The sequence below is a fragment of the Oceanobacillus halotolerans genome (assembly GCF_010993955.1).
GTDB lineage: Bacteria > Bacillota > Bacilli > Bacillales > Amphibacillaceae > Oceanibacillus_A > Oceanibacillus_A halotolerans.
Map to the genome: position 1 here is coordinate 1 of NZ_WIXL01000015.1, position 57,671 is coordinate 57,671.

A 57,671-nucleotide genomic window follows, 5' to 3' on the forward strand; every position below is an offset into this window, starting at 1 on the left:
AAGTTAACACGCGAAAAAGAATTAGAACGTGAGAATGAACTACTAAGACTAGAAAATGCCTACTTAAAAAGTTGAAAGCTTTTCGGGAGAATCCGAATGCGTTCCACGAAAAGCACAAACAAAGGTGGCATTCGAACTCAAAGAAGAAGGATTCCGATTAAAAGATATTCTCGTTGTAGTAGGCATTCCTGAAGCAACCTATCACTATCATGTGAAAAACTTTGAAATAGAAGATTCGGACACAGAACTAAAAGAACTCATTACACACTTATTTAAGAAGTTTCATGAACGCTACGGTTATAAACGTATCACGAAAGAATTAAAGAAATTAGGACATCTTATCAATCATAAAAAAGTGTATCGAATCATGCGAGAACTAGGGTTAAAATGTGTGAAATTTATAAGGAAATCTCGCAAATACAATTCTTATAAGGGGAACGTTGGAAAAGTAGCGAAAAACCGATTATCCCGCCGTTTTAACACATCTATTCCACTTCAAAAACTAGTTACTGACATTACAGAATTCAAGTGTCTAGGTGAAGAGAAGTTATATTTAAATCCGATGCTTGACCTTTATAATGGAGAAATTGTTTCTTATGGTATCAAGAAACGTCCAACGTTAGATCTTGTCATGGAACCTTTAAAAGAAACGATAGAGATGATAAAGAATCGTGCAACCTATCGCACTACCATCCATTCCGATCAAGGCTGGCATTACCAACACAACCAATGGGTGAGGACATTAAAAGAAAATAAAATATTCCAAAGCATGTTACGAAAAGCAACCTGCGCAGACAATGCTTCGATGGAGAATTTCTTTGGTATTTTAAAGCAAGAAATGTATTATGGGGAAGAATTAGTAAGCTATGTAGAATTAAAAAGACGGATTGAAGAATACGTCTACTGGTACAACCATGAACGATCAAAAGAAAAATTGGCTGGATTAAGTCCAGTAGAATACAGAACTCAACCCAGCCAATCAGCTGCATAATAAAACTCTAACTTTTAGGGGTAACCACCATATCATAACTTATCCAAGCATTTTTTCGTGTTAAAACAAGTGTTAAAATGGTTGTAAAAGATGCTGTGAAACCATATGATATTTGTTATGTGATTTGGTGTTTTCTCCACGGTAAGTGAGCTACTTACTAATAACGTTGCACACTTTTTTAAGTATTATGTTTTTTTTGTTTGATATAGTTTATAAAGCGCATACCTTCATCATTTATACTCGTTCCTTTCCTCCCTTGTTTCACATCAATTAAATTCATTTTAGATAATGTTTCTAACCGATATCGTAATTTTTGCTCTGTCAGGTTTTGATTTCTATCTATTATTAGAGTTAATAATTTTTTTCTTCCAATACTCCCGTTTATCTTACTTAAGGTAGTTAAGATTGTAATACTTTCATCCAAAAATCCTCTTTCCCTTAAGTCCCGTATAATCATTTCTTCATTATTTTCTTTTTCATTTAATAAATCCCTTTGTTCCTTATCGTAGAAAGGTAAATCTTCTGGTAAAACATCGCCTTCCTGTACATGTGCTAAATATTCAACAGTATTTCTTAATTCACGAACATTTCCTGGCCAATGGTAATTAAACATGTAATCAAGCGCACTATCCAAAAACGTTATCGGATTACATTGTAATTTTTCTTCAAATTCTTTTGAGAATAGTTCAATTAATAATAAAATATCTTCTTTTCGTTTACGCAGTGGTATTATTGAAATTGGTAGAATACTCAATCTGTAGTATAAATCTTTTCTGAACTTATTTTCCTCTATTAATAATCTTAAATTTTTATTAGTTGCTGTAATGACCCGGACATCAATCGGGATGGGGTAAGCACCACCGACACGCTGAATCTCCTTTTCTTGTAAAACTCGAAGTAGCCTATTTTGAATAATGGGAGATGCATCCCCTATTTCATCTAAAAATACTGTTCCTTTATGCGCTCGCTCAAACAAGCCTGTACTACCTGTTTGATTCGCTCCAGTAAAAGCACCCTTTTCATAACCAAATAATTCACTCTCAACTAATGTTTCAGGAATTGCAGCTAAATTTACAGCTACGAAAGGTTCGTTTTTTCTATTGGAGGCTGAATGTATTGCTTGAGCCATTACTTCTTTACCAGTACCTGTTTCTCCAGAAATAAGAATAGTTGAATCACTATAAGCCATCTTTTTAGCTTTATCAATTAGTGAAATCATATTTGGTGAATTTGTTTTAATATCTGAAAAATGATGTTTTGCTTTAAAAACTTTATCCCTAGTACTTCTTCTATATTTCGTTTCAATCCTTTTTATTCGATCAACTTTCTCAAATAAAATAATGGTTGCAAATACCTTTGTTCCAACAAATATCCTTTTTTTACGGATATAATATGGGATATTGTCAATATCAATAAAATTTTCTTTTTCCATCTCTACTTGCATAAATGCGTTATAAAACAATACAGGTAAAGTACGTATATCATTATTTATCAGTTGATTATATTCTTTGTTTAATAGTTTTAGCGACTGAGAATTAATGGAAATTATTCGATTTGATTGATCATAAACTACTAACCCCTCTTCTATTCTATCTACAATTCCTTCCAAGCTCTTGTGTAAACCTTTTGATTGAAGAATTTCTTGATGTAATTCCTTTATTAATGTAATGCTAGAATGAATGTATCTTGCTGTTAATTGATTGTTAGAACCAAAAGTAGAGATTCCAAAGAACTTATAAATCTCAAAAAGGGTTGTCATATCTAAAAGACGATGACCAATATTTATTTTTGTAGAAATTGTATCTGGAATCATTTCAACTTCTCCAGGAGTAACAGCAATGGTTATGGATGAATCTGGTTCTATTTGCCCGTAATACGGAATATAGTCATGTGAAATACCTACTTCAAGTAGTGTGTTAATCGTCTCCTCTGCTGCCTCTTTCATATTATTCACAAGATATATACGTGAAAAACGAGGTAATGATAATAATTCTTTAATTTTTGCAAAGTTAATAGATCTTTTTGCAATGATATAAGGTGTATTTGGATTAATAAAATTTTCACTCATCTTATAAACTATTTCACTAGTAGCTAACATTAGGGTGGGGGGATTAATCACACTATTAAACTCCAGATCTTTTACTAATGTACCTGATATCTTACAATGTTTAGAAAACCCTACATCCTCTAAATGCTCAACTATGGCATTTAATGATCTACTTTGATAAGCAAGGACTAACAGCTCTGGCTTTTCCATCATAGCATCCCTCTCTAAAAATACATTTCTTTTTAAAAATATTATTGAAACGACATCGACATAAACACCTGATATACGGCTCACTGATTCTAAAAGGAGGATAGCTATCTAAATACAGTATTTATTTCTCTGAAAACGTACAACTATATTTCAATCTCCTTCCGTTTACTAGAAGGTGGAATATTTAATTCATCACGATATTTTGCAACTGTTCGACGTGAAATGGTAATTCCTTTTTCTGTTTTAAAAAAGTCAGCAATTTTTTGATCCGAAAATGGCTTTTTCTTATTTTCACTCTCTACAAAACGTTTTAATAGATGCTTTACATTCGCCTGTGACAAATCATCCCCATAATTAGTTGCAATCTTGGATGTAAAAAGCATTCGATAATCAAAGGTGCCAACAGGGGTTTGGATCACTTTATTCATTGTTGCACGGCTTACCGTCGACTCGTGTAATTCCACTTCATTTGCTATTTCCCTTAATGTCATTGGTTTCAAGTCAGCAAAACCATTATGGAGAAACGCTTGTTGTTTTTCAATAATAGCTTGTGTCACTTTCAAGATAGTTGTTCTCCGTTTATCCACACTATTTACTAGCCATTGGTACTTCCGATAGTGCTCCTGCATATACTTTCCAATATCACCTTTTTCTTTTAATAAATGGGTGTAATCTCGCTGTATATGAATAGTAGGTAAATAGGTATCATTTAAAGTGACAACAAATTTCCCATTTTCATCTTTAATCATAACATCTGGTATGTAGTAATCCGTACGTGTATTGGATCGTAAATCACACGGCTTTGGGTCAAGTGTTTGAATAAGATCATTGGCTTTCTTCACATCCTGTAGGGATACATCTAATTGTTTAGCTATCTCATGCCACTTTTTATTCGCTAATAATGGAAGATATGCTTCGATTATAGAAAGAGTAACTTGTTCATCTGGGTAATAATGTCGCGCTTGAAGCAATAAGCATTCCTGTAAACTTCTCGCACCAATCCCTATTGGTTCTAATTGCTGAACGAGCTGAACTCCCTTCTCTACTTCTTGCATACTCATTCCTTTATATTCTACGATTTCTCCCACGCTTATTGGTAAATACCCATTATCATCTAAGTTTAATAGAATATAGTGGATCAACTCTTTTTCTCTTTTTGCGATCGATAACCACCGTATTTGTTCCATTAATTCATCCCTTATGCTCAACTGCTTTGCAGGCATAAAATCTATCGGATCTTGATGGGATGACACATCTCGCTGTCTGGAACGCCGTGTTACTGTATAAGGCATGTCAAAAGGCTTTTCTTTCAGTTCAATTAAAGGATTCTCTAGCTCTTGTTCTTGTAAAAATTGATACAAATCATAGGTCGAATATTGTAATAGTTCAATTGCTTGTTTTAATTGGGTTGTCATCACCAGATTAAGTGTTTGATTCTGCTGAAGCATAAGATCCATTTTGTTTCCCCCTAAAACGTGTGTTCAAAATGCTCTTTTCGCATGCTTTGTTGTTTTCTACGTCGTATAATCTATATAATGCTTCGTAACTTATGCTGTAAGTTGGTCGTTGCCCCCGCTACGGAAATACACTACGCTTTCACCAGGGGCATAAGTGCGACATCTGTTCAAAATGTTCGTTTTCACAGTGTCTACTTTACCGCGGTTGAGTGGTGAGCCTCCTCGGGCTAGCGCCCTGTGGGGTCTCACCTATCTCCTACTTCCCGCAGGAGTCTTCGTGTTTTTCCTTCGCTGATGTGTGATGTCCTCTTTCTTATCATTACTATTGCTAATATACTAGTTGATTGGAGTGTAGGACAGTCGACTCCTGCGGAAAAAACAACAGCTGAAGATCCCACAGGAAGCGGTTTTTGCTTCCGCGGAAGCTGAAGCGTTGTCCGCGGAAAGCGACTGTCCGAAGTGGAAATCAACGGGGTGAAGTTATTACGCATAATACATCTTATATTCATGACGTTTCATACTAGAAAGCAACAGTCTTTAAGAAAACAGCCGATCAAAAAGAGGATGAACAGGACTGATAGGCTATGGTCATCATGTCCTTGAAATACGAATAAGTACATCTAATGGAAAGAAGTTGAAAACAAAGCAAGTTGATACTATTTTCACCGAAAAAATATGCATCCTCTAAAATTTATTAATGAATACGTTTACATACCATTATAATATTAATCAGTGAAATAATCGAGGGAATAATAGAATTATTTTAAATATTAAGGCGTAAAAATAGCTGTCCTTAGAAAAGGACAGCTATTTACTGAATTAATCTTCTTGTAAGTTTACCCAAATTTGTTTCACTTCTGTATAATTATCTAAGGCATAGTTCCCCATCTCACGGCCAATACCAGATTGTTTATAACCACCAAAGGCTGCGGCTGGATTTTCTTGGTTATAATCATTAATCCAGACATTTCCTGCTTTTAATTTATTTGCCACATTATGTCCAGTACGAATATTTTCCGTCCAAACGGCTGCAGCTAAGCCATATTCACTATCATTCGCACGACGTACTGCCTCTTCTGTTGTATCAAATGGGAATACCGTAACAACTGGTCCAAATATCTCTTCACGCGCAATCGTCATGTCATCTTCTACATCTGCAAAAACAGTCGGACTAATAAAGTACCCTTTATCGAACGGCTTTTCTCCACCTGCTACGAGTTTTGCACCTTCTTCTTTTCCTTTTTCAATATAGCCATAGACGCGATCGTACTGCTCTTTTGACACTAAAGGACCCATATCTGTATCAGGATCTAATCCATTGCCAAGTTTCACATCATTTGCTCGTTTTACTAATTCATCGACGACACGATCATAGTGTTTACGGTGAACAAAGACACGGGAGCCTGCACTACAATTTTGACCGTGGTTATACATAATACCATCAAAAGCACCTTCAATAGCCTTTTCTACATCCGCATCTTCCAAAATAATATTTGGGGATTTACCACCAAGCTCTAACGTAACATGCTTTACTTGGTCAGCTGCTTTTTTCATAATTTGTTTTCCAACTACGGTTGAACCTGTAAATGCTAACTTATCAACATCTTCATGCTCAACAATTGCCGCTCCTGTTGTTTCTCCATAACCTGGGACAAAATTGACCACACCATCAGGGAAACCTGCTTCCTTAAATAGTTTCGCAGCGTACAATAAGGAAAGTGGTGTTTGTTCAGCAGGCTTTAACACAACCGTACATCCTGTTGCAAGTGCTGCACCCAACTTCCAAGATGCCATCGATAATGGGAAGTTCCATGGAATGATTTGGCCTGCTACTCCCACTGGCTCATGTCGAGTATAAGTTAAATAATCAGGGAAAATAGGAACAGTTTGCCCTAATACTTTTGTTGCCCAACCTGCATAATAACGGAAGTGTTCAGCTGTTCCATCAATATCATCTTCTAAAGCGACTTGATATGGCTTTCCATTATCTAATGCTTCTAATTGCGCTAGTTCTTCTCGGTGCTCTTCAATTAAATCTGCCAGTTTATAAATCATGTGTGAACGTTCTGCTGCACTCAAGTTAGGCCATTCTCCACCTTCAAATGCTCGTCGTGCTGCTTTAACAGCCTTATCGACATCTTCAGGCTGTGCTTCACTGACATGTGCAAGGACTTCTTCAGTTGCTGGATTGAATACTTCGAATGTCTTCCCACTTTCTGCGGGTACATATTCACCATTAATATAGAGCTCTTTTTTACCTTCTAAAAATTCCTTTACTTTCGGTTTTAAGCTTACCTCTGATGTAATCATTTTATCTCCTCCTTTATTTTTTAACGGCTACCAGGCTGTCTAAAATTTCTTTCAGTTGTTCATCTTCATCCTTTGTTAGTGGAAGTCTTGGTTTACGAGATGGACCACCTGCTAACCCTTGTAAATCCATCGCACGCTTTACAATTTGTACATACTTTCCAGATCCTTCAATGAAATTACAGAGCGGTAAAACTTGATCATATAACTCCCATGCCTTCTCTAAGTCATTTTTGACAAAACTATTATACAAATCTGTTACAAGACCTGGTGCAATATTCCCTGCAACCGAAATCCAACCAGTTGCACCTACTAGGAAAGACTCTAATGCTAAATCATCTGATCCACAGAAGGTTTTAATAAATCCTTTTCCTTGTCTAGTAATATCGCGAGCTTTTGTGATATCACCACTCGATTCTTTAATATGGGTGATATTATCTACGTCTCTTGCCACTTGCAAAATCGTCTCTGTTCCAATGTCCACACCTGAAGTAAATGGATTGTTATAGAGCATGACTGGAAATTGAACCGATTCGGCTACTGCTTTAAAATGCTCGTAAATTTCTGGGTCTTTTGGATGTGCATAATACGAATTAATGACCAAGGCAGCGTCGGCTCCAACGGCTTCAGCCTGTTGTGTATATTCAATCGCATCCTTTGTTGTTTCAGCAGCTGTTCCTACTACTAGTGGAATACGTCCATTCACTTGCTCAACTGCTACTTGGGTAACCTTAAACCGTTCTTCCTTCGTCAAACTAACAAATTCTCCTGTACTCCCATTCACCACAATACCTGCTACTTGTTCGTTGATAAAGTGGTCAATGTTGCCTCTCAATCCGTTATAATCTACTTCGCCTTCTTCTGTCATTGGGGTAATTAATACTGGAAATGCTCCTTCTAGTTTTACCATAATGATGTCCTCCTTATATTCTATTTAACTAGTAATATATTAATTAACATTTTCTTTTATTTCTGGGGAATCTGATTCATTCGTATACCAAATGAATTTATTTGTCAGACCGTAAAGTACCGTAATAATAATCACCAAAAAGTTAAACCAAAGAAATGGTAAATAAGCTAATGTCGAAACGCCAAGCGTCGCAGCCATAAACACACCACCATCAGACCATGGAACCATTGGTGTGGTTACTGTCCCACCTGCTTCTGTGTTCCGTGATAGGACACGCCGATCAATACCTAAATCATCATAGTTTTCCTCTGTGATTTTACTTGCAGTTATAACTGATACATAAGCAGCACCACCAAAGAAGTTACCGAAGAAACCAGAAATAATGGTAGCTAACGTTGTTTTTCCTGCATTATCTGCCCATGCTAACAATTTGACACAAATCATGCGCAAGATGCCAGTTTGTTCCATTAGACCACCAACACCTAGAGCAAAGATGATTAACGCAATTACCTCTAGCATAAACGTAATACCGCCACGGTTTAATAACTCATCAATAAATTCAACACCAGATGAAATGGAGCTACCTGTATACAATGTTCGAATTGCATCTAAAAATGCTACATCTTGGAAGAAAAATGCCCAAAATGAGCCAAGTAATGCACCAAACAAAATTACTGGGATGGATGGTTTCTTTAACGCTAACAAAATGATAACAACTACAGCAGGAAGGACCATCACCCATGAAATATTAAAGAATTCACTAAGAGAAGCCATTGTACTTTCTGCTTGGGTTAAGTCACCACCACCACTGTTAAAAAAGAAACCAGTCGTTAAAAATAAGATGCCTGCAATGACAAAAGCTGGTGCACTAACATATAACATCGATTTAATGTGCTCAATAACATTAACTTTTGATAACGATGCAGTCATGACAGTTGTATCAGATAATGGAGAGAGTTTATCCCCCACATAACAACCAGATATAACCGCACCAGCAACCAATGCAACAGGAAAGCCAAAGCTAATGCCAATTCCCATCATCGCAATCCCAGCTGTACCTGCAGACCCGAATGAGGTCCCTGTTGCTAAAGATGTAACAGCACAAATAATAAAAGCTGCTAGTAAAAAGATACTTGGATCGATAATCGTCAAACCATAATAAATAATACTTGGCACAATCCCACCAGCGATCCAAGTTCCAATTAATGCGCCAACTGATATCAGAATCAATACTGCTTCCAATCCATCATATATTCCCTTTAAGATTCCTTTTTGCATCTCAAAATAGGAATAGCCAATTCGCAATCCGACAGCGATAATGATAAACCAAGTCGTTAACAAGGCTAGTTGAATCGGAAGCTCAAACTGGACAATAAATAAAAACATAACCAACACAAACGCAATTAATACAAACAGTACTTCACCTAAGGTTGGTAATCGTCTGTCTGGACTCATTCATAACACTCCTTTAAACGTTAAAGCTTCACTTATAAAAACGCTTTCATTTGATACTTTGTTAGCCATGAATCCCTCCCCTACTTTAGTAAAAACCCATCTGGCAATGGATCATCAACGTCATATACAAATTGATGCATTCCTGTAACAAATCCTGTCGCTTCCATTTTGAATTTACTACTTGAATCTGGGATAAACCTTGATGTTAATTGGCTATCAACTATACTTATGTTCGTAAGCTCCTCAACTTTCCTTCTACTTAATGTATCCGTGTGAATGGCAAATGTACTATCCATACCAGGAGATCGTACAATACTTCCATCCTTTTCAAACGTCACAGATCGAACCCTGTTTTTTGATAATGGTTCCACTAGAATAACGCCAGTAAAGATACGACGAGTTGCTTGTAGCTGTTCGGTTAGTTCTTTTCCGTACTGCATAATTGTTGCTAAATGATCTACTTGTAAACTAGGGATCAAATTTGGTAATGGATAGATATAATAATTTCGTAATCCATCTACTTCTACTAAGCTATAATCCTTTGTTTGCTCAATCAGTCGACTAGAATCACTTTCAAAGGAAACGGAAGTTACTTCATTCTCTTCTGTTGAAACAGAAACGGTATAAACACCTTGAATTGTTTCGATTTTATATTCATTGTTCACTTTTTTTGCTAAGTTACCTGTTTCGATAAGTGCTGTAATTGTTGTCACTAATCCACCATATTTAAACTGTTGGTCATGATCATGATGGAAAAATAAAATTGCTATATCTGCTTTATCAGATGGCGTAACAATACATCCATTCATTCCACGATGTCCGCGTGGTTCATTTAAGAGAAAATACTTTTCATGCTGGAAATCAGATTGTAAACGCTTATTATTTTGTAAAATATCCGTTTCATTCAACACGATTGATGCTTGGACAACAATTCGAAATGCCTCCCCAGCAACATGGGTATCAATCGTTGTAAACATTTTTTCCATATCCATTACACACACCTCCTTAATGATCATCCATTGGCGGAATTAGTAAAAACCCTTCTTTTAACGGGTCCTTTTCATTGTAGAAAAAGCGATGCATCCCCATTATCCACGCTGATCCAGTCACTTCAGCAATAACTGCCTCAAGATCCTTCACATTTGTCGTTTCAAGTACTTTAGCTTTAAATAAGGACCCAACAATGCTTTCATGGACAAACAACTCATCTACTCCAATTTCTTTATTCGTGAACATCGTTGCTAATTTAGCCGATGTTCCTGTACCACATGGAGAGCGATCAATTCCTCCTGGAGGGACAACTACTGTATTTTTCACGGTTGCATCAGGATGGACTGGATCTGTGAAAAACTCAATATGGGTTAACCCATTAATAAAGGGCTGATCTGGATGAACCACTTCCTCTGTTTCATTAATCGTATTTCGAATCGTAATCGCTGTATCAATAATCTTTGATGCATTATCTGTTGTTAAATCCAACTCTAACTTTCTAGCATCAATGATTCCATAAAAATTCCCACCATAAGCGATATCACATTCTACGGTTCCTATTTCCTCTACTTCTACCTCAATTGATTTCAATAAAAAGGCAGGAACATTCGCAAAGGATACTTCTTCTGCTTTACCGTCTTTTATTTTGATTGTTACTTCCACTAATCCCGCGGGTGTATCTAATGTTAATGACGTGTATGGCTCTTCTATCTCAATTAATCCAGCCTCTACAAGTGCGGTACAACACCCGATCGTATCGTGGCCGCACATTGGCAAATAACCACCTGTCTCAATATAAATAACCCCAATATCTGCATCTGGATGGCATGGATCTACTAATAATGCACCTGACATCACATCATGACCACGCGGTTCATTCATTAAAAATTTTCGAATCCAATCATAATTCTCTTTCATATACAACATTTTTTCTGACATCGTATTTCCCTTTAACGGTGGTAAGCCACTAATAACTGTTCTCGTCGGATTCCCACCTGTATGGGTATCAATCGTAGAAAATAACCGTTGAAATTTCATCTAGCTTTTCACCCTCTCTTTAAACCGATCAATTCGTAATGGATCTGTTGGGATAGATGTTTCCTTTCCTGAAATCATTTCTTCCATCACTTTACCTGTAATCGCTGCCAAACTAATACCATCTCCCTCATGACCTGCCGCTACATAAAATCCTGGTACAGCATCAACATGTGAGACGATTGGCAGATGATCTTCTGTCCATGGCCGCAATCCTGCATAAGTACGAATGACTGTCATTTCCGCCATTTTTGGATAAAACCGTACCGCTCTTCTAGCAATGTTTTTTGTGATGTCATGATTCACCTTTACATCAAACCCTGCGAATTCCCGACTACTACCAATTAAGAAGTTTTGACTTTCTGTTGGTTCAAAAACTAACGCTACCCCATATTTTTCGGTAATGGCATCAACCTGCCGTTCCCCACCAAACTTCGATATTAAGTAGCCAAATTCCATAACTTTTCGCAGTCCTACTGGTTGCTGTCTAGAAGCGACAATCAATTGTCCTTTCCGAGGCTTAATTGGAATCTCTACATCCACCATTTCGCCGATAAAAGGAGCCCAGACTCCACAAGCATTCACTACTTGGGTGGCCGTGAATGTTCCATTTGTTGTTTCCAGCACAAACTGGCCATTGGCATCCTTTGATAGATTTTTCACTTCAGTATTGGTATGTATTTTGGCACCATGCTTTTTCGCACTATAAAACATGGAATACGTGAGCATATATGGATTTACCGTTGAATCTGTTGCACACTCTAATCCACCATATAAATCATCTGCAAAATAGGCGGATTCATTTCGCAAATCTTCCCGATCTAGCATCTTAAAATCAAGTCCTGCTTCTTGTTGTTGATTGACCCACTTCTCGGCAGCTTCCATTTCTGTATCATTTTCACAAACTAAAATACTTCCTGGATTGCGATATTCAAAGGGAATCTCTAATTCCTTACTTAACTCATGTACCAGTTGCTGACTTTTCAATGACATTTGACTATCAAAGCCGGGATCTTTATCTATCGCTAATATATTCCCATCACATCTGGATGAGGTGCCACTTGCTAATTCTTTCTTCTCAAGTACCGTAACGTCGATTCCTGCTTTCGAGCAATAATAGGCAATTGCCGCTCCCATAATGCCGCCACCAATTACAACCACGTCACGATGTATTGTTTGTGTCATCGAATCACCCTCTCTTTGTTGCTCAATTGTTTTAATGCAAATTCGATGCCAACTTTTTGAACAGCATAAAATTCAAAATAATATTGCTCTTTGAAAAATAATGTGTAAAAATATTTATAAAGTGTACATTAACTTATACAGTTAAACGGGGTGATAAATGTGTACGTAAAAAAAGGTGAATGGAAAGACTTTATGGGAATGGATTTTAAATTAATACGAGATGAAAACGACTATACCGAAAAGAAAATAAGATCCCTTCTTGATTCGAATCAATCTGAACCCATTTTTTTAGTGCAAGAAGATAAAACATATCATGTAAAAATGGATACATCGACAAAACAACTGCAGTACATAAGATGTGGTGAATTATCTAGAATTGCTGACATCAGGGAGTGCGTAGATCTACTTAATATTTTTGAAAGCGTTGTCATCAAAAAGGATAACGGAAAAATAATTGGGTATCTTGATCATCAAAAGTTCTGTGAAAAATTAATAACCGCCAATAACGAACTAAAAGCCTATTTGTCAACGATCGTCGCTACTGTTGATGAATCTTGTACCGTTATTGACAGCGATAAACGTGTCGTCGTTTGGTCAAAAGGAGCGGAAAAACTATTTTCCGTAAAAAGTGAAGAAATTATCGGAAAACCCATTACCGACTTCTTTAGTCCTGATCGATTGGAAATTTTAAATACGTTAAAAGAGGAAACATCTGTCTACCATAGTCAACATATTGCACGTGAAAACCAAGTTGTGTTAATTAATTCAAATCCTGTACATTACAATGATCAGGTTATTGGAGCAGTTGTTTCCGAGCAGGATATCACTAGTCAAGTGAAACTTAACAAAGAACTGTACACCACATCAGAACGGTTATTTAATTTGGAAAAAGAAGTCAACAAATTAATGGCAAAAGAAGATCCGTTTGCTCCAATCAGAGGAAACAGTAGTGTATTAGACAAGACAAAGAACAAAATCATAAAAGCTTCCTCTACCGACGCAAATATATTAATTCACGGAGAAAGTGGGGTTGGGAAAGAATTATTTGCCAAAGCTACCCATCATATTCGGGAAGGGAAACAAGCGCCATTTGTCGCCCTTAACTGTGGTGCAATTCCTGCTGCTCTTTTCGAAAGTGAAATCTTTGGTTATGAAAAAGGAGCATTTTCTGGTGCTGACCAAAAAGGGAAAAAAGGGAAAGTAGAACTGGCAAAAGGCGGAACACTATTTTTGGACGAGATTGGTGAGATGCCATTAGATATGCAAGTGAAAATCTTACGTTTACTACAGGAAAAGCGATTTTATCCAGTAGGAGGGACAAAAGAAATTGAAGTGGACTTCCATGTTGTTGCTGCTACTAATCGTGATCTAAAAGAACTAATTAAAGAAGGAAAATTTAGAGAAGACCTCTATTATCGACTAAACGTTGTAAGTATTGAGATCCCTCCTTTACGAGAAAGACCTGAGGATATCATTGAACTTACACATTATTTCCTGCACGAAATTTCGATTAAGTATAACCGACCGATTCACGGCGTATCTCAAGCTGTTATGCAAACACTCTTGCAGCATAACTGGCCTGGTAACATACGAGAATTAAAAAATGTAATCGAGCGACTCGTTGTATTTTCCGATAATGGGGAAATCAAACTGGAAGACCTCCCATTTGATACAGATATAATAGAAAACGGAAACCCTAACCCCTCTATTTATATGGATAACGATAACCGGTCTTTGAACGATCGTCTACAAGAACTGGAAAAAGAAATTATTTTAAAAGAGTTACAAAAAGTAGATGGCAATAAACAAAATTGTGCAAAGAACTTGCAAATCACCCGAGCAACCCTCTACAACCGCCTAAACAAGCTTGGGATAAAAGTTTAAGGCTAGTTGGCATCAATCTTGCATATTTTGTTGGGTACAGACATTACAGTAGGAGTGATCCAATTGACAGAAGACATGATTATATGCAGATGTGAAGAGGTTACTTATAAAGAATTAGCCGAAACAGCCAATAAATATAACTGTTCAGCAAGGGAATTAAAGCTACGAACAAGAGCTGGAATGGGGTATTGTGGTGGTCGAACATGTCGTAATATGGTCGATAAACTAGCAGCTGATTTAACGGATGAAAGACAAACACAAATCACATTAAAATATCAACCCCCAATACGACCAATTCACTTTGGTGACTTAGGAGGAGGTCAATCATGACACAACGCATTGTAGACCATCCAATACTTGGCTCCATAGAAGAAAAGGAGCAAGTTTCTTTTACATTTAACGAAAAAGAATATTACGGAATGAATGGAGAACCAATCGCAGCAGCACTATTGGCAAATGGTGTTCGAACCCTTCGACATCATGAAGAAAAGGCCACACCTAGAGGAATTTATTGTAATATTGGTCATTGCTTTGAATGTCGCGTCACCGTTGATGGGAAGCAAGGTGTTCGTTCCTGTCTAACGCCCCTTCAAGAGGGAATGGTGATCGAAAGTGGTGGTACACTTCCAACCCCTGTTAAGGATTGGAGTGCTAAGAATGAATAATGTCATTATAATCGGCGCGGGTCCCGCAGGAATGTCAGCAGCAATTGCCTGTGCTCAAAAGGGATTGGATGTCGTTGTCATCGATGAGTATTTAAAAGCTGGTGGTAGATTACTAGGTCAGCTTTATGAACAGCCAGATGGGTCTTGGTGGAACGGAATAGAAGAATCAGCTCGGTTACATCAGCAAGCGTTAGATCTTGGGGTTCAAATCCAACTAAACACACCTGTAAACAATATTGAGCATCATGATGGTCAATGGACGATTTATACCGAACATGAAACACTTTCTACTAATCATTTATTGCTAGCAACTGGAGCTGCAGAGTCGCCAATACCAGTACCTGGATGGACGTTACCTGGTGTCATGTCTGTTGGAGCTGCTCAAGTGATGACGAATGTGCATCGAGTAAAACCCGGTGAACGTGGGGTAATTATTGGTGTGAATGTTCTATCTTCCGCAATTGCAATGGAATTAAAATTGGCCGGAATCGATGTAGCATGTATGGCATTACCAAAAATGAGTCAACTAACCGATCAACAAGCACACCCTAAGCATGTACTAGATTCATTGCTTCACGTTTCCCATATGGCACCATCACAATTTGTAAAACTAGGAAGTAAGTTAATGAAGAATGATTTCATGAAAAAATTAGGGGTTACTTTTTATCCGAAAAGAGGCGTCAACATGTGGGATATTCCAATACAACTTCGAAAAGCAGTTATCGAAATCTATGGGGAAAAGCAAGTAGAAGGCGTTACAGTAGCCACCATAGATTCAAATGGTGAGATAGTTGCTGGAACAGAAGAAAATGTAGAAGCTGATTTCGTTTGCATTGCGGGTGGATTGTATCCATTAGCAGAATTAGCCGCACTTACAGGTTGTCCCTTTTATTTAATAGAAGAATTAGGTGGCTATATTCCATTACATAATGAACGAATGGAAACCCCATTAGATGGGTTATATGTTGCTGGAAATATTACAGGTATTGAAGGTGCCAAAGTTGCAGCAGCACAAGGAACAACAGCTGGACTTACCATTGCAAAACAGGCTGGTTTTGAAGGGTTGGATGGAGAAATAGAGGAAGCGATTCAAGTGGTGGAAGAAACCAGGGATCAATCTTATATTCAATTTCATCCGGAAGTGAATAAGGGGAGAGAAATGGTTAAGGAGAAGTGGGAGGAATATGTTCTTCCATTAAGATCGATTTAAAATCTTGGCATGATTATTGCATTATTGTTTTGTTGAAATCGTTGCCATCTTAAGGAGGTGAAACAGTACAAATTTCTAATCTTTAAACTACATTTACCAAGGAGGATTATCTAGATGACAAAATATCGCTTAGCCGCTGACATCGGTGGTACATTTACTGACGTAGTATTGTTCGATAAAGAGACAGGTCAATATAAAACCGAAAAAGTTCCAACAACCAACGAGAATCTTTCAGAGGGGGTTTTAAGTGGAATTAGTAGAATGGTAACTGATTTTAACGATGTTGATTTTTTTGTACATGGAACAACAGTTGGACTTAATGCTTTCTTAGAAAGAAAAGGATCTAAAATTGCATTAATCGTTACATCTGGTTTTAAAGATTTATATGAAATAGGCCGTGCTAATCGCTCGGAAATCTATAATATTCAATACCGACAGCCAGAACCTCTAATTAAACGCCGCCATGTTTATGAGGTAGAAGAACGTGTTTTAGTAGATGGACAAGTAGATACACCTATAAATCATAATAGCTTAGATAATGTTATTGAGGAAATTTCAAAAGGAGATTATGATTCAGTATCGGTATGCTTGTTACACTCATACAAAAATCCAGATCATGAGAAACATATTAAACAAAGGATACAAGAAAAGATGCCTGGTATGTCTGTTTCCTTATCACATGAAGTTGTACGAGAGTGGCGCGAATATGAAAGAACAAGTACAACTGTTATAAATGCCTATATTGCTCCAATTGTAGAAGATTATCTGTTAAAGTTTGAAAATGAAATAGATAATAGAGGATTAAACAGAGACTTATATATTATGCAATCTAACGGTGGGGTTATGACATCTGAAATTGCAAAATCAAAACCAATTCAAACGCTTTTATCTGGACCTGTTGGAGGTACAATGGGTAGTTTAACACTTGGTCAACAAACACAAAAAGATAATCTAATATGTGTTGATATGGGTGGAACTAGTTTTGATGTAAGTATGGTTATCAACGAAGAACCTGATGTTACCTCTGAAGGAAACATCGAAAAATTCCCAATACTCTCACCAATGGTTAATATGCACACAATTGGTGCTGGAGGCGGATCAATAGCTTGGATTGAAGGCGGAGGATTACGAGTAGGCCCTCATAGTGCTGGCGCTAACCCTGGACCAGCTTGCTACGGAAATGGCGGTACAAATCCAACTGTGACTGACGCTAACCTTATATTAGGCCGGATTGATGCCGAGGGCTTTTTAGGTGGAAAAATGACACTTGATTGGCAAGCAGCCTATGATGCCATTGAAAACCTTGCTAACAAATTAGAGTTAACAGTTAATGAAACTGCTGAAGGTATATGTGATATAGCTAATGCCAAAATGGCAGATGCAATTAGAACGTTAACAGTTTCTAAGGGGATAGATCCAAGAGATTTTTCTTTGGTTGCTTTTGGTGGTGCAGGCCCAATGCACTCTATGTTAATTGCAGATTACTTAGACATTAATAGAATACTTATCCCTACTACTGCGGGAACCTTTTCAGCATGGGGAATGCTACAAACAGATATTAGACATGATGATGTACGCAACTATGTATCCTTATTGAAAGACAGCGACTACACAAAAATTAGTGGCCTCTATAAAGAAATGGAGCAAAATGCAGAAATAGTTCTTAAACAACAAAACATCTCGAAACAAGATGTTGACTTTAACAGACTAGTGGACCTGCGATATGTAGGACAAGAGTATACCGTTACCGTACCATTAAATGAAAACGGTTTAAATGAAACATCTATAAGTGAATTAGAGTCACTTTTCCATGATTCTCACCAGAATATATATGGACATAACAATCCCGAAGGTGCAGTTGAAGTAGTAAACTTGCGTATAGTAGCCCTAGGTAAACTTGAGAACAAAGAAAACATCCAAGCTTCCGAAAAATCTGTAGGAGCACCGGAGCCTATAAGAAGAAAACCAGTTATTTGGAACAATCAAGAAATACAAACTCCGGTATATTCAACAGACGACTTACTATTTGGACATACAATAAATGGCCCGACAATTATTGAATCTCCAACGTCAACTATTGTTGTTCCAAAGAACTACCTAGTGAAGGTTGATAGTGTAGGAAATCTTGAAGTGATTAGGAGGAATGAAGATGAGTAAAACAACTGCTCCCGTTTTTTTAGAGAACCCTATTACTACTGAAATAATTCGGAATGCATTAACTTCTGCGGCAGAAGAAATGAATGAAAGTTTAGCCCGTAGTTCTTTTTCGCCGATAATCTATGAGATGAAAGATTGTAGTGTAGGAATTTACAATGAAAATGCAGAATTATTAGGACAATCCTCGGGGTTACCAATGTTTTTGGGAAATCTTGACGTTTGTATAAAAGAAACTACTAGCTTCATAGGTGGTAATGATAAATACAACCCTGGTGATATTTATATAATGAACGATTCTTATATGGCAGGTTCTCACTTGAACGATATTACTATAATATCACCTATTTTCTTTGAACAAGAATTAGTAGGTTTTTCTGCTACACGTGCTCATTGGTTAGATATCGGAGCAAAAGACCCTGGTTATCCCATGGATGCAATTGAAATTTATCAAGAAGGTGTAAGAATTCCACCTACAAAAATTTATGATGCGGGTAATCCTCGTAAAGATATTATAAACCTTATTACAATTAATAGTCGTTTAAGTAATGATGCATTAGGAGACATGAATGCACAAATTGCAGCATGTAGAACAGGTGAAAAAAGAGTTACAGACATTATAACAAAACACGGTCTTAATACTTTTAAACGTTCAATTCAGGATATATTCAAACAATCAGAAATTATGGACCGGGAACAAATTGCAAGTATTCCAGATGGTGTTTATGAAGAAGAAGGTTTTCTAGATAATGATGGAGTATCTGATGAACCAGTACCTGTTAAAGTTAAAGTAACGATCGATGGAGAAAACTTAACAATTGACCTAAATGGATCAAGTGAGCAAAAACAAGGTATGACTAATTGTGGATTAGCACAAACTGTTTCAGCTTGCCGTGTTGCATTCAAGCATTTAATTGGTCCAGATTCTCCAGTAACAGGTGGGAACTTTAAAACAATGGATATTGTTGTTCCTAAACGATCCATATTCAGTGCTGAAGAACCAGCTGCTTGTGGATGGTATTTTACTTCTTTGGGATTATTAATAGATTTAATCGTTAAGGCTTTATCTCCTGTACTAAAAGAACAATCTGCAGCAGCTCATTACGGAGATTCAATGGTTGTAACTATTGCTGGTCAAAACAAAGATTCCACATCCCAATTCTTATATGTAGAACCTACTGCAGGGGGTTGGGGTGGATTCTCATCTAACGATGGGCAATCAGGATTAATTAATAACTCTAATGGGGACTTTAAAAATATGCCAGTTGAAGTCCTAGAAGAAAAGTATCCATTAAAAATTAATTCATATTCTCTTAGGGAAAACTCCGGGGGACCAGGAAAAACTAGAGGTGGTCTAGGTGTTACAAGAGAATATGAACTTCGAAGTAATGCAAACCTATCACTATGGTTTGAAAGATCACAAGAACCCGCTTGGGGACTATTTGGAGGCAAGTCAGGAAAGCCACCTAAAGTTACGGTAATAGCAAAGAATGAAGAAGAATCTATGTTAAAAGTAAACGCTAAACCACTTTCAAAAGGAGACCGTATACTTGTAGAAACTGGTGGAGGCGGTGGATTTGGTAATTCAGTTGAACGCCCATTAGAAAATATTGTGGAAGATATAATTGATGGTTACATCGATAGTGAAACAGCACTAGAGGAATATGGAGTTACTTTTGATCCCAAAACAGGAAAAGCTTATAGAAACTAACTAAATTGAGGTGAATCAACTTTTGAAACGGATAAGAATTAGATTTGAAGGTGGAGAAGAACTATATGCTACTTTAATTGAAAATTCGGCTCCTCAAACGTGCAAAATAATATGGGAATCACTACCCTTTCAAAGTGTTGTAACACAATCAAGATGGTCTGGAAGAGAAGTTAACTTAAAATATGATAATAACGATTATCCAATACGAGAGAATCAAACAATTTACACTGGTAAAGGTGAATTATGCTATTGGCGGGATTGGAACTCGGAGGGAGATATACCTCCCTCCCAAGCCATAGCCATCTATTATGGTGCTGAATTAGCTAGAAGTAATAGAGGGAATGAACCTGTCAATGTATTTGCACAAATAGACTTCAAATATTTCAATATATTAGATGAAATTGGAGAACGTATATGGTTGAAAGGGGCAGAGGATATTTACTTTGAACGCCTAGATTAAATAATAAATCATATTAGGGGGAACTAATTCATGGAGAAAAAAAATGATTCAGCACTTTCCGCCGTTCCATTATCGGAGCGTCAACATTGGATAGTGCCCGCTACCATTTTTGGTGGGTTAGAATTTGCAGTACCAGTTATAATGGTTGGTGCAACATTAGCTGGAAGCTTTGGTTTATCAAGTATATTTTTTATTTTATTAGTAGGCTTGGTAATTATACAGTGGATCGGGAATGCTTTACAGGGATATTTGGGAGCAAAAACTGGAAGACCATCATCCGTAATTGCAAGATCTAGTTTTGGTTCTTTACAAGCTAGATTCGTTGTTGGTCTTGCTCTTGTAGTACTAAATGTGGGTTGGTTTGGACTAAACACAGCGGTTGCAGGCAATGCGTTGTCAGCAACATTAGGAATTGATTATGGACAAGATTGGTTTCTATGGGCTGTTATTACTCTAGTAACAGGGCTATTATTTGCACTACCAGCAGTTTTAGGATATAACTCAATGAAATGGACTGATTATGTGGCGGTTCCAGCTGGTATTCTTCTTATTTCATCAGGAGTATATTTTGCTTTAAGAGGAGAAGGTTGGTCATCTATTTTATCCTGGAATCCCGAGCCATCTATAACAATTTTTGGTGCTATTAGTTTGGTTTTAGGTGCAAATGTTGCACAATGGTTAATCGCATCAGATTATACACGTTATTCAAAACCAACATTGAAAGATCAGTCATTAATACCTTTAGGCATTGTTATAATTGGCTTACTATTCTTCTTTACAGGTGCAATCATGTCAGTAGGAGTTGGAAATGCAGACATTGTAGCAGTAATGCAGGACTTGGGCTTCCCATTTTGGGGATTTTTAATACTATGGGTTGCACTATGGACAAGCCAGATGGTTGCGAGTTATTCAATTGGACTAGCAGCTGCTAATATGTTTAATATTGATACTAGTAAGGGCAGAGCGATACTAACAATAATAGGATCGGTCTTAGGGATCGGTCTGGCTTTGGTCGGGATATTATCTTACTTTCAAGATTTCCTTATTATTTTAGCGGTTATTTATCCAGCAATTGCAGCAGTAATGTTTGTAGACTTTTTCTTTATCAGAAAACAAGAATGGGTGGATAATGAGGGGTGGAACTGGATTGCAACCATTGCAGTTCTATCAGGAGCTTTAATAGGGTATATTACTGAATACGTAGTTATTTTCGGTATCCCTGCTCTTCAATCCCTTGCAATTTCTGCAATTGTTTATTTAATTGGAATGAATTTAAAAGCTAAAATAAGACCAGATCATTTTACAAACAATAATGTCTACAAAAACAATACACAACTGGACAAAGTATCTAATAAATAATCAGAATTAAAAATATATTATTAAAAATATAGAAATAGTGCCCACTAATTTATTGATTATAAAATAGTGGGTATTATTTTGATTGTAGGAGTATTAAATTATAGAACTATTTTTATCTATCTATTTAATTCAACTTATGCTAAAGACTCCGTTTAATGAGGGGCGCGGTATATAGTTGACCGTATTTTTGCTAGATACTAAAACTGATATTGAATGGTGTTACAATTAGAGCATCTTTTAAAATAATTTCCTGTGCTTCTTTATACATTTATGCACGTTTTATCTTAATCCGTTTCCATTCTCGCATTATCAAAATCTCATTTACTGTTAAGTTATCACAATAAATTATAATTTTTATTGTCTTTCAATAGATTAATTATTAAAATTACAGTTTTTCTATATATTAAAAAGTTATACACCCTTTTACGAAGAGTGTATAACTTATTTATTCGTTTACTTTAATGTTAAAATCTAATATATCTTGCAATATCATATAGAGTACAAAGTAATCTCTACTTCTATTCCAACCTAAACCCCTCAGGCATTTCATCTCGCTCATCTACAACAAATTGGTGAAGCCCTGTAATTCGTGCTGTTCCTGAAATCATTGGTACAACAGCTGGATAGTTTTCTACTTCAGTAGGTTGAATGATCTCTCCTTTAAAAATACCTCCAGTAATACTTTCATGTAGGAAAGTGTCCCCCTGATTAAACTCACCTCTGTCAAACAAATTTGCCACTCGAGCACTTGTCCCTGTCCCACATGGTGAACGATCAATTTGTCTATCCGCAAAAATGGTGACATTGCGTAAATCAGCATGACCATTTACGGCATCGTCTGAAAAAATGACACCGTAAATATCTTTTAAATCATTTTGTAAAGGATGTTGAACATTACTATTTTTCTCTATAAATAGCTTTATTTTCTTACCCCAATCCTGTAATGCTGGTAAACACTCATTGTTGACCTTTAACCCTAATGCTTTACTGTCCAATATGGCATAAAACGCTCCACCGAACGCAATGTCAACATGAAATGATTTACCATCTAACTGAATTGGATAATCTTTTTTATATACAAATGATGGAACATTTTCAAAGGAAACCTCCACCACTTTCTGACCATCACAAACTGCATAAGCGATGACTTCTCCAGCTGGACTATCAATAACAAATTTTCGCTTATTACTTGTTACAGGGTATTTTCCAGTCTCCACTACCATTGTCACCGCCGCAATAATTCCATGACCACACATGGTGCTCCAGCCCTCATTATGCATGAATAATACGCCAAAATCAGCATGATCTGATGCAGCTGGAGTGATGATACAGCCATACATTCCGTGATGTCCTCTTGGTTCATTCATCAGGACTTTTCGAATGTGATCCAAATACTTTATACAATATGCTCTTCGCTCAGGTTGCGAGTCTCCTTTTATTTCTGGAAGTCCTCCCGTTATAATCCGAAGTGGTTCTCCTGCCACGTGCATATCAACGGTTGACACTAATCGATTAAAATTCACTTTTCGTCCCCTCCTATCATTATACTTGCAATTTTTATACCAAATATTAATTTTCAGTAAACTATTGTGGAATACTTCTTGCATGGTATATAATGTAATTAGTGCATTAGGAGGTTTTTTTATGACAATTGATTATCTTGATAGATTACAGACTTTGCAGGAACGTTTACTAGAAAACAAGATTGATGTGGCAATGATCACAGCCCCTGCAAACGTTTTCTATTATACTGGATTTAATTCTGATCCACATGAACGATTTATGGCATTAATACTAGATAATAGAAAGCAGACATTTACATTATTTGTCCCATCACTAGATAAAGAAATTGCGGATCAGGCTTCTTCTGTAAAAAACATTATCCCAGTTTCTGATGATGAAGATCCATTTAAAAAATTACAGGAGCATATTGGAGGTACTGTTTCAACATTTGGTGTGGAGACAAAAACAGTTAGTATGTTTCAGCATCAGCGAATGAATGAGTCCTTTCCAGAAGCAAACTATACCGACATAGAACCTATTATTAATAAACAGCGTTTGAAAAAAACGCGTGAAGAAATGGTATATGCACAAAAGGCCGTAACCATCATTGAAAAAGTGCTCAGAGACGGAATCAAACAAGTGAAACCTGGTATGACAGAATTAGAAGTAACAGCTGAACTAGAATATTTAATGAAGAAACACGGAGCACTTGGACCCTCCTTCTCGACAATCGCACTAGCTGGGGAAAAAGCTGCCCTGCCACACGGTGTACCAGGAAACCGGAAGCTAAAACATGGTGACTTCTTACTAATTGATATGGGTGTAGAAATAGAAGAAGGCTACTGCTCTGACATTACTAGAACCTTTATTATTGGAGAAGCCTCCACAAAACAGCAAGAAATCTATGATATTGTTTTACGGTCCAATCAAGCTGGAATAGATGCAGTGAAGGCTGGTGTTCCATTAAAAACTTTTGATATTGAAGCAAGAAAAGTCATCGATGAAAGTGGTTATGGACAATACTTCAATAATCGCATCGGACATGGTTTAGGCATTGAAGTCCATGAAGCGCCATCCATCCATGAGAATAATCAACAAATCTCTGAAAGCGGTTTATTTTTCACAATAGAACCAGGGATATATATTCCCGAATATGGTGGAGTCCGTATAGAAGATGAAGTATATATTAATGAAAATGGGGATTGTGAAGTTATTACCTCCTTCCCAAAAGAACTGCAGATTATATCATAATCCATTCACTAATAAATCCTACAGGGGGAATTACAACATGTTATTAAAAGACTTTTTTATTGGCTTATCACAAAATCAGCAATTAAATAGCCTAGCACAAAACTACGGAAAACACTTAGGTGCTAAATCAGTTGTTGCAGGAACGACGATCGATGAAATGATTGAAAGTGTTAAAAAACTAAATGCACAAGGAATTGCAGCTACAATTGATAATTTGGGTGAATTTGTATCAGAGGAAAAAGATGCCATCCAAGCAAAGGAACAAATTATTAATGTAATAGATGCAATCCAAGATCATGACGTAGACGCTCACATTTCGCTTAAACCAACACAACTTGGCCTTGATATTGACTATGACTTTTGTTACAACAACTTAAAAGAAATAGTCGATCATGCAAACAAATTTGATATATTCGTTAACTTTGATATGGAGGATTATGGCCACCTAGCACCATCCTTCAAATTAATCGACGAGCTTTCAAAGGAATATAATAATATCGGCACAGTTATTCAGGCATACTTTTTTGAATCAAAAGATAACGTTGAAAAATATAAAGATTATCGTCTCCGTCTTGTAAAAGGAGCGTACAAAGAGCCCGAAGAAGTAGCATATCAAGATAAAAACGATATTGACCAAAATTTCATCGAATTAATTGAATCTCATCTACTAGATGGGAAGTTTACGTCAATTGCTACACATGATCATCATATTATTAACAAAGCAAAAGCATTTGTGAAACAACACAACATTCCAAAAGAGCAATTTGAATTCCAGATGCTATATGGCTTTCGCAAGGATTTACAACAGGAGCTTGTAAATGAAGGGTATAATGTTTGTACGTATGTTCCATTTGGTGATGATTGGTATGGCTACTTTATGAGACGACTAGCTGAGCGTCCGCAAAATATCAATCTTGTAGTCAAACAAGTATTTAATAAACGGACCAACACGATGATTGGTATCGGAGCAGGAGCATTTTTATTAGGACGATTAACAAAGAAAAAACAAAAAGAAAAGAAAGATGCTAAATAATAGCATCTTTCTTTTTCTTATATACCGTATTTAGTTCTTCATTTTCGGATCAAGTGCATCACGTAATCCATCACCTATTAAATTAAATCCTAAAACAACTAACATGATGGAAATTCCTGGAACAATTAATGTCCACGGTGCTAGTTGAATGAAATCACGTGAGCCTGCTAGCATTGCACCCCATTCAGGTGTAGGTGGTTGAGCACCTAATCCTAAGAAGCCAAGTGCAGCTGCATCTAATATGGCTGTACCAAATCCTAACGTAGCTTGTACGATAATCGGTGCAGCACTATTAGGCAAAATATGATGAAGTATAATACGGCCACTTTTCATTCCTTGTGCCTTAGCTGCCATAATAAATTCTTCTTCACGTAAACTAATTACCTTTGACCTTACAAGTCTTCCAAAAATTGGTATATTGATAATCGCGATCGCAATTAGTGCATTTTGCAGGGAAGCACCTAAGATTGCTACAATAGCAATGGCTAACAAAATACTAGGGAAAGCTAGTAATATATCAAAAATACGCGATATAATCGTGTCGATCCATCGTCCAAAATAACCTGCAATAATACCTAATAACGTACCAAATACTAATGCACCAGTTACCGCAAAAAAACCAACCTGCAGGGAGACTCTTGCACCATAAGCGATTCTGGCAAAAATATCTCTTCCAACATCATCTGTCCCAAACCAATGCTCAGACGATGGCGGCTGTAAGCGATTCACTAAGTCCTGCTCCTCATATGAATAGGATGTGAACAAAGGTGCAAAAACGCCTAGTATAATAAAAAATAAAATAATCACGAATCCCGCAATAGCAAATCGATTCTTCCGTAATTGCTTTAGGGTATCTTTCCATGGTGATGTTTCTTCTATATTATCCTCTTCTACTTGCTGATCAACACTTGCGGGGTTTGTTATTGGTTGTTGTTCTTGTTTCTCCTCTTTTTCTGTTTTCATTCTAACACCCCCTAGTATTTAATCCTTGGATCAATGTAAGTATATAAAATATCAACAATTAAATTGATCATGACAAAGAGAAACGCAATTACTAAAATACCAGATTGAATCACTGGATAATCCCTATAGTTAATCGCCTCAAATACATAGCGACCAATTCCAGGCCAACTAAAGATGGTCTCTGTTAGGATCGCTCCTCCCAAGAGAACACCTGTTTGAAGACCGATTACCGTCAACACTGGAATCGTGGCATTTTTCAAGGCATGTTTATAAATAACTAGGAATTGGCCAGATCCTTTTGCACGGACAGTTCGGATATAATCAGATTGCATCACTTCTAACATACTAGAACGAGTCATTCTGGCGATAATCGCCATTGGAATCGTTCCAAGTGCAATACTAGGCAAAATCAAATGCTTTAACACTGTTAGGGCCCTTGGAAAGTCCAAATGAATGAGTGAATCTAGAACATAGAAATGAGTAATTGGTGCAATCGGATCCCTACTATTTTCCCTACCATATGCAGGTAACCATCCGAGCTCTTGTGCAAACACCCATTGTTCCATTAAAGCTAACCAAAATACAGGCATCGAAACCCCAACTAACGCAAACATCATCGCTAAAAAATCAAACCAGGAGTTTTGTTTCCATGCACTAATAATGCCAGCATTGACACCTATGAAAATGGCAAATATCATCGCAAAAAATGTTAATTCAAACGTCGCTGCAATGTGGGGCCAAATTTCATCTGTAATATCGGTTTTAGTACGTAAGGATGTTCCTAAATCCCCTTGCAGTAAATCAGTTATATAAATTCCATACTGGACAATATATGGTTCATTAAGTCCCATGTTTTCCTCTAATGTTTCAATGGACTCTTGTGTTGCTGTTTCTCCTAGTATGGTTTGTGCAGGGTTTCCTGGTATTAAGTGCACGATAGAGAAGGTAATCAATGTCATTCCAAGTAATACGGGTATAAGCTGTAGTAATCGTCGCATAATATAGGCAGTCATATTTTTCACCCCAATTCTTATGTAACACCTTAACTTGGCTAAATATGAAGGGGTAGTAGATGCTACTACCCCTTTAAGTGATTAATTCTCGATTTCAACCTCTTCTAACGGATCACTCGTAGATGGATGTGCGATGAAGTTTTTCACTTCACTCTTAGCTGCTACAAGAGGTGTAGAATGCACCATATTTACCACTGGGACATCTTCATATATTATCTCTTGCGCTTGTTTATACAATTCTGCACGCTCATCCTGATCAATCGTTTGAGCTGCTTCATCAATTAACGCATCAACCTCTTCATTTTGATAGAAGGAACGGTTTTCCCCACCAATACTATCGCCATGTAATAGGCTTCCAAAGAAGTAGTCTGGGTCACCATTAGATCCTGACCACCCAAGTAAGAACAGCTCTTGTTCTCCCTGAGATGTTTTTTCTAAATAAGGAGCCCATTCTTCTCGTACAATGTTCGCCGTAATGCCGACTTCTGCCAAATTGCTTTGAACAATTTCTGCTACGGTCTCAGGGTCTGGCATATATGGTCTAGAAACTGGCATTACCCAAAGATCAATTTCAAAACCATCTTCAAGACCAGCTTCTGCTAATAGTTCCTGCGCACGATCCGTATCATATCCATAAGGATCAAGTTCATCGTTATATCCTAAATAGTTAGGTGGAATTAAGTTAACTGCTGGCGTTGCATAGCCTGCATACAAAGCTTCTACAATAGATTCTGAGTCAACTGCGTAACTAATAGCTTGACGTACTAATTTATCATCTAATGGTGCTTTTTCATTATTCATCCCTAAAAATCCAACATTATTTTCACCACGTACATGTAGCTCCAATCCTTCTTCTGACTCAATACCTGCTGCATCATCTGGATTTACATCATCAATAATGTCTACTTCCCCAGAACGTAGTGCGATTAGACGTGCAGAGTTTTCTGGAATGACCTCATAGATCACTTGGTCTAATTTTGGCAGACCATCTTTACGATAATCTTCAAACTTCTCTAAAACAATTTGATCATCCTTCGTCCAACTAACAAATTGAAATGGACCAGTACCTACTGGATTTTCAACAATATCAGGTCCATACTCTTCTAAAGCAGCTGGAGAAGTAATTGCAAAATAATGCATTGCCATATTTTGTAGGAATGACCCTTGTGGTTCTTTTAAGACAAATTCAATTTCATAATCACCGACCACATTAATTTCCTCGATGATATGACCTTCATCCCCTTTGAACCCACCAAACATCGTTCCATATAATGGATAAGCAAACCCTTCATCAGTAAAAGCATATTCATGCTCTGGATCTGCCCAGCGTTCAAAATTAACCTTTACTGCTTCAGCATTGAATTCTGTACCATCATGGAATGTAACACCTTCTTCTAGGAAGAATGTATAATTTAATCCATCATCTGATACTTCCCAGTCATGAGCAAGACCTGGAACAACTTCAAATGAATCTCTTTCATAGTCTAGAAGACTATCAAAGATGTTTTTCGTAACACGGGAAGCTTCCCCATCTGAGTTACTGGCAAAGTCTAAACTGGTAGAATCTCCTCCACGAGCAAATACTAATACTTGATCTTCATCAGATTCGGTATCTCCTTCAGACCCTTCACTTGCACCTTCTTCATTTTCTGTCTCGCTTCCTTCGTCTTCTGTAGAGCTTGTGTCTGCTCCACCATCACCACTACATGCTGCCAGAAATAATACAAATGCCAGCATTAAGGTGACTAGAAATGAATACTTCCACTTCATTCTGTTTCCCCCTTTTTTATTAAGTAATTTATAAGATTCCACTTTATTACACACACCTAAGTATACAAATGGCATGCAACAAAATGGTTATCTTCAACCTCTTCAAACTGTGGCCTTACTTCCTTACAGATATCCATTGCTCGTGGACATCTTGTATGGAATGCACACCCTGTCGGTGGATTGGAAGGACTTGGTACATCTCCTTCCAAAATCACTCGTTCTCGAACTTCATCAGGATCTGGTGTTGGTACGGCTGATAAAAGTGCTTGTGTGTATGGATGTTTTGGATCCTCATACAATTTATCTTTGTCTGTTAATTCAACCATACGCCCCAAATACATCACACCGACACGATCACTGATATGTTTTACAACACTTAGGTCATGTGCAATAAAAACATATGTAAGATGGAATTCCTCTCGCAGTTCTTGCATTAAGTTTAAAATCTGTGACTGAACCGAAACGTCTAATGCAGATACTGGCTCATCACAAATGATTAACTTCGGATTATTTGCTAATGCTCGAGCAATCCCTATTCTCTGTCGTTGTCCACCACTAAATTGGTGGGGATATCTCGAAGCATGATAACCACTCAATCCCACTACTTCCAGCAATTCTTTTACCCGCTTTTTTCGGTCTTCACTAGATGTCATTCCATGGACAAGTAATGGTTCGCCTACTATTTTTTCAACGGTATGCCTTGGGTTTAGGGAGGCATACGGATCCTGAAAAATGATCTGCATGTCCCTTCTTAGTTTCCGCATTTCTTCAGGATCCAAATGTGTGATATCTTGATCTTCAAACTTTACTTCACCATCCGAAGGCTCAATTAGGCGTAAAATGGATTTTCCAGTTGTTGATTTACCACATCCTGATTCTCCAACAATCCCTAATATTTCACCTTCCATAACAGTGAATGAAACATCATCGACGGCCTTTACTTCTCCTACTTTTCGACCAAATACGCCACCTTTAACATCAAAATACTTTTTTAGTCCATTAATTTCTAATAGTGGTTTCGGCATTTTTGGTAACATCCCCTTCTGTCTCATCATTTAGGAAGCAGCGACTACTGCGGTTATTTTCCAGCTGAAATAATTCAGGATCTTCTTGAAAACATCGCTCGAATGCAAATTCACAGCGAGGTGCAAAGCGACAACCTACTCTCCCCATTTTTGGCTTTGGTACTGTACCTGGAATGGAGTAAAGCTTTTGTTCTTTTTGCTTCATATTTGGTAATGATCGAATTAATCCTTTGGTATAAGGATGATTAGGAGATTTTAGTATTTCTCTTGTTGTCCCTTCTTCAATCACTTTACCTGCATACATGACCACTACCCGATCACATATTTCAGCCACCACACCTAAGTCATGTGTAATTAACATTATGGCTGTTTCTTTTTCTTTATTTAAATTGCGCATTAAATCTAATATTTGTGCTTGAATGGTTACATCCAATGCTGTAGTAGGCTCATCGGCAATTAATAACTCTGGATTGCAGGCCATTGACATGGCTATCATTACCCGCTGACGCATTCCACCTGATAATTGATGTGGGTATTCATCAACAACCTGATCTGCTCTGGGAATACCTACTAACTTCAATAATTCTATAGACCTATTACGCGCCTCCTTTTTAGAAATTTTTTCATGTAACCGTAATCCTTCTATAAGTTGGTTACCAATTGTAAATAATGGGTCTAAAGATGTCATAGGTTCCTGAAAGATCATCGCGATTTCGTTCCCACGTATTTCTTTCATTCGTTTTTTGGAAGCGTGTACAAGATTTTCATCTTTAAAATTAATTTCACCATCTACTATTTTTCCTGGTGGATTAGGAACTAATTGCATAACCGACAAAGAGGTTACACTTTTTCCGCAACCAGACTCACCAACGACACCCACAACTTCTCCTTTATGTACGGTTAAACTAACACCATCTACTGCGGGTACTTCCCCACTATCCGTGAAAAAATGAGTATGTAGATCTTTTAATTCTAGTACTACATCAGACATAGGACTTATTCACCTCTTTGGGTTCATTAAATTTTGTATAATTAAAATTATCAAGTATTTATATATTATCAATATACAGAAAACTTTTGTCGTTAGCAAGTCTTATTATAAATTTAGGAAAAATGCAAATCTAAATATGATATATAGCACCTTTTATATGAGCATATTACATGCCCCCAACTTAATATAACCTAATTCCTCGGTTAACGATAAATAGATCAGGCAGAAGAAAAATCGAAATCTAACACAACAACTTGATTAGTACATTCTTCTACAGTAAATAAGATTCATCTATTACATTTAGCACTTTATACTTATTAATCACTGTTAATCTGGTTTTTTTCAATTTTCGACATAACTAGTAGTACTATTTTATTAATTTTCAAAATATACAAAAATCATATTGAAAGCGATTTTCTTTCTGTTAACATTAAAAGTACACAAGGCCTTGTGAATACCTTTAATAGAAAGGATATAGATAAATGTTCAAAAGACGCGCTGGTATTATTTCTTCGCTACTTGTGTTGACACTACTATTTTCAAACTTGGGGTTTATCGAAAGTAATCTAGGAATACAAGAAGCATCAACTGTTTCAGGTGAAGAATTGGAAGTTGGCGATGTGAATATCGTTCCGCTTCAGGTAACTGGTCCAGCCGATGAACGGCTTAATTTGGTTATTTTTGGTGATGGTTATACTCCAGATGAAATGGATAAGTTTCGCACAGATGTGGACAGGAACCAAAACGTTCAATGGAGTGTCGAACCATTCCGTAGTTACCGGAATTACTTTAATGTTTACATGGTAGAAACGCCTTCAAGGGAATCTGGCGTTAGTTGTGATCCTGACGATGGAAACGTTCGTCGTGATACAGTATTTAATCTTCAATATGTTTGGAACGGTGACTGTCCAGCAGATGAACTAGCACGTGGTCTTTACTATGGTGATGGTGGAAGAGAAGCAGCAGATGAGATAATCGAAGAACACATAGCACCAGAGCTTGGAATTCCAGCAGATGCTCAAAACATCCAGACATTGGCGATTGGTAATACCTTTACTTATGGCGGAATAGGTGGGGTTAATGCAACGACCACAGGTGGAAGTCCACAGGGACCACTTGTTTCCCTACATGAGCTAGGACACTCACTTGGGAATCTAAGAGATGAGTATGCATATTCTAATCGTGATGTTCCTGGAGGACCTCATGGTGATTATGAACCACAATCATTCCATCACACTCGCATGACCTCTGAAGAGATGATTGAGCAGGAAGCTAAATGGTGGCGCTGGCTAGGAGAAGAGAGTGAATCTGGCGGAATCATCCGTGCTGCCGACCCTGATGGCTATGAGAGTGGAGCTTTACACAGTTCCAATGTATGGCGTCCTAGTAACCATTCAATGATGAGGCATACTGGATTCTACTTTGATCAAGTAGGTAGGGAACACATGACACAACGAATTACTGGTATGCGTGATGCTGGAGTAATGCCTCTACGCTCAACACCTGAGGGAGAAGTTGGGTTTGATGATGTAGTCTGGGTACAAACTATGCACCCAAGATTCCATATGTTAGACGTAACTTGGGAGGTAAATGGTAACGAAATAGAAAATACGAACAATACACGATATCTAGATCTTGCTAACCTTGATCTTGAAAATGGAGATACTGTTAAAGTAACAGTAAAAGATCAAACTGAGTTTGTTCGAGACCCAGAATACTTGGATGGCCCTCGCATGACACAAACAAGAGAGTGGGAAATTGGTGAGTCTCAAGAAAATACTGTAAACGAAGTGAAATTTACCAATCATTCTCCAACTGGACATGCATTAGCAAAAGATGAAATTGCCTTTGTGGAAACTACTAATCCAAATAATCGTATATTAGAAGTGACATGGAATCTCAATGGGGTGGAAATTTTAGATTCAAATAATACTAGACATCTAGATTTAAGTGAATTTGACTTACCAAGCGGTGCATCTGAACTAACAGCAACTGTAACAGACCCGTCAAACCCTGAAAGTAAATCTGATACAATTACCTGGACTGTTGATAATGGACTTCCAACAGCACCAAAAACACTGTCAGATCCGCTCACGACTGTAACTGAAAATGATGAGCATCATATTTATTTTAATGAATTTGATATGTTACTTGAACCAGAAGATGATCAACCAGGTTTCGTTGTAGGTGAATTCCGTCTGAATAAAGATGGATGGTATAACTACTTTGGGTTCCCTGATGAACCTGAAGGAACACCATTTAACTTTTCACACTCAGGTACTGATATCAAGGCTTTAACCTATGGTAACTTAGGAACTGGTGGTTTATCAAAAGTAACCTTTGAACAGGAATATACAGAGGATGATCCAGGCGGTCCATTTATTCCAGGGTTTGGTAGCCATACAGTAGAACATCGTGCAATTGATGCAGCAGGTAACATTGGTGAAGCTGATGAATTCCAAGTAACTGTCCTTCCTGGAGAAACACCTGAGTGCAGCACAACGGTTACTGGCAAACACAATGGTGGGTTAGTCGTAAGTGATGGTGTAACCTGTGTAGAAGATGCTGATGTAAAAGGTGGTATAACGATTGAAGAGAATGCTTCATTAGTGGTATTTGACAGCTCAATTAAGGGTGGAATTACGTCTGATGATGCAAATATCGTACAATTATTCGGAAGTTCGGTTAATGGAAAAACAAAAATTAATGGAACACGGCAAGATGTAACTCTAGCAGGCAATACATTTAATGGTGGTGTTACACTAACTGATAATAATCAAGTCTCCGCAAATAAAAAATATGGAGAGTATGGACCAATTTTTGCTGGTAACAAAGTAAATGGGCTATTTTCTAGTTCAGGTAACAACACATCTATTGCTGACTTTGGAGCACCAAATAAGATGAAAAAAACGAAAGGAACACAAAGTAAGAATTTAACCAATTAATATTAAAAATGGCAAACAATCCTATTTGTTTGCCATTTTCTTTACAAAAGAGAACCCTTATTAAGGGCTCCCTTTTTAAATTTTTCACTATTTGTTTCCATTTGTAATATCTTGTTCGGCAATTTTAATCATACGTTTAACCATTTCCCCACCAACTGATCCGTTTTCACGTGCTGTGGTGTCTGCTCCTGGCTGGACACCAAATTCATTTGCAATTTCCTGTTTCATTTGTTCCATTGCATTTTCCGCACCAGGCACTAACAATTTGTTACGATTGTTGCTTGCCATGACTAGATCACCTCTTGTGGGATAGTTTAGTTGTGAACAGTTATTATTGCTGACTAACTGTTCAACCCTTATTGTATGAGGTCTGAGCAGTTTTACACCTGTTAAATAAAGGATGTATTAGCAACAAGTACTATCCAACAAAAATAATGTACGAAACAATAAAGTATCCCAAGAAAATAATTAATGACGGCATGATATAGCGTAATACGGATTCAGACTGTTTACGACCTAAGGCAACCATCACAACCAAAGACATAATTAAAATACCGATTGAAGTAAAAATATGGGACCCAGATACTTCTGCTAGAATAGATCCACCTCGATAAACAATATCTGATATAGCTAAGATAAGCATATTAAACATATTACTACCAAGAATGGATCCGATCGCTAGGTTCACATTTTTTAATCGTAACGCAATAAAGACAGAAACTGCTTCTGGTAAGGAGGTAGTGGCAGCAATTAAAAAGCTCCCAACAAAGCTTGACCCCATTCCAGTTACAAGAGCAATTTTATCCCCCATGATGGATAGAACAGTTCCCGCTCCCATAATGACAATCGCTGCAATGATGAAACCAATAATTGCGCCTTTTGCCGTAACCGAGGATTCTTTCTTTTTTATTACACTTGTGTCCGCTTTAATTGCGTTCTCATCTACTGGTGGGGCTGGTAATTTACTGATAATGAACATGCCAAACACGTAAACTGCAGCAATAATAAGAGCGTCAATACCAATCCCAAAAATGATAAAGTCAATCCGTAGTAGTAATGCTAATGTTACCAATAACGTTAAAATCAATCCGAGTGTCGCTGAATGAAGATGACTGCCACTTCCTAGATGAAATAGCTGTTTTCGTCTAAAATAAAGGTCAAAACTAGCCAAAATAAAAAAGTTAAATAAGTTTGATCCTAGCATATTTCCAATTGCAATATCTGGATTTCCGATAATCACTGCTGAAAAACTAGTAGTGACTTCAGGAAGGGAAGTTGCTCCTGCTAACAGGACGGTACCAACTAACATCCCGCCCATAGCCGTTTTCTCACTAATAATATCTGCAAACTGAGATAATTTCCTTGCTGAATATACTGTTACAACTGCTGCTAAAATGAAATAGATAAAAACCAACACAAATGCCCCCTAAGTTATCTGCCAATGCTTGTAATCTTAACTTTACCCTAAAATTGTTATTTTTATCATGTCATACGATTCAAAAAGTAAAAAAAGGTGTGCCTTCCAAATGGATATACACACCTTTGACCTATTCGTATTCATTTGCCAATTCCTAGGCGAACCTCTCCACCTAAACTAAAGATTTTGATGGAGCAGTCCTCTATAAATTAGGCTCTTTTCACATACTTTGTTGTTTTCTACGACGCATAATACATCTTATATGCAAGACGTTTCATACTAGAAAGCAACAATATTTTTAGAAAACAGCGATAAAGATTAATCATTTTTTATAATCCCACAAAATTGTCCATTCTCCCCCTTCTTTTGCTGCATACACATCCTGTACAATGGTGAAATTCCCATATTTTCCCTTAAACACTTGTGAAACGGGTATATGATAAACTGTTCCAATAGACTCCGTATTTTCCTCCATTTTCCAATTTGTCACTTTTGATGCGTCTCCCAAAGAATAGGAAAACGTTTCTACATCAAAATGATTTAAAAATACATGTGCACGATCTTGTAAGTAATGACCTTTATCAAATTTTTCTTTCATATATGGGTGAAACATGGTATAGGATTCCGAAAAAGCACCTTCCTGTTCATAGGCATAAAATGTATCAACCGCTTTTTTTGCTTGATGCTCGGGAGACGTTAAGAGGAAAATCATAGTGGATACCCCTGCTATAATGATCACAGACAGGATTAACACCATATAGTTTATTCCACGTTTTTGGCGTTTCATACATATTGTCCCCTTTTTTAGTCAGTTACTTCATTTCTATTCAGAAGACATTTTATTTAGTATTTTTGTCCAAATAAAAAGAGCAGTTCGAGGATAAACTACTCTTTTAAGGTAGGAAATTAGGGGACAAAGAGGCATCTTGGAGGAAAATCATTTCTTGGTGAATTGGCTAGTAGTTGTTTGGATAGGTTGATTAGATAAATCGGCAATTCTTCGATTCATCGAGCCAATGATTGCAACTAATTGGGTTATCGTCTCTTCATGCTGCTGTACCTTTCGTCTGAGCTCATTATAGGTTTTCCAATCCCACTCATACATAACACCTCTCCTTTCTATTTTTGTTGTACCTTAGTTATAGCACGAATCACAAAAATGGCCTAATCCACACTTTCCAATTTTCGATAAGAAAAGTAAACAAAAAACAACAAAATATGTCGATCTTTTTAATAATTATGTCATTTTAACTTCCTTTTCTTCCTGAAATTAAATTTTTTATTAATCGTTCGACATAATCGTTCGACATCTTTCGACAAACTTATTCCACACTAAGAAATTCGCTCTTTAATTTGTTGATTACCTTTAGATTTACGTTCATGCGTTGTTAACATAACACCACCCATAACGGCTAATGCTCCTACTATTTTAGCGCCTGTAACCGTCTCTCCTAACCATACTGATGCTCCAATCATCGTAACCACTGGTAAGAAGTTCAAAAAGATCGAGGCTTTGGATGCGCCTAATTGTTGGACAGCGTGATTGTACATCAAGATTGCGATAAAAGAAGGAAAAATACCTAAATAAATTAGTCCTCCAATATGTGCATTACTACCTAAAGCAGTTGGAATACCGACAACTAGCCACTCTACCATCACAAAAGGGAATAATACAATTACCGAAATACCTGTCATAACCAGCATTGCAGCATAAGACGGAAAAAGAGGCATGTATTGTTTGACAAATACGGAATAAATCGCCCAGCAGCCAATTGCAAGGATCATAATACCATCCCCGACATTCCAATCCATCGCCAATAGTTGCATTACATTCCCATCTATGACTACCCAAACAGCACCAATAATTGATATAATCATGCCAATCCATTGAAACGATTGAATATGTTCTTTTAAGATAATAGCACTTAATAAAACAGTAACTACTGGAATGGCCGTTTCAAGTACGGATACATTCGTTGACGTGGTAAACTGTAAGGCAGCATAAATTAATGTATTAAAAAAGGTTATCCCTGATAATGTCATGATTAGGAACGGTTTTTTATAGGCCATAAATTGCTCACGATATTGCAATGCTTTTCGAAATCCTATTGGAAACAAAACGATAAAAGCTACTACTAATCGAAAAAATGCTATCGTAAACGGCGGAAGTTCATTAATCGCCTTCCCTGTCAAAATATTTCCTGCAAAAAAAATAACAACGAAAATTAACAATATGTATGAATAAATATCATCCACCCCTTCCCACATAGTTCGAACTCCTTGTTAAAATGTGGTATAGTAAAACTACATACTGAGGAGGGATTGGAAAATGACGACAGATCATCACATCCAAATTCAAATCAATAAAAAGCAGATAACGGTAACACCCCAGCAATTTGTTCTATACAAACAAAGTAAAGTAATTGAAGTTATAGACAAGCAACAAAAAACCTATTACCTTCTTTTCTATAAAAACAACTTTTTAAATGGCTTTCAAACAAATGCCATTAAACCTAACACATATCTACACCGTGCTTTAACGAATGGAATAAGCTTTAGTGGTGAACATCCATTAACCATTCACTTCCTACATCAAAACCATTCTTTCCAATTTGTCAAAGCTCCATTATTTATCAAACACGTTCAAAAAGCATACTCTCCCATCGAAACTGCCTTAATCATGACAATTTGCGATTCCCTTATCCCGTTAGAAACAATCCAAGAAATGATAAAAAACACCTTTTATGAATACCGTCGAAATGGGAAAACACTTGCAGCCTATAAAGTCCTCACAATTGCTATTCATTATAATCCAACAGACCAATTTGCACTCGATATGCTACGTAATATGGAATTCCAAAAATATGACCGCTTATACCAAGATATGATGAAAGTCTATTCAAAAGATCCTATTTATACAGAATTCGTCTGTTTTGAACAGTTAGAGAAGGACGAAAAAGTTGACTTATTAGTCCAATTATATAAAGAACAAGGCCGCTTGATCGATGAATTGGCAATACGTCTTACAGCACTCAAAGCGAATTTTACGAATGACAAATTTAACACCTTAGAAACCATGCTTCAATCATTCAGTCCTGAAGAGCAATTTGTCATACTACAGGAGATCCAAGAAACTTCTTCTGCACCTGCATTAACCGAAAAAGTGTTATCCATCCTCTTAACGGTTGGAAAACCAAATGACCTTGTTGATTTTACGATGTCATCCAATTACAATCCAACAAATGAACAATTACCTACCTTTGTAAAAAGTGTCGAGCAAGCAGACCGTACTGTTCTCAAGTCCTACTTCCATAATGGAAATAAACGACTTTTACAGCTTAGTGCTTCAGACTCTAAAACGTTAGAAAAATTAGTAACTCCATTTATTTCATCCTTTTTAGACCAACATTCCTTAGAAGAAATTGATCAATGGTTGGTACCATTCCGCCATGCAAAGATTCACCTTCCAATTGAGCAAAAAATAAAGAAAATGCAAGCTTTAGCAGATGATCCTGATCAACAATATACACTAGGTGAATTATACATGGGTCTCAAGCAATATGAAAAATCAATCGATTGCTTTAAATGGGAAATGGAGCTACACCCCGAAAACCCAAAACCAGTAAAATACTTAGCAAAAATTTATCAAGAACTAGATCAGCCAGAAGAAGCATCTGCATATAAACAACTTTTAAAACACATGTAAAAACGAGCATTATCCAGTGGTATATGGATAATACTCGTGATACGAATTATGAATCAAAGCTATCTGGATTTGAACCACTTCTGTCATTCCGATTTAATGCATCGATCCGATTCATTTCTTCTTCTGTTAAAGCGAAATCGAATATAGACGCATTTTCTTTAATACGATGTGCTTTCGAGGATTTTGGTATTGTAATGACATCATGTTGAATATCCCATCGTAATATGACTTGTGCGGGTGATTTCCCGTACTTGTTAGCAATTTCGGTAATGGTTGGCTCTTCTAAAAGCTGTCCTCGTTTAAGTGGTGACCATGCCTCTAGTTGAATATTTTCTTGCTGACAGAAGGTTCGTAAATCCTCTTGTGTAAGGTGTGGATGGAACTCAACTTGATCTATGACAGGCTTGTGATTACTATCTGCCATTAGATCCTCTAAATGATGGACATGAAAATTACTGACACCAATGGCACGTACTTTTCCTTCTTTATATAATTTTTCGAGTGCACGCCAAGTTTCTTTATACATACCTTTAACAGGCCAGTGAATTAAATATAAATCCAAATAATCTAGTCCTAGTTTCGAAAGACTTTCGTCAAATGCTTTTAATGTATTCTCATACCCCTGTTGGTCATTCCATACTTTAGAGGTGATAAAGAGTTCCTTTCTTGGGATATTGGATTCCTGGATGGCTTGACCTACTCCAGCTTCATTATCATAAAATGACGCGGTATCAATACTGCGATATCCATAATCTAAAGCAGCTTTGACAGCTTGGATTACAACATCCCCATCTTCCACTTTATACACACCTAAACCAAAACCTGGCATTTGAACGCCATTATGTAGTGTGACCGTATCCTGTAAATGTTTGATCATCATTTCTACCTCCAACTCCTAAAGTAACACGCTACTTTTAATCATACTGATAATCGCAAGCTGACTCAACTATCCCATATGTTATATTACATATTTGGAAACCTGTTTTCTTATAAAAACTCGCATTCACTCGTCCTTAGCAAATGTGTTCGTTTTACTTATACTTGGGACATTAAAATTTTAAACTTTCCTAACGTGTGAAAAATTGTTCCTTTCCGCACCCTTTTTGAGTGTTTTATTGGACAGTTGATAGATATTACGACGTAACATAGCGTAGTTGATTTCCGCTTCGGACAAATAGTTCACTTTCGACGGAAATTAATTTGCTATCAATGTTTACATATAAATAACAGAACGAGGATTACAAACCATCCTCCAAACAGGGGTTTTTCGGCAAAGAACGGAATGACGATTCAGACTAACATTTATCATCGTGATAAACGGAGGTCAAGTACGACGGTGAGAAAGCAATAAAGTATGTATAAAGACAAACGAACAAAAGCGCAAGCGCATTGTTCACCCCCGATTAGAAAACTTGGCTTTTCGCCAAGTGGCGAAAGCCTTAGTTGCACTTATGCAGTAAGAAATTTTTTCTTATCTGCCAAGCATAAGCCAAGCCTCGACGTGGCGCTTTTTGCGCGTAATGTGGATTGGCTTATGACCTCGAGGGGGGTAGGCGCTTGAGCTGGGCGTGACTGTTACTGTATATGAACAAAATAAAGCCAACTTTTTATACATTCTTATCTTTAAAAAAAGCCATGTGCTAACATGTAGCCATGGCTCCAGAGTATCTATGAATGATCTTCACTGTGATGTTCTTCTTCTATAAATGTTTCCGATCTTGTGTGATCATGAATATCACAATAGTAAACGACCGTTTTTATTTCATAGGATAAATTACATGTCCGGGTTCGTTGGATAAAGTTTTTCCAATATGTAAATTCATGAGAACCTGCTTCAATTACATTCGTCTCAGAACTATATTGCTCCCAATTGTGTTCAATAGTATCTGACTCTTGACCATATTCCTCTGCTACTGTTGTATCCATTGTGATTGCTCCCATTAGCATCATCATACCAACCAATAGAAATACAATTTTAGGGATGTGCAGTTTCATGTTTATCACCACTTTTTAAAAAGGTATATATGCTCAGTAAGGTAATATACCCAACGATCAATAAAATATACCTAAATAGTGGGGATTATAAAATAATATGTATGGCTAGTAGGAAAAACAAGGCCATCCCAAAATAAATATGAGCCCTTCGCTTTTTTACACTTGGCTTAATCAGACGTAACCAACCAGTTGTGACCATACCTACTAAGGCAATTCCAGTCACAAATCCACTTAAAAATGTTGGATTTTCCCAATAAAACCCATATAAATGAATGACTAGTATGGCATGAATGATGATAATAACTAACGCTAACGTACCAACCCACCTATGATATGGGACAATTTTTTTCGATAAGCTGGCCAGTTTAATTTTCACATTTCGATCTGGCGTATTTCGGATCGTAGAAAATACAGCTTGTCTTGTCCAATTAAACAAAACAAACAGTGCTCCCAATAAACCTGCTAATAAATGAATGGGAACCCCAGAAAAGGAACTCTTTGATATGACATGCCAAATTGCAATACCGACTAAAACAATATTGGCATAAAACCACTTACTCATTGTTGTCCTCCATCAATTATGAAAGTAGAAACGGGATGTAGTATAACTCTTTACGTAGAAGTATATCACTTTTTTCCTACTTATTATAAGTAGAACAATTTTCTTAACAAAAATAATCCTTTCGTTCATATACGAAAAGATCATTCCTCATTCTTATTCTTTGGCCGTTTTCTAGAAGTTTGTTGCTATTAGGTATGAAACATCATGCATATAAGATGGATTATACGCAATACCTAAACCGTTGATTTCCACTTCGGACAGTCGCTTTCACCACGGGCATAAGTGCGACATCTGTTCAAGCTTTTGTTTTCACAGTGTCTTCTTTACCTCAGGCACGGCCTCAGCCTCCTCGGAAGAAGACCACTTCCTGCTCAGGTCTAGACACGTGCTGTTCCTGCAGGAGTCGACTGTCCTACGCTCCAATCACTAAAATAAGCTATAATTTGCTGTGTATTTGGAACTCATTTCTAGCGAAGGAAAACACGAAGACTCCTGCGGAAAAACGAGCCTAAGAGACCCCGCAGTGTGGGTTCCACGAGGAGGCTCGTGGAGAGTCCCGTGGAAAGCGAAGTGTTTTCCGTAGCGGTAATTAAATCTAAATTTTACGTCGTATAATATAGATTAAACGTAATAGAAAACAACAAAGTATACGAAAAGAGCCTATTCTTTTGCAAGCAATGCACCGATTGCTCCAGCATGAGACCCTTTATCTAAAAAGATTGGATCATACGGCAACATCTCTTGAAAAGATTCCAATACTGTTTTAAGAGGTGTATTCCCATTTAGGGTACTACCGATAAAAACAAGTGATTTCATATTATGTGAAACAGCTACTTGTGTAGCAAGCGTTAATAATGATTCTCCGATTAGTTGAACCACACTTGCCATATGGTCTTCCTTTGTTGCGTGATCATTTAAATGTGCCTTTCCTAAGTTAGCAGCTGTTAATTCCCCTAAAATAGGTGTGTCAGTATTCCCTGTATAAATATCTTTAACGAGTAAGTCACTTTGTTTTTGATCCCCTTTATTAGCAAGCTGTACCAAGTTTGAAAAGGTTCTTTCTCCTGTTAGAAGGTGGCCTAACCCCATAAAAGTGCCACCACCAATACCACTTCCAAGCACCCGTTCATAGGAATTCGATTGAACTGCAAACATTGATGTTCCCGTTCCAATACTCACTAATAAGTACGGATCTACTTCTTTCCAATTTCTCTCCGTTTGTAATAAATAACGAGTGCCTTCCACTAGTGCTTGAAACTCATCCATATATTTAACGGGTAAGGATGTTCGTTCCCCTACTTCCTCCCTGCGTCCACCTGTTAACAATAATTCCGCATTTGATGCTGTAATTGCTAACCACTGGATCATTGCATCCATTTCCGTATTGGAATATGTTTTGGTATGAAGCGTTCCTTGTTCCATATACGCAAGCTTGGTTAGAGAACCACCAGCATCGATTCCAATTTGTTTCATACAAATTCACTTACCTTTCGCTTGTAAAATATTACAATGCTTTAACCATTCCACCGTCTATTACGAAGGATTGTCCTGTCATATACGTATTTGCTTGTGAAGATAAAAAGACAACGATTTTGGCAAATTCTTCAGGTTCTCCATATCGTCCCATTGGAATTTTCTTTGCTGTTTCTTCTTGTAAATCCTCTATTGAAACATTTACCTTTTCTGCTTTAATGGCATCTAGTTCCCTCACTCTATCAGTCAAAATGCGGCCTGGTCCAATCGTATTAATTTTAATATTATCAGCTGCTAATTCTTGTGACAGGCTTTTAGCAAGCCCAACTATCCCAGAACGGAATGTGTTTGATAGAATCAAGTTATCAATTGATTGTTTAATAGATGAGGAAGCAATGTTAATGATATGGCCACTTCCTTGCTTTTTCATATGTGGTATGACTTCCCGAATTGCTCGAATATAACTGAGTAAATTTAATTCAAAGGCATGCTGCCAAGTGTCATCCTCGAAATCGTCAAACCCACCAGCTGGGGGGCCTCCTGCGTTGTTTATTAGTACATCGATTGTACCATTTCGTTCCACAACTGCTGATACTAACGCTTTAATGGATGCTGGGTTTGTTATGTCGCATACTTGATAATCTACATTAGTATTTCCTGTTTCTTCTTTAATCTTCTCTGTTACAGTTTCTAACGTTCCCTTATCACGACTAGATAAAAAAACATGTGCACCTTCTTTTGCAAATTGGTAAGCTGTTGCTTTTCCTATCCCTTTACTGGAAGCGAGCACGAGTACCGATTTTCCAGCCAACCCTAGGTCCATACTAGTCCCTCCTTTTTTGTTTAAAGATCTTTTTCACATATATAGTTGCTTTCGTGAATTTGTGTATTCTATATAATGCGCAGTAAATTAAAGCCGTTGATTTCCACTTCGGACAGTCGCTTTCACCACGGGCATAAGTGCGACATCTGTTCAGACTTTACGTTTTCACAGTGTCTTCTTTACCACGGACAACGCTTTTAGCTTCCTCTATAGAAAAGCGGAAGCGCCTTGGTCACCCTCGATTAGAAAACTTGGCTTTTCGCCAAGTGGCGAAAGCCTTAGTTGCACTTATGCAGTAAGAAATTTTTCCTTATCTGCCAAGCTTAAGTCGAGCCTCGGCGTGGTGCTTTTTGCCACAAAGAGGATTGACTTAAGACCTCGAGGGGATAGGTGCTGGCCGATGATAACGCCACGTCCTTATGACTATCGGCACTAGGACGTCCTGTCCATCGAAGCTAGACACCGGAAGCAAAAACCGCTTCCTATGGGAACTTCAGCTGTTGTTTTTTCCGCAGGAGTCGACTGTCCTACGCTCCAATCAATACCGTATTAGCAATCTAAATGATAAGAATAAGAATTAACAAAGCTCAAATCAGATGAAAAACACGAAGACTCCTGTTTCGTCAGCTAAAAACGGTCACGTCCTGTGGCAGGTGCCGACACTAGAACGTCCTCCCAAAAGAAATACACTTTGCTTCGGCGATGTTTCGCTGTCGTAGCTTTCCTTGTCCTGTTCGTCGAAGTAAGCAAAGTGAGACCCCTAGAAACGTGTGACGAGTTGAGGAGGCTCACAGCTTACTTGCGGAAAGCGTAGTGTATTTCCGAAGCGGAGCAATGTGCATATTCTAGTTACAACACATAATCTATCAACCAAGCATTAAGATTCATACGAAAAAGCACAACAGGCTTGTTTGAAAAATATTAGATTGACACATTTAGTTCTTTAAATAGGAATGTAAATAGATCAGTTTGTTCTTCAATCCATTTTTCAGTTGGTTTACCTAGACCATGTCCTGCGTTTTTATCAACCCGTAATAGGATTGGGTTTTTGGGGTCGTGTTCTTGTAATGCAGCAGCAAATTTCGTTGCATGTAATGGAACCACCCGATCATCATGATCCCCCGTTGTAATGAGAGTAGGTGGGTATTCCGCATTAGGATTCACATTATGTAATGGCGAGTATTTATACATGAAATCAAAATGTTCTTTGTTTTCTTCTGCATTTCCAAATTCATTTATCCAAAATCTCCCAGCGGTAAATAAATGGAAACGGAGTGCATCTGTTACTGGAACCATACAAAGTGCTGCACCGAATAAATCAGGTCGTTGATTAATACAAGCACCTACTAAAAGTCCTCCATTACTTCTTCCCATAATCGATAGTTTCTTAGGGTTTGTGTATTTATGCTCGATTAGCCACTCAGCTGCAGAAATAAAATCATCAAATACATTTTGTTTCTTTTCGAGGGTTCCTGCTAAATGCCATTCCTCGCCATATTCACTCCCTCCACGAAGATTAGCCACTGCATATATGCCTCCATTATCCATCCACATCATGTTTGCTGGTGAGAAGGATGGGGTCATACTGATGTTATATCCACCATATCCAAAGAGTAATAGAGGATTGTCCCCATTTAATTCAATTCCCTTTTTATAGGTGATATACATCGGGATTTTCGTACCATCCTTGGAGGAATAAAAAATCTGTTTTGTTTCGAATTGATTGGATTTAGCGTAATCTTCCGGATCAACGATAGAATCTAAACGGTCGTTCTGATAGTTATATTGTACAATCTGATCAGGATGAAGAAATGAATGGTACGAAATTAAAATGTCTTCTCCCTTTTGATTTCCTTTTATATCCGTTACCGAAACAAACGTTGGTAGATCAATTGTTTTTAAGAAGGATCCATTTTTATCAAAAGTTTTCACGATGTGATAGGCATGATGCAAGTAAACGATGATAAACTTCTGATCAATATAGCGAATGAACGAAATGGTATCATCATTCTCAGGTACAACGTCTTTCCAGTTTTCTTTTTCTGGATTATTGATATCGATTGCAATAATTTTCCCTTTCGGTGCTTGATAGTTTGTATGCATATAAAATGTTTCTCCATCGTTTGCAATGAAGTCATAATTATCTTCCCCATCACTAATTAATGGAATAAATGAATCATCGCTGTTTAAAGAACGATAGTAGATTCTACTTTTAGGCTCAGTACCATCTGTCGCTTTTAAGATAAGATAATCTTCCACTACAATTGGAGAGAACGCTAATTCTTTACGATCTCGATCTTCGTAAACTAATTGATCTTCTTCTTGAGCTGTACCTAATTGATGAAAGTATACCTGGTTATGGTAACTAGCTTCGTTTTCTGGAACGGTATTCGGATCTGGATAACGACTATAGTAAAAACCGCTACTCTCCTTGTTCCATGCAATATTAGTAAAACGGCACCAGTTAATTACTTCTGGAAAATCCTTTTTCGTTTCTAAATCTTTTATTTTGATTTCTTGCCAATCACTGCCATTATAGGAAATCGCATATGCTAAATAACCATGATCTTTACTGAATGCCATACTAGTAATGGCAGCAGCACCTTCCTCATGAAGGGAATTTGGATCTACTATGACTTCTGGATTTTCTAAGTCTAGTGACGTTGAACGAGACAAGACAGGTTGATTTTGTAATCCATCATTTTGATGAAAATAATAGTAGTCTCCTATTTTTTCAGGTACCGTTACTTTTTCAAAATTGGTCCATTCTGTGATTTCCTTTTTCACCTTTTCTCGATACGAAATATTACCGAGATATTGTTGGGTTCTATTATTTTGCTCATCCGTCCATTGTTGCACTTCAGGGGATTGCATATCCTCTAACCAACGATAAGGGTCCTTCACCTTAGTTCCGTGGTAATCCGTTACGACATTTTCCTTTTTTGACGTTATACTCATCATATCTCATCCCTTCTAATGTTACTTTGTCCTTCTGAAATTAATTGAAATGATATTACTATGAAATTGGTTGAAAACTTGCTTCCAATTCATCAACAATCGTTCCAACACGGGCAATGGCTTTTTTGAGATTTTCAGTGGTAGACATTTCAAGCCCTGCCATTCGATATAGATCAAGACCGCTTTTATTTCCACCTTGTTTTAATACTTCCGTCCACTGTTTTCCTATTGCCTGACCTTCTTTTTGAATTCGTTCAGCCATAACCGTTGATGCGGAGATACCGACAGAGTAGGTAAATGGATAAAGTCCCATATAATAATGAGGTTGCCGCATCCATGTTAGATTTGCACCTTCATCTATTTCCACTGTATCTCCCCAGAACTCTGAAAGAATAGCACCTTTTGTTTTACTTATAATGGCTGTTGAAAGTGGTTGATTATTTTCAGCAAAGTCATATAATCTTCTCATTAATTCTGCTTCTAACACATGGGTCACACAATTATGGTGGTAACTCATCATTAAATACATATTCAACCAGCGCTTTAATCTCGGGTCATCTCGGTTTTCTTTTAGATAATCTACAATGAGTTGTTCCACAAGTGTGGAAGGTGCCTCCACAAATAAATGTGCTTGTGTATTGTTAATATAACGTTGATTTTTCATGGATAAAGAGAAATGCAAGGTATGCCCTAGTTCATGCCCTAGTAACAGCATGTCAAACAAATTTCCACCCCATGGATAAAAGGAATAGCCATGGACACCATGAACGCCACCACCAAAGGCAATCATTCGACGGCCAACGTTATCTCCCCTGTATACCCATCTTTCCGAAAAAACTCGTGCCATTTCATTTTGATACTCTGGACCTAATACACCAACTGCATCTGTAATAATTTCTCCAGCCTCTTTGTAGCGAATTGGTGGATCAAATTCAGGATCGAGTGGTGCTTTTACATCAGAAAACTGTAATTTATCTAATCCTAATTGTCTTTTTCTCAACCGTGCATAACGCTGCATGTGTGGAGAAAGCTCTTTTTGAAATGTATCCAAAATGTCTCCAAAGAATGAAGATGAAATTGCATCTGTCGCGTAAAATTGGTTTGGATCCGAATACTGTAACAACATATCTTTTGCAGAATCATAACCACGTAATTTAGCTAACGATATATTTTTCGTAATTTCACTTGTTAACGATTTCCCCAGTGTATGTTGATAGTTTTTTAAACCATTTGTAAGCGATTGATATGCATTTCGACGTAAAACCGTATCTGGTGATGTTTCAATTTGTGTCATGTACATATGTAACGAAACGGGATGTTCTTTTCCGTTTTTATCTTTAGCTGGTTCAAACTTCATATCGGAGGATGTAACCGCATGAAACATGACTTCAGGTACACGCAGTGTTTCAGATAAGGATGCTAATGTATTTTCCATATCAGATGTTAACGTATGGTGACGAACCTCATCTAAACGATCCAGAAACCGGTCAAATTCATGTATTCCTCCTTCTTCCTTTTTCCAATTGTCAATATCATTTTTGTCTACTTGTACTAATGCATTCGTAAAATTAGTAGTAACTTGTCCCCCTTTTGCAACTAATGATAAGGAACGACCCATTATTTCTTGATTTTCTGCATCTGATTCGTCCTCCGAAAATTTGTACATCGCATAGCTGGATACCCGATTTAAACGTTCCATTAACTGATCATAATCATTTAAACTATCGAATAACTCACGTGCAGTAGAAAGAGGAAATGGGTCACCACCAGCAAGCAAGTTATCAATCTGTTTTTCTACTTCTTGAAAGGACTGTTCCCATTTATCAACAGATGCAAATATCGGGGTAAGGTCCCATGTTTCTTCTTCTGGAATATCTTTACGCAGTATTTGTTTCATTTTTATACGCTCCTTTTCTTATCTTGCTTTACACTTATTTTTTCCATAATATGTATATTGCACATAACATAGAAGGTGCGACGTATAAAGGCAACAAGGAATGTGAAAAAAGCCTAAAATTAAGAAATATTATAATATTTGTTCCTAAAATAAATTATACTCCTGGAGCTAACTTAATGCAATAAAGCATAACCTAAATCAGAATCATCTTAGAATACCTGCAAAAAACACAAAAGATCCTATCTGTTTTGATAGGATCTTTTGTGTAGAATACGGGATTTAAAAGTGAACTAGGCCATTCTCCATCGCATACTGAACTAGTGCAGGGCGATTTCGCAAATTTAATTTATCCATAACATGTGCTCGATGGGCCTCGATTGTTTTAACGGATACATACAGTTTTTCTGCTATTTCACGATTGGTATAGCCTTTTGCAATATAGCTTAATACTTCCTCTTCTCTTGCTGTTAATCGATTTTTCTGTCCCTCTGCATTGCGGCTTGTTCGTACATAATCGTCTAACATCACTTTTGTTGCATTCGGATAAAGATAGGCTCCACCATGATAGATTGTTCGAATTGCTTCAATGAGGTCTTGATCATGATTAGTTTTTAATAAAAATCCAGAAGCACCAGCTTTTAAAACACGAAATAGGCATTCTTTGTCCTCATAATTGGTTAGGACAATTACCCTGGACTTCTGGCTAGATGCTTTTATTTTATTTATTGCGTGCAAACAAGCCTTCTTTTCCAAGTATAATTCTGTAACAACAACATCTGGTTTTTCATCATCTACTAGTTGTAATAATTTTTCTTGATTATCCGTTTCCCATAGAACACTCATGTCTGGTTCTTGTTCAATTAATAATTTAATTCCTTTTCGAATAATCCCATGGTCATCTGCTAGCAAGATTGAAATCATATAATGTGACCCCCTATATACCTATTACGTAAGTACTATTATACGTTAACAGGCATGTGATGGTGGGTCACATTTGTGTGAAATATTTGTTAAATTTTTTCTATTGTTTATTAATAACTGTTTTTAATTGAGGCTATTTTTTATCAAGCTGAAACCTACTTATATATGCTTGAAGCTCAGTAGCCATGGATGCTAAGGATTCAGAAGCAGCTGTAATTTCCTGTACACTTGCACTTTGTTCTTCTGCAGCTGCTGCTACCGAATTACTATGTTCGGAAGTCTGTGTCGCAATTTGTTCAGCATTTTTCACAATTCCAATTAACTGTTCATTTCCTAAATTAACTTCTTGAATGGATTTATTAATGGCACTTGTCATTTCAACCACTTTAGCTATTTGATCATTGATTACGGTAAAGGTTTGTCCTGCTTCATCAACTAATTCTCTACCTTGTTCCACATCTTTTCCTTCTTCTTTGACAACTGTGATTGTCTCCGATACTTTTGTTTGAACTTCGTTTATTAAGTCACTTACCTGACTAGTTGCTTGATGAGATTGCTCTGAAAGCTTGCGAACCTCGTCTGCAACAACCGCAAATCCTTTTCCATGCTCCCCTGCTCTTGCAGCTTCTATTGCTGCATTTAATGCTAATAAATTCGTTTGATCCGAAATTTCTTCAATAAGGGAAATGACTTCCCCAATTTCTTCCGACGTATCTCCTAATGATTGAATAACAGTACCCATTTGCTTACTGGAGGACTGAATATGGTGCATTTGTTCCGTTACCTTATTAAGCTTTTTAGAACCTGCAGATGCTTTTGTTTTTGTTTCTGTTGAGGCTTTAGAAAGATCCTCTACATTTTCCGTTATTTGTGTCATCCCATCTCGAATACTTTCAATAGTTTCTTTTGCATGATTTGTTCCTTCCAAAGTATTCGTGGTATCCTCTGAAATATTCTGAATGGATGCTGCCACTTCCTGACTAGTACTGCTTGACTCCTCAGCACTGGCACTTAACTCTTCTGAGGTTGATGCCACATGTTCTGCGTTATCTCGGATTATCGTCACCATACCTTTTAAGTTTTCGACCATTTTATTAAATCCTGCTCCCAAATCACCAAGTTCATCTTTACGATTAATAACGAGCTTATCCATTGTTAAGTCGCCATCTGCCAGTTGTAACATATGGTCTCGAACTGTAATAATTGGTTTGGAAATCCGTGATACAACAAAGAAAACAACTAAGAAACCAACGATACTAACAAGTCCAATCGTTATAGCTAGCGACCATAGTAGGTTATCGGCTGGCGCACTAAAATCATCATAAAAGGCACTTCCACTTAAAATCCATCCCCACTCTTCAAATGTAGCAGAGTAGGCTATTTTTTCATCCCCTTCAAAGATATATTCCGTGTACCCACCACCTTGACCTGATTGTTTAATAAAATCTTGGACATATTGAAATCCATTTTCATCCTCTGCATCATACATATCTTCACCTTCGATCGTAGGGTGTGCAAAAACTTTTCCGTCATCTCCTAATATAAATAAATAACCCTCTTCGCCAAACTGATAATCAGAGGTGAAGTTACGTGTCCCATCTGATTCTCGAACACCTATTAATTCTTCTTTCGCCATTTCTTGTGCCTCTTCTAGCGTTAGATCACCATTTGATACTTCTTGTTGTAAAACATCCAAGGTAGAAATAGCAATATTCACCTTATCTCTTATCGCTTCTTTTCCTAAATCATTTAGTGACTGACTTGCTTGTCCATATTGAAACAATCCAATAAACAAACTAGGTATTAAAAAAATGAGTCCTGTCAGGATAATCAACTTTGTCTTAATGGAATAAATTTTCATGTTTCTACCTCCAATCTTTTTGATCACTATATGTGTTGAAGAAATCTTTCCTTATACGTAACTATTGGTACTGGCTTACTAAATAAAAATCCTTGTACCGTATCACATTTCATTTCCTGAAACATCTGCAGCTGTTCTTTTGTTTCTAAACCCTCTGCTACAATTTGTAGTCCAAGCTCATGTCCTAACTAGAAATAATTGGCATCGACCAACATGACTTATAACCAAGATCCATTGGCTGATCACGATACCTATCCCATAGTAAATCTGTCTCAATATCCGTTACATAAATTGGAATGTATAAGAAAAACTCGCATTCGCTCGTCCTTTAGCGAATGTGTTAGTTTTTCTTATACTTGGGACATAAAAATTTTAGCAACGTCGAGTCCACTTCTTAGCTAAAATTTTCTACTTTCCTAACGTAAAAAAAACTGCCGTACCACTTGATCCTGCATAAGGGCCCATTTTCACTGGTTGGAATGGACCAATGAATTCGGTAAGGATGGACCTACTAAATTACTTATCCTTTCCATGCTAAGAACAATAAAGTGGAAACTTCAATCATTGGGGGTTTCCTTTCCTCCCCCAATGATGGTTAGTTGAACGAATCGGACATTTACGGGCAGTTTGATCCCCCACTTATCTTTCTTGGGTCTCCTAAGAAATCTTGAAGTGGGGGTCTTACTGCCCGTTACATGTGGGATAAAGTGAAACCATATCATTTTCCTATTTCTTTTCCAGGTTATTGACATGAATTAACTATTTACATGTAATTCTGACAAAATTTCGACACATTTACTATAAGGGAAAACCCTAATTTTCCTTCATTACCACCTTAAAAACCTAATAAACATAAGCGTTGTTATTTTTTAGAAATAATCTTGCTTCCCAAATAGATATGAATTATGATAAATATTAAAAATCTATAGTCGGGGGGATTGACGTAATGGAAGATTGGACCATTCACGTAGAATATTCCACAACTAAAAAGGAAAAACCGAAAGACGAGGCATTAGCCTTTGGCAAAGTATTTACAGATCATATGTTTATTATGGATTATACGGAAGGAAAAGGCTGGCACGATGCAAGAATTGTAACCTACCAACCTTTAACAATGGATCCCTCTGCAATGGTGTTTCACTATGGTCAATCTATTTTTGAAGGGTTAAAGGCATATCGAACACCTAATGATGACGTTCACTTATTTCGGCCTGAAAAGAATATGGAGCGACTAAACCACTCAAATCGCAGGCTATGTATCCCACGAATTGATGAGTCATTTGCACTTCACGCGATTAAAAAATTAGTTGCTATTGATAAAGAATGGATTCCGCGATCACCAGGTACATCCCTTTATATACGACCATTTATCATTTCAACGGAACCGAATCTTGCGGTAGCACCTTCACAACATTATAAATTTATGATCATCCTTTCTCCTGTAGGCGCTTATTATAAGGAAGGAATGAACCCAGTAAACATTGCAGTGGAAAATAAGTATGTTCGTGCGATAAGAGGTGGAACAGGGGAAGCAAAAACAGGCGGCAACTATGCAACTAGCTTAAAAGCACAAGAAACTGTTGCAAGAGAAGGATTTTCCCAAGTATTATGGCTTGATGGTGTAGAACGGAAGTATATTGAAGAAGTTGGTAACATGAATGTTTTCTTTAAAATTAATGGAGAAATTATTACCCCTGCTTTAAATGGAAGCATCCTTAGTGGTATTACAAGAGACACAGTCATTCAGCTATTGAAACACTGGGATATTCCGATAACAGAACGGAAAGTAACTATGGATGAAATAAAACAAGCACATCAAGATGGGAAACTGGAGGAAGCATTTGGTTCAGGTACTGCTGCCGTCATTTCACCTATTGGAAAATTAACCTGGGGAAAACATGATATGACGGTTAATGAAGGAAAAACTGGTGAGATAGCCAAATCCTTATATGAGACATTAACTGGAATTCAGTATGGGCAACAAAAAGACCCATTCAACTGGATTGTAAAGATAAAGTAAAACGCATTTAGTCTAGGTTCCTTTCCCCCTCACTGATGGCTAGTGGAACGAATCGGACATTTACGGGCAGTTTGATCCCCCACTTATCTTTCTTGGATCTCCTAAATGGGGGCTTAACTGCCCGTTACATGCGGGATAAATGAGTAATGATTCGAATCATTAATCCGGTACTTTTGAGAGGGTATCGGATTTTTTGCTCTCTTCAATTTGATAATTAAGGTTTTTAGTGACACATTATTAGGGAAAACCCCTATAGCTTTTCCCTATTTACACATAGATAATGTTTTTATGTGTAAATTGGGCAAAATCCCCATTCATCACTTCTTAATACATGGAACCATAATAATTCAATAGGAGGTATTGTATGGTTGAAGTAAAACAAAGTGGACGAGTTAGAGAAATAATTGTCGAAGAAAACCCACTTTCCCGAATGTTATTTGTAAGCACAAGATTGGCTTGGCTTTGGCTCATTCTTCGTATATACCTTGGCTATTCATGGATCACATCTGGATTAGGTAAAATAGGGGAGGATGCATGGACTGGTGAAAATGCAGGTGCTGCAATTCAAGGATTTGTTGGTGGAGCCATCACAAAAGCGGAAACAGGAGATGTATCAGGATGGTATGCCTGGTTTTTAGAAAATGTAGTATTACCAAATGCAGCTCCTTTTGCTTACATGGTCGCATTTGGTGAGGTACTTGTTGGACTTGGATTAATTGTTGGTTTATTAACTGGTGTTGCGGCATTTTTTGGTGCACTAATGAATATTTCCTTTTTACTAGCAGGGACGGTAAGCTCTAACCCAATTATGTTTATTATTGCAATCCTAATCATCATGGCATGGAAGGTTGCAGGCTGGTATGGATTAGATAGATGGGCACTACCATATTTAGGAACTCCATGGCGTTATGCAAGAAAGAAACCTTAATGAGAAATTCCAATTAACAGAATTACGTTAAATAACTTGATATTGATATGGACATAGATGTTGAAAATGATTGGGTAACACGTGGAACTGCGGATGGCATTCACGAGATCTCAATCCATCAACAAGGAGGTAACATCCATTATATCTATTTCATTGTAGATGAAAAATACCAATAATGAAAAAGGAATTCCCCCTACACGTAAGTAGTTCACTTACAGTGGAGAAAAACGAAAATAAACGATGTATAGCATACCAAATCACATAAGCTTTGGTATGCTATTTTTTCTTGTATTTTAAATAGTATTGTACCTATTTTATCATTTGAAATAAAGGAGGATATAGTTATCATCAGTGGGCAACCAACCCACTTAAGCATCCTCTCTTGCACCTCAGGAAATATGATTGGAATGACATCATAGATCTAAGGTAATACCAAATTTCTTTTGAAAGTTTGTTGCATAGTTAAATAAAGGTTAGATTCTAATCATTAAGGGTCTAATCTAATTTATTTTTTATTTTATATAAGTTTACTTTACTTTTGTATAATTATAGTTTACTATAAAGATGTGGTTAAAAAGGAGGGTGTTGACCTTGAAGAAAGAATTTGAGGATTACATTGAAAATAAGGTGTATGAGCATAGGGTTTTAAAAAGAATGACACAAAAAGATTTGGCGGACGCTGTCGGTGTATCTAAGCAAACTATATTTGTTATGGAGAAGAATAATTACTCTCCTTCTCTTGTTTTAGCTTTTCGAATAGCTGATTTCTTTAACGTAGATGTTAACGATATTTTTACTTATGTGAAAGGAAGTGATTAAAATGGGGAAATCTAGTACAGAAATATCAAATACAATCTTTTACCCTTTAAAAACTTGGGCGGAAGAATCACCTGGTAATTGGAATATGCTTCTTGGCAGCGGTTTTGTATTGCTTTTAGTTGGATTGATTCTGTCATATGTATATTACAAAAAAATAGGTAAGCCTGACGAAAGAACAAATCAAATACATTTAAAAAGTGCCTACATTGTATTATGGGGAGTAATTTTGTGCGACATAATTTTTCCAAAAGAATATATGTGGCAAATTTTCTTCTTATTCAAGTATTCTCTTGCATTCATCGCTTCAGGAATATATCTAGCTGTTCGATACAAAAAGGATTTTTCTTAACTAAAGAACTAAACAGGAGTGTTTAGTAGTTCCACAAAAGGTCGCGATTGGTTAACACTGAAAATAAGAAACAGCTCAGTGAACTGAGCTGTTTTATTTTTATACCAAAAACCTCATCATAAAGCAATGTTTTTTAATATGTTGTTTAACTTGTTAATTAGCCTGTTAATAATGGTCTAAAGATGGTTCAATTTAATAAGATAACCATATTGAAATTTTATATTTTCTACCCTACACGTTTTGCTTCTTTTTTTACGATGCTGGTTCTATTACATCATATTCATTTTTACGCTTTTTGCCGAATTTCACAAGGATGTAGGCAATTGGCGTATCGATCAGTGCAATTCCTAGCTTAAAGACGTATTGTGTTGCAATCATCCCAACTAATGCACCTGCAGGAACCGTACCCCAAAAAGCAACCGTTATAAAGATAGTTGTGTCGATTAGCTGACTGGACATTGTTGATAAATTGTTTCGTAACCAAAGTTTTTGGCTGCCATGTCTTGCTTTTAAGCGATGGAATATCGTGACATCAATATGTTGACTAGCAAGATAGGACAAGAGACTTGCCACAATAACTTGAAAACTTCCTCCTAAAATTTGCTCAAATTCTGCTTGTGCACCAAAGACTGGCGCTGCAGGAAGTTGAATTGCAATAAAGACAAAGACAAGTGCAATAATTTGTGTAAAAAATCCTGCCTGTATTGTTTTACGAGCTGCATCTTTCCCATATAACTCACCGATTACGTCTGTTAATAAGTAAGTGACAACATAGACGATGACGGCTGCAGGCAGCATAAATTCACCAATCTGAAATAGCTTTACACCTAAAATATTAGATAATAAAAGTAATCCTACAAATAAAGCATTTAAATATATAAACATCTGAACCCTCTTCCCTTATTGTAGAAAAGGATCAAAGCTAACCCTCAAGCTTATTTATCCCGCATGTAACGGGCAGTAAGACCCCCACTTCAAGATTCCTTAGGAGATCCAAGAAAGATAAGTGGAGGAGGAAAGGAAACCCTACTGATTGAAGTTTCACTTTATCTGTTATCAATTTTCTCTGGATACATATCATGGTTCATCATTCGATTGTCGGCCATTTTTTCATATTTCGTTCCAGGCTTTCCATAATTACAGTATGGATCAATAGATATACCACCACGCGGTGTGAATTTCCCCCATACTTCAATATAGCGGGGATCCATCAATTCAATTAAATCATTCATGATGATATTCATGCTATCCTCGTGAAAGTCGCCATGATTACGGAAGCTGAATAAATATAATTTAAGTGATTTACTCTCGACCATTTTTTCATCGGGAATGTAACTAATATAAACTGTTCCAAAATCTGGCTGATGGGTTTTCGGACATAATGTTGTAAACTCAGGACAATTGAATTTTACAAAATA

At 37.0% G+C, this 57,671-nt stretch carries 47 protein-coding genes and 1 pseudogene (1 of these 48 running past the window's edge); 17 read left to right on the forward strand and 31 right to left on the reverse strand.

Features of this window, described 5'->3' with window-relative positions; genetic code table 11:
• Positions 1–124 precede the first annotated feature (124 nt).
• A complete protein-coding gene (locus tag GHC26_RS13920) occupies positions 125–991 on the forward strand; it encodes an IS3 family transposase (protein WP_226376949.1) in 867 nt (288 codons plus the stop codon).
• Between the two features lie 178 nt (positions 992–1,169).
• On the opposite strand, the gene GHC26_RS13925 is transcribed toward GHC26_RS13920, so the two are convergent.
• From GHC26_RS13925 to GHC26_RS13960, 8 genes are all read right to left on the reverse strand, one after another.
• The gene (locus GHC26_RS13925) at positions 1,170–3,248 is read right to left on the reverse strand and encodes a sigma 54-interacting transcriptional regulator (RefSeq protein WP_163971861.1); all 2,079 of its coding nucleotides are present in this window, start codon (positions 3,246–3,248) and stop codon (positions 1,170–1,172) included.
• 143 nt (positions 3,249–3,391) lie between these two features.
• Positions 3,392–4,705: an RNA polymerase factor sigma-54 gene (gene rpoN, locus GHC26_RS13930; protein ID WP_163971862.1), complete on the reverse strand. Its 1,314-nt coding sequence runs from the start codon at positions 4,703–4,705 to the stop codon at positions 3,392–3,394.
• Between the two features lie 819 nt (positions 4,706–5,524).
• Entirely contained in the window at positions 5,525–7,015 is a 1,491-nt protein-coding gene (locus GHC26_RS13935) for an aldehyde dehydrogenase family protein (protein ID WP_163971863.1), read from the reverse strand.
• 13 nt (positions 7,016–7,028) lie between these two features.
• Positions 7,029–7,922, reverse strand: a complete 894-nt coding sequence (gene dapA, locus GHC26_RS13940) for a 4-hydroxy-tetrahydrodipicolinate synthase (RefSeq protein ID WP_163971864.1) — start codon at positions 7,920–7,922, stop codon at positions 7,029–7,031.
• Between the two features lie 39 nt (positions 7,923–7,961).
• A complete protein-coding gene (nhaC, locus tag GHC26_RS13945; protein ID WP_163971865.1) occupies positions 7,962–9,377 on the reverse strand; it encodes a Na+/H+ antiporter NhaC in 1,416 nt (471 codons plus the stop codon).
• Positions 9,378–9,457: 80 nt separating this feature from the next.
• Positions 9,458–10,369 (reverse strand): proline racemase family protein, encoded by a 912-nt coding sequence (locus tag GHC26_RS13950; RefSeq protein WP_163971866.1) that lies wholly within the window; start codon positions 10,367–10,369, stop codon positions 9,458–9,460.
• A gap of 13 nt (positions 10,370–10,382) precedes the next feature.
• Positions 10,383–11,405, reverse strand: coding sequence for a proline racemase family protein (locus tag GHC26_RS13955; protein ID WP_163971867.1), 1,023 nt, complete (start codon positions 11,403–11,405; stop codon positions 10,383–10,385).
• A complete protein-coding gene (locus tag GHC26_RS13960) occupies positions 11,406–12,587 on the reverse strand; it encodes an NAD(P)/FAD-dependent oxidoreductase (RefSeq protein WP_163971868.1) in 1,182 nt (393 codons plus the stop codon).
• A 159-nt stretch (positions 12,588–12,746) separates the two neighbouring features.
• Between GHC26_RS13960 and GHC26_RS13965 the strand changes: the two genes are divergently transcribed.
• The 8 genes from GHC26_RS13965 (at position 12,747) to GHC26_RS14000 (ending at position 22,030) form a co-directional block, all read left to right on the forward strand.
• Positions 12,747–14,471 carry a sigma-54 interaction domain-containing protein gene (locus GHC26_RS13965; protein ID WP_226376950.1) on the forward strand — a complete coding sequence of 575 codons (1,725 nt, stop codon included), beginning with the start codon at positions 12,747–12,749 and terminating at the stop codon, positions 14,469–14,471.
• A gap of 75 nt (positions 14,472–14,546) precedes the next feature.
• Positions 14,547–14,801, forward strand: coding sequence for a (2Fe-2S)-binding protein (locus tag GHC26_RS13970; protein ID WP_163971912.1), 255 nt, complete (start codon positions 14,547–14,549; stop codon positions 14,799–14,801).
• The gene (locus GHC26_RS13975; protein WP_163971869.1) at positions 14,798–15,136 is read left to right on the forward strand and encodes a (2Fe-2S)-binding protein; all 339 of its coding nucleotides are present in this window, start codon (positions 14,798–14,800) and stop codon (positions 15,134–15,136) included. The genes GHC26_RS13970 and GHC26_RS13975 overlap by 4 nt, the downstream gene beginning before the upstream one ends.
• Positions 15,129–16,346 (forward strand): NAD(P)/FAD-dependent oxidoreductase, encoded by a 1,218-nt coding sequence (locus GHC26_RS13980; protein ID WP_163971870.1) that lies wholly within the window; start codon positions 15,129–15,131, stop codon positions 16,344–16,346. Before GHC26_RS13975 ends, GHC26_RS13980 begins: the two co-directional genes overlap by 8 nt.
• A 114-nt stretch (positions 16,347–16,460) precedes the next feature.
• On the forward strand, positions 16,461–18,503 hold the full coding sequence (locus tag GHC26_RS13985) for a hydantoinase/oxoprolinase family protein (RefSeq protein WP_163971871.1): 2,043 nt from the start codon (positions 16,461–16,463) through the stop codon (positions 18,501–18,503).
• Positions 18,496–20,211: a hydantoinase B/oxoprolinase family protein gene (locus GHC26_RS13990; protein ID WP_226376951.1), complete on the forward strand. Its 1,716-nt coding sequence runs from the start codon at positions 18,496–18,498 to the stop codon at positions 20,209–20,211. Before GHC26_RS13985 ends, GHC26_RS13990 begins: the two co-directional genes overlap by 8 nt.
• Before the next feature lie 22 nt (positions 20,212–20,233).
• Positions 20,234–20,671 (forward strand): DUF3830 family protein, encoded by a 438-nt coding sequence (locus tag GHC26_RS13995; protein ID WP_163971873.1) that lies wholly within the window; start codon positions 20,234–20,236, stop codon positions 20,669–20,671.
• Between the two features lie 30 nt (positions 20,672–20,701).
• Positions 20,702–22,030: a purine-cytosine permease family protein gene (locus tag GHC26_RS14000; RefSeq protein WP_163971874.1), complete on the forward strand. Its 1,329-nt coding sequence runs from the start codon at positions 20,702–20,704 to the stop codon at positions 22,028–22,030.
• Positions 22,031–22,548: 518 nt separating this feature from the next.
• Here GHC26_RS14000 and GHC26_RS14005 read toward each other — a convergent pair.
• Positions 22,549–23,553: a proline racemase family protein gene (locus GHC26_RS14005; protein WP_226376952.1), complete on the reverse strand. Its 1,005-nt coding sequence runs from the start codon at positions 23,551–23,553 to the stop codon at positions 22,549–22,551.
• A 121-nt stretch (positions 23,554–23,674) separates the two neighbouring features.
• On the opposite strand from GHC26_RS14005, the gene GHC26_RS14010 reads away from it, so the two are divergent.
• Positions 23,675–24,784, forward strand: a complete 1,110-nt coding sequence (locus GHC26_RS14010) for a M24 family metallopeptidase (protein WP_163971876.1) — start codon at positions 23,675–23,677, stop codon at positions 24,782–24,784.
• Between the two features lie 37 nt (positions 24,785–24,821).
• Complete coding sequence (locus tag GHC26_RS14015) at positions 24,822–25,817, forward strand: proline dehydrogenase family protein (RefSeq protein ID WP_163971877.1); 996 nt, start codon at positions 24,822–24,824, stop codon at positions 25,815–25,817.
• 30 nt (positions 25,818–25,847) lie between these two features.
• Here GHC26_RS14015 and GHC26_RS14020 read toward each other — a convergent pair whose 3' ends face one another.
• From GHC26_RS14020 to GHC26_RS14040, 5 genes are all read right to left on the reverse strand, one after another.
• Entirely contained in the window at positions 25,848–26,780 is a 933-nt protein-coding gene (locus tag GHC26_RS14020) for an ABC transporter permease (protein WP_163971878.1), read from the reverse strand.
• An 11-nt stretch (positions 26,781–26,791) separates the two neighbouring features.
• Positions 26,792–27,793, reverse strand: a complete 1,002-nt coding sequence (locus tag GHC26_RS14025; protein WP_163971879.1) for an ABC transporter permease — start codon at positions 27,791–27,793, stop codon at positions 26,792–26,794.
• An 81-nt stretch (positions 27,794–27,874) separates the two neighbouring features.
• Positions 27,875–29,563 carry an ABC transporter substrate-binding protein gene (locus GHC26_RS14030; RefSeq protein ID WP_163971880.1) on the reverse strand — a complete coding sequence of 563 codons (1,689 nt, stop codon included), beginning with the start codon at positions 29,561–29,563 and terminating at the stop codon, positions 27,875–27,877.
• Between the two features lie 56 nt (positions 29,564–29,619).
• Positions 29,620–30,588, reverse strand: a complete 969-nt coding sequence (locus tag GHC26_RS14035; protein ID WP_163971881.1) for an ABC transporter ATP-binding protein — start codon at positions 30,586–30,588, stop codon at positions 29,620–29,622.
• Positions 30,563–31,579: an ABC transporter ATP-binding protein gene (locus GHC26_RS14040; protein WP_163971882.1), complete on the reverse strand. Its 1,017-nt coding sequence runs from the start codon at positions 31,577–31,579 to the stop codon at positions 30,563–30,565. The genes GHC26_RS14035 and GHC26_RS14040 overlap by 26 nt, the downstream gene beginning before the upstream one ends.
• Positions 31,580–32,061: 482 nt before the next feature.
• On the opposite strand from GHC26_RS14040, the gene GHC26_RS14045 reads away from it, so the two are divergent.
• Positions 32,062–34,524 carry a M64 family metallopeptidase gene (locus GHC26_RS14045; RefSeq protein ID WP_163971883.1) on the forward strand — a complete coding sequence of 821 codons (2,463 nt, stop codon included), beginning with the start codon at positions 32,062–32,064 and terminating at the stop codon, positions 34,522–34,524.
• An 87-nt stretch (positions 34,525–34,611) separates the two neighbouring features.
• Here GHC26_RS14045 and GHC26_RS14050 read toward each other — a convergent pair whose 3' ends face one another.
• The 5 genes from GHC26_RS14050 to GHC26_RS14070 form a co-directional block, all read right to left on the reverse strand.
• Positions 34,612–34,812, reverse strand: coding sequence for an alpha/beta-type small acid-soluble spore protein (locus GHC26_RS14050; protein ID WP_163971884.1), 201 nt, complete (start codon positions 34,810–34,812; stop codon positions 34,612–34,614).
• A 130-nt stretch (positions 34,813–34,942) separates the two neighbouring features.
• A complete protein-coding gene (locus GHC26_RS14055; RefSeq protein WP_449866951.1) occupies positions 34,943–35,941 on the reverse strand; it encodes a sodium:calcium antiporter in 999 nt (332 codons plus the stop codon).
• A 322-nt stretch (positions 35,942–36,263) separates the two neighbouring features.
• Positions 36,264–36,728, reverse strand: a complete 465-nt coding sequence (locus GHC26_RS14060; RefSeq protein WP_163971886.1) for a hypothetical protein — start codon at positions 36,726–36,728, stop codon at positions 36,264–36,266.
• A 150-nt stretch (positions 36,729–36,878) separates the two neighbouring features.
• Entirely contained in the window at positions 36,879–37,046 is a 168-nt protein-coding gene (locus tag GHC26_RS14065; RefSeq protein WP_163971887.1) for a hypothetical protein, read from the reverse strand.
• A 227-nt stretch (positions 37,047–37,273) separates the two neighbouring features.
• A complete protein-coding gene (locus GHC26_RS14070) occupies positions 37,274–38,209 on the reverse strand; it encodes a DMT family transporter (RefSeq protein WP_163971888.1) in 936 nt (311 codons plus the stop codon).
• A gap of 61 nt (positions 38,210–38,270) precedes the next feature.
• On the opposite strand from GHC26_RS14070, the gene GHC26_RS14075 reads away from it, so the two are divergent.
• The gene (locus GHC26_RS14075) at positions 38,271–39,647 is read left to right on the forward strand and encodes a hypothetical protein (RefSeq protein WP_163971889.1); all 1,377 of its coding nucleotides are present in this window, start codon (positions 38,271–38,273) and stop codon (positions 39,645–39,647) included.
• 46 nt (positions 39,648–39,693) lie between these two features.
• On the opposite strand, the gene GHC26_RS14080 is transcribed toward GHC26_RS14075, so the two are convergent.
• From GHC26_RS14080 to GHC26_RS16235, 10 genes and pseudogenes are all read right to left on the reverse strand, one after another.
• A complete protein-coding gene (locus GHC26_RS14080) occupies positions 39,694–40,524 on the reverse strand; it encodes an aldo/keto reductase (RefSeq protein WP_163971890.1) in 831 nt (276 codons plus the stop codon).
• A gap of 791 nt (positions 40,525–41,315) precedes the next feature.
• Positions 41,316–41,642 (reverse strand): hypothetical protein, encoded by a 327-nt coding sequence (locus GHC26_RS14085; RefSeq protein ID WP_163971891.1) that lies wholly within the window; start codon positions 41,640–41,642, stop codon positions 41,316–41,318.
• An 85-nt stretch (positions 41,643–41,727) separates the two neighbouring features.
• The gene (locus GHC26_RS14090) at positions 41,728–42,204 is read right to left on the reverse strand and encodes a hypothetical protein (RefSeq protein ID WP_163971892.1); all 477 of its coding nucleotides are present in this window, start codon (positions 42,202–42,204) and stop codon (positions 41,728–41,730) included.
• Positions 42,205–42,864: 660 nt separating this feature from the next.
• Positions 42,865–43,677, reverse strand: a complete 813-nt coding sequence (gene coaW / locus GHC26_RS14095; protein ID WP_163971893.1) for a type II pantothenate kinase — start codon at positions 43,675–43,677, stop codon at positions 42,865–42,867.
• 31 nt (positions 43,678–43,708) lie between these two features.
• Positions 43,709–44,500, reverse strand: coding sequence for an SDR family oxidoreductase (locus GHC26_RS14100; RefSeq protein ID WP_163971894.1), 792 nt, complete (start codon positions 44,498–44,500; stop codon positions 43,709–43,711).
• 921 nt (positions 44,501–45,421) lie between these two features.
• A complete protein-coding gene (locus GHC26_RS14105; protein ID WP_163971895.1) occupies positions 45,422–47,458 on the reverse strand; it encodes a prolyl oligopeptidase family serine peptidase in 2,037 nt (678 codons plus the stop codon).
• Positions 47,459–47,516: 58 nt separating this feature from the next.
• Complete coding sequence (locus GHC26_RS14110; RefSeq protein ID WP_163971896.1) at positions 47,517–49,355, reverse strand: M3 family metallopeptidase; 1,839 nt, start codon at positions 49,353–49,355, stop codon at positions 47,517–47,519.
• Between the two features lie 279 nt (positions 49,356–49,634).
• On the reverse strand, positions 49,635–50,276 hold the full coding sequence (locus GHC26_RS14115; protein WP_163971897.1) for a response regulator: 642 nt from the start codon (positions 50,274–50,276) through the stop codon (positions 49,635–49,637).
• Positions 50,277–50,409: 133 nt separating this feature from the next.
• Positions 50,410–52,137: a methyl-accepting chemotaxis protein gene (locus GHC26_RS14120; protein WP_163971898.1), complete on the reverse strand. Its 1,728-nt coding sequence runs from the start codon at positions 52,135–52,137 to the stop codon at positions 50,410–50,412.
• Between the two features lie 26 nt (positions 52,138–52,163).
• Positions 52,164–52,310 (reverse strand): annotated as a pseudogene (locus GHC26_RS16235) (EAL domain-containing protein); the annotation flags it as partial.
• Between the two features lie 773 nt (positions 52,311–53,083).
• Here GHC26_RS16235 and GHC26_RS14130 point away from each other — a divergent pair.
• The 4 genes from GHC26_RS14130 to GHC26_RS14145 all read left to right on the forward strand — a co-directional run bounded on the left by GHC26_RS14130 (position 53,084) and on the right by GHC26_RS14145 (position 56,253).
• Positions 53,084–54,157 (forward strand): branched-chain amino acid aminotransferase, encoded by a 1,074-nt coding sequence (locus GHC26_RS14130; RefSeq protein ID WP_163971899.1) that lies wholly within the window; start codon positions 53,084–53,086, stop codon positions 54,155–54,157.
• Positions 54,158–54,521: 364 nt separating this feature from the next.
• Positions 54,522–55,085, forward strand: a complete 564-nt coding sequence (locus GHC26_RS14135; RefSeq protein WP_163971900.1) for a DoxX family protein — start codon at positions 54,522–54,524, stop codon at positions 55,083–55,085.
• 564 nt (positions 55,086–55,649) lie between these two features.
• On the forward strand, positions 55,650–55,904 hold the full coding sequence (locus GHC26_RS14140; protein WP_163971901.1) for a helix-turn-helix transcriptional regulator: 255 nt from the start codon (positions 55,650–55,652) through the stop codon (positions 55,902–55,904).
• Between the two features lies 1 nt (position 55,905).
• Entirely contained in the window at positions 55,906–56,253 is a 348-nt protein-coding gene (locus GHC26_RS14145) for a DUF2178 domain-containing protein (protein ID WP_163971902.1), read from the forward strand.
• Between the two features lie 252 nt (positions 56,254–56,505).
• Here the strand turns inward: GHC26_RS14145 and GHC26_RS14150 are convergent, their stop codons facing one another.
• On the reverse strand, positions 56,506–57,138 hold the full coding sequence (locus GHC26_RS14150) for a queuosine precursor transporter (RefSeq protein WP_163971903.1): 633 nt from the start codon (positions 57,136–57,138) through the stop codon (positions 56,506–56,508).
• Positions 57,139–57,299: 161 nt separating this feature from the next.
• Positions 57,300–57,671: the 3' portion of a preQ(1) synthase gene (queF, locus tag GHC26_RS14155; RefSeq protein ID WP_163971904.1), read on the reverse strand. It continues 126 nt past the right edge of the window; only the last 372 of its 498 coding nucleotides appear in the window; its start codon lies beyond the right edge, outside the window; it ends in the stop codon at positions 57,300–57,302.

Coding starts and splice junctions, on each gene's coding strand:
- GHC26_RS13925 (WP_163971861.1), bottom strand. CDS start 3,248: ATGGAAAAGCCAGAGCTGTTAGTCCTTGCTTATCAAAGTAGATCATTA.
- rpoN (WP_163971862.1), bottom strand. CDS start 4,705: ATGGATCTTATGCTTCAGCAGAATCAAACACTTAATCTGGTGATGACA.
- GHC26_RS13935 (WP_163971863.1), bottom strand. CDS start 7,015: ATGATTACATCAGAGGTAAGCTTAAAACCGAAAGTAAAGGAATTTTTA.
- dapA (WP_163971864.1), bottom strand. CDS start 7,922: ATGGTAAAACTAGAAGGAGCATTTCCAGTATTAATTACCCCAATGACA.
- nhaC (WP_163971865.1), bottom strand. CDS start 9,377: ATGAGTCCAGACAGACGATTACCAACCTTAGGTGAAGTACTGTTTGTA.
- GHC26_RS13950 (WP_163971866.1), bottom strand. CDS start 10,369: ATGGATATGGAAAAAATGTTTACAACGATTGATACCCATGTTGCTGGG.
- GHC26_RS13955 (WP_163971867.1), bottom strand. CDS start 11,405: ATGAAATTTCAACGGTTATTTTCTACGATTGATACCCATACAGGTGGG.
- GHC26_RS13960 (WP_163971868.1), bottom strand. CDS start 12,587: ATGACACAAACAATACATCGTGACGTGGTTGTAATTGGTGGCGGCATT.
- GHC26_RS13970 (WP_163971912.1), top strand. CDS start 14,547: ATGATTATATGCAGATGTGAAGAGGTTACTTATAAAGAATTAGCCGAA.
- GHC26_RS13975 (WP_163971869.1), top strand. CDS start 14,798: ATGACACAACGCATTGTAGACCATCCAATACTTGGCTCCATAGAAGAA.
- GHC26_RS13980 (WP_163971870.1), top strand. CDS start 15,129: ATGAATAATGTCATTATAATCGGCGCGGGTCCCGCAGGAATGTCAGCA.
- GHC26_RS13985 (WP_163971871.1), top strand. CDS start 16,461: ATGACAAAATATCGCTTAGCCGCTGACATCGGTGGTACATTTACTGAC.
- GHC26_RS13990 (WP_226376951.1), top strand. CDS start 18,496: ATGAGTAAAACAACTGCTCCCGTTTTTTTAGAGAACCCTATTACTACT.
- GHC26_RS14000 (WP_163971874.1), top strand. CDS start 20,702: ATGGAGAAAAAAAATGATTCAGCACTTTCCGCCGTTCCATTATCGGAG.
- GHC26_RS14010 (WP_163971876.1), top strand. CDS start 23,675: ATGACAATTGATTATCTTGATAGATTACAGACTTTGCAGGAACGTTTA.
- GHC26_RS14015 (WP_163971877.1), top strand. CDS start 24,822: ATGTTATTAAAAGACTTTTTTATTGGCTTATCACAAAATCAGCAATTA.
- GHC26_RS14020 (WP_163971878.1), bottom strand. CDS start 26,780: ATGAAAACAGAAAAAGAGGAGAAACAAGAACAACAACCAATAACAAAC.
- GHC26_RS14025 (WP_163971879.1), bottom strand. CDS start 27,793: ATGACTGCCTATATTATGCGACGATTACTACAGCTTATACCCGTATTA.
- GHC26_RS14030 (WP_163971880.1), bottom strand. CDS start 29,563: ATGAAGTGGAAGTATTCATTTCTAGTCACCTTAATGCTGGCATTTGTA.
- GHC26_RS14035 (WP_163971881.1), bottom strand. CDS start 30,588: ATGCCGAAACCACTATTAGAAATTAATGGACTAAAAAAGTATTTTGAT.
- GHC26_RS14040 (WP_163971882.1), bottom strand. CDS start 31,579: ATGTCTGATGTAGTACTAGAATTAAAAGATCTACATACTCATTTTTTC.
- GHC26_RS14045 (WP_163971883.1), top strand. CDS start 32,062: ATGTTCAAAAGACGCGCTGGTATTATTTCTTCGCTACTTGTGTTGACA.
- GHC26_RS14050 (WP_163971884.1), bottom strand. CDS start 34,812: ATGGCAAGCAACAATCGTAACAAATTGTTAGTGCCTGGTGCGGAAAAT.
- GHC26_RS14060 (WP_163971886.1), bottom strand. CDS start 36,728: ATGAAACGCCAAAAACGTGGAATAAACTATATGGTGTTAATCCTGTCT.
- GHC26_RS14065 (WP_163971887.1), bottom strand. CDS start 37,046: ATGTATGAGTGGGATTGGAAAACCTATAATGAGCTCAGACGAAAGGTA.
- GHC26_RS14070 (WP_163971888.1), bottom strand. CDS start 38,209: ATGTGGGAAGGGGTGGATGATATTTATTCATACATATTGTTAATTTTC.
- GHC26_RS14075 (WP_163971889.1), top strand. CDS start 38,271: ATGACGACAGATCATCACATCCAAATTCAAATCAATAAAAAGCAGATA.
- GHC26_RS14080 (WP_163971890.1), bottom strand. CDS start 40,524: ATGATCAAACATTTACAGGATACGGTCACACTACATAATGGCGTTCAA.
- GHC26_RS14085 (WP_163971891.1), bottom strand. CDS start 41,642: ATGAAACTGCACATCCCTAAAATTGTATTTCTATTGGTTGGTATGATG.
- GHC26_RS14090 (WP_163971892.1), bottom strand. CDS start 42,204: ATGAGTAAGTGGTTTTATGCCAATATTGTTTTAGTCGGTATTGCAATT.
- coaW (WP_163971893.1), bottom strand. CDS start 43,677: ATGAAACAAATTGGAATCGATGCTGGTGGTTCTCTAACCAAGCTTGCG.
- GHC26_RS14100 (WP_163971894.1), bottom strand. CDS start 44,500: ATGGACCTAGGGTTGGCTGGAAAATCGGTACTCGTGCTCGCTTCCAGT.
- GHC26_RS14105 (WP_163971895.1), bottom strand. CDS start 47,458: ATGAGTATAACGTCAAAAAAGGAAAATGTCGTAACGGATTACCACGGA.
- GHC26_RS14110 (WP_163971896.1), bottom strand. CDS start 49,355: ATGAAACAAATACTGCGTAAAGATATTCCAGAAGAAGAAACATGGGAC.
- GHC26_RS14115 (WP_163971897.1), bottom strand. CDS start 50,276: ATGATTTCAATCTTGCTAGCAGATGACCATGGGATTATTCGAAAAGGA.
- GHC26_RS14120 (WP_163971898.1), bottom strand. CDS start 52,137: ATGAAAATTTATTCCATTAAGACAAAGTTGATTATCCTGACAGGACTC.
- GHC26_RS14130 (WP_163971899.1), top strand. CDS start 53,084: ATGGAAGATTGGACCATTCACGTAGAATATTCCACAACTAAAAAGGAA.
- GHC26_RS14135 (WP_163971900.1), top strand. CDS start 54,522: ATGGTTGAAGTAAAACAAAGTGGACGAGTTAGAGAAATAATTGTCGAA.
- GHC26_RS14140 (WP_163971901.1), top strand. CDS start 55,650: ATGTGGTTAAAAAGGAGGGTGTTGACCTTGAAGAAAGAATTTGAGGAT.
- GHC26_RS14145 (WP_163971902.1), top strand. CDS start 55,906: ATGGGGAAATCTAGTACAGAAATATCAAATACAATCTTTTACCCTTTA.
- GHC26_RS14150 (WP_163971903.1), bottom strand. CDS start 57,138: ATGTTTATATATTTAAATGCTTTATTTGTAGGATTACTTTTATTATCT.